The 57,671-nt window shown below is 65.8% G+C and carries 45 protein-coding genes and 1 tRNA gene (1 of these 46 running past the window's edge); 30 read left to right on the plus strand and 16 right to left on the minus strand.

All coding sequences use genetic code 11. From position 1 onward, the window contains the following. Positions 1 to 237: 237 nt before the first annotated feature. A tRNA-OTHER gene (locus F1735_RS14495) sits at positions 238 to 311 on the minus strand. Positions 312 to 575: 264 nt separating this feature from the next. Beyond that, the gene (locus F1735_RS14500; RefSeq protein ID WP_167237594.1) at positions 576 to 965 is read right to left on the minus strand and encodes a hypothetical protein; all 390 of its coding nucleotides are present in this window, start codon (positions 963 to 965) and stop codon (positions 576 to 578) included. A 187-nt stretch (positions 966 to 1,152) separates the two neighbouring features. On the opposite strand from F1735_RS14500, the gene F1735_RS14505 reads away from it, so the two are divergent. Then, a complete protein-coding gene (locus tag F1735_RS14505; protein WP_166891385.1) occupies positions 1,153 to 1,341 on the plus strand; it encodes a helix-turn-helix domain-containing protein in 189 nt (62 codons plus the stop codon). Between the two features lie 31 nt (positions 1,342 to 1,372). Here the strand turns inward: F1735_RS14505 and F1735_RS14510 are convergent, their stop codons facing one another. Next, positions 1,373 to 3,214: a pre-peptidase C-terminal domain-containing protein gene (locus F1735_RS14510; RefSeq protein WP_167237595.1), complete on the minus strand. Its 1,842-nt coding sequence runs from the start codon at positions 3,212 to 3,214 to the stop codon at positions 1,373 to 1,375. 378 nt (positions 3,215 to 3,592) lie between these two features. Here F1735_RS14510 and F1735_RS14515 point away from each other — a divergent pair, with 378 nt between their 5' ends. From F1735_RS14515 to F1735_RS14540, 6 genes are all read left to right on the plus strand, one after another. Continuing rightward, positions 3,593 to 3,781, plus strand: a complete 189-nt coding sequence (locus F1735_RS14515; protein ID WP_167237596.1) for a hypothetical protein — start codon at positions 3,593 to 3,595, stop codon at positions 3,779 to 3,781. Then, positions 3,775 to 4,161 carry a PIN domain-containing protein gene (locus tag F1735_RS14520; protein ID WP_167237597.1) on the plus strand — a complete coding sequence of 129 codons (387 nt, stop codon included), beginning with the start codon at positions 3,775 to 3,777 and terminating at the stop codon, positions 4,159 to 4,161. The genes F1735_RS14515 and F1735_RS14520 overlap by 7 nt, the downstream gene beginning before the upstream one ends. A 201-nt stretch (positions 4,162 to 4,362) precedes the next feature. Next, complete coding sequence (gene prsT, locus F1735_RS14525; RefSeq protein WP_373888526.1) at positions 4,363 to 7,089, plus strand: XrtA/PEP-CTERM system TPR-repeat protein PrsT; 2,727 nt, start codon at positions 4,363 to 4,365, stop codon at positions 7,087 to 7,089. Between the two features lie 369 nt (positions 7,090 to 7,458). Beyond that, a complete protein-coding gene (locus F1735_RS14530) occupies positions 7,459 to 8,106 on the plus strand; it encodes an N-acyl amino acid synthase FeeM domain-containing protein (RefSeq protein WP_229505774.1) in 648 nt (215 codons plus the stop codon). Positions 8,107 to 8,225: 119 nt separating this feature from the next. Beyond that, complete coding sequence (gene prsT / locus F1735_RS14535; protein ID WP_167237599.1) at positions 8,226 to 10,994, plus strand: XrtA/PEP-CTERM system TPR-repeat protein PrsT; 2,769 nt, start codon at positions 8,226 to 8,228, stop codon at positions 10,992 to 10,994. A 54-nt stretch (positions 10,995 to 11,048) separates the two neighbouring features. Continuing rightward, on the plus strand, positions 11,049 to 11,816 hold the full coding sequence (locus F1735_RS14540) for an N-acyl amino acid synthase FeeM domain-containing protein (RefSeq protein WP_229505775.1): 768 nt from the start codon (positions 11,049 to 11,051) through the stop codon (positions 11,814 to 11,816). On the opposite strand, the gene F1735_RS14545 is transcribed toward F1735_RS14540, so the two are convergent. From F1735_RS14545 to F1735_RS14580, 8 genes are all read right to left on the minus strand, one after another. After that, the gene (locus tag F1735_RS14545) at positions 11,813 to 13,390 is read right to left on the minus strand and encodes an FAD-binding oxidoreductase (protein WP_167237600.1); all 1,578 of its coding nucleotides are present in this window, start codon (positions 13,388 to 13,390) and stop codon (positions 11,813 to 11,815) included. The genes F1735_RS14540 and F1735_RS14545 overlap by 4 nt on opposite strands. A gap of 109 nt (positions 13,391 to 13,499) precedes the next feature. Then, positions 13,500 to 14,441 carry an EDSAP-1 family PEP-CTERM protein gene (locus F1735_RS14550; protein WP_167237601.1) on the minus strand — a complete coding sequence of 314 codons (942 nt, stop codon included), beginning with the start codon at positions 14,439 to 14,441 and terminating at the stop codon, positions 13,500 to 13,502. 157 nt (positions 14,442 to 14,598) lie between these two features. Continuing rightward, positions 14,599 to 15,699 carry a nucleotidyltransferase domain-containing protein gene (locus F1735_RS14555; protein WP_222852992.1) on the minus strand — a complete coding sequence of 367 codons (1,101 nt, stop codon included), beginning with the start codon at positions 15,697 to 15,699 and terminating at the stop codon, positions 14,599 to 14,601. Continuing rightward, positions 15,696 to 16,610: an HprK-related kinase A gene (locus tag F1735_RS14560; protein WP_167237602.1), complete on the minus strand. Its 915-nt coding sequence runs from the start codon at positions 16,608 to 16,610 to the stop codon at positions 15,696 to 15,698. The genes F1735_RS14555 and F1735_RS14560 overlap by 4 nt, the downstream gene beginning before the upstream one ends. Further along, positions 16,607 to 16,885 carry an HPr-rel-A system PqqD family peptide chaperone gene (locus F1735_RS14565; protein ID WP_167237603.1) on the minus strand — a complete coding sequence of 93 codons (279 nt, stop codon included), beginning with the start codon at positions 16,883 to 16,885 and terminating at the stop codon, positions 16,607 to 16,609. The genes F1735_RS14560 and F1735_RS14565 overlap by 4 nt, the downstream gene beginning before the upstream one ends. 43 nt (positions 16,886 to 16,928) lie before the next feature. Beyond that, on the minus strand, positions 16,929 to 17,582 hold the full coding sequence (locus F1735_RS14570; protein WP_167237604.1) for a hypothetical protein: 654 nt from the start codon (positions 17,580 to 17,582) through the stop codon (positions 16,929 to 16,931). 224 nt (positions 17,583 to 17,806) lie between these two features. After that, the gene (locus tag F1735_RS14575) at positions 17,807 to 18,415 is read right to left on the minus strand and encodes an XrtA/PEP-CTERM system exopolysaccharide export protein (RefSeq protein ID WP_167237634.1); all 609 of its coding nucleotides are present in this window, start codon (positions 18,413 to 18,415) and stop codon (positions 17,807 to 17,809) included. A 144-nt stretch (positions 18,416 to 18,559) separates the two neighbouring features. Beyond that, positions 18,560 to 19,354 carry a S1 family peptidase gene (locus tag F1735_RS14580; protein ID WP_167237605.1) on the minus strand — a complete coding sequence of 265 codons (795 nt, stop codon included), beginning with the start codon at positions 19,352 to 19,354 and terminating at the stop codon, positions 18,560 to 18,562. A 509-nt stretch (positions 19,355 to 19,863) separates the two neighbouring features. Here F1735_RS14580 and F1735_RS14585 point away from each other — a divergent pair. From F1735_RS14585 to F1735_RS14665, 17 genes are all read left to right on the plus strand, one after another. Next, a complete protein-coding gene (locus tag F1735_RS14585) occupies positions 19,864 to 21,399 on the plus strand; it encodes an XrtA system polysaccharide chain length determinant (protein WP_167237606.1) in 1,536 nt (511 codons plus the stop codon). A 25-nt stretch (positions 21,400 to 21,424) separates the two neighbouring features. Continuing rightward, the gene (locus F1735_RS14590) at positions 21,425 to 22,321 is read left to right on the plus strand and encodes an XrtA-associated tyrosine autokinase (RefSeq protein ID WP_167237607.1); all 897 of its coding nucleotides are present in this window, start codon (positions 21,425 to 21,427) and stop codon (positions 22,319 to 22,321) included. Next, positions 22,314 to 23,861 (plus strand): TIGR03016 family PEP-CTERM system-associated outer membrane protein, encoded by a 1,548-nt coding sequence (locus tag F1735_RS14595; RefSeq protein ID WP_167237608.1) that lies wholly within the window; start codon positions 22,314 to 22,316, stop codon positions 23,859 to 23,861. The genes F1735_RS14590 and F1735_RS14595 overlap by 8 nt, the downstream gene beginning before the upstream one ends. A gap of 16 nt (positions 23,862 to 23,877) precedes the next feature. Further along, positions 23,878 to 24,936, plus strand: coding sequence for an XrtA/PEP-CTERM system-associated ATPase (locus F1735_RS14600; RefSeq protein WP_167237609.1), 1,059 nt, complete (start codon positions 23,878 to 23,880; stop codon positions 24,934 to 24,936). Next, complete coding sequence (locus F1735_RS14605; protein WP_229505776.1) at positions 24,933 to 25,817, plus strand: XrtA system polysaccharide deacetylase; 885 nt, start codon at positions 24,933 to 24,935, stop codon at positions 25,815 to 25,817. Before F1735_RS14600 ends, F1735_RS14605 begins: the two co-directional genes overlap by 4 nt. Beyond that, entirely contained in the window at positions 25,814 to 26,920 is a 1,107-nt protein-coding gene (locus F1735_RS14610; protein ID WP_167237610.1) for a FemAB family XrtA/PEP-CTERM system-associated protein, read from the plus strand. The genes F1735_RS14605 and F1735_RS14610 overlap by 4 nt, the downstream gene beginning before the upstream one ends. Positions 26,921 to 26,922: 2 nt before the next feature. Continuing rightward, the gene (locus F1735_RS14615) at positions 26,923 to 28,131 is read left to right on the plus strand and encodes a TIGR03087 family PEP-CTERM/XrtA system glycosyltransferase (protein WP_167237611.1); all 1,209 of its coding nucleotides are present in this window, start codon (positions 26,923 to 26,925) and stop codon (positions 28,129 to 28,131) included. Next, positions 28,131 to 29,678 carry an exosortase A gene (gene xrtA / locus F1735_RS14620; protein ID WP_167237612.1) on the plus strand — a complete coding sequence of 516 codons (1,548 nt, stop codon included), beginning with the start codon at positions 28,131 to 28,133 and terminating at the stop codon, positions 29,676 to 29,678. Before F1735_RS14615 ends, xrtA begins: the two co-directional genes overlap by 1 nt. Continuing rightward, positions 29,675 to 30,838, plus strand: coding sequence for a TIGR03088 family PEP-CTERM/XrtA system glycosyltransferase (locus F1735_RS14625; protein ID WP_167237613.1), 1,164 nt, complete (start codon positions 29,675 to 29,677; stop codon positions 30,836 to 30,838). Before xrtA ends, F1735_RS14625 begins: the two co-directional genes overlap by 4 nt. Continuing rightward, positions 30,826 to 32,730: an XrtA/PEP-CTERM system amidotransferase gene (locus F1735_RS14630; RefSeq protein WP_167237614.1), complete on the plus strand. Its 1,905-nt coding sequence runs from the start codon at positions 30,826 to 30,828 to the stop codon at positions 32,728 to 32,730. Before F1735_RS14625 ends, F1735_RS14630 begins: the two co-directional genes overlap by 13 nt. Before the next feature lie 32 nt (positions 32,731 to 32,762). Beyond that, on the plus strand, positions 32,763 to 33,977 hold the full coding sequence (locus F1735_RS14635; RefSeq protein WP_167237636.1) for a TIGR04063 family PEP-CTERM/XrtA system glycosyltransferase: 1,215 nt from the start codon (positions 32,763 to 32,765) through the stop codon (positions 33,975 to 33,977). Beyond that, positions 33,974 to 35,155, plus strand: coding sequence for a glycosyltransferase family 4 protein (locus tag F1735_RS14640; protein ID WP_167237615.1), 1,182 nt, complete (start codon positions 33,974 to 33,976; stop codon positions 35,153 to 35,155). Before F1735_RS14635 ends, F1735_RS14640 begins: the two co-directional genes overlap by 4 nt. Continuing rightward, a complete protein-coding gene (locus F1735_RS14645; RefSeq protein WP_167237616.1) occupies positions 35,146 to 36,120 on the plus strand; it encodes a glycosyltransferase family 2 protein in 975 nt (324 codons plus the stop codon). Before F1735_RS14640 ends, F1735_RS14645 begins: the two co-directional genes overlap by 10 nt. Then, positions 36,117 to 37,223, plus strand: a complete 1,107-nt coding sequence (locus F1735_RS14650) for a glycosyltransferase family 4 protein (RefSeq protein ID WP_167237617.1) — start codon at positions 36,117 to 36,119, stop codon at positions 37,221 to 37,223. The genes F1735_RS14645 and F1735_RS14650 overlap by 4 nt, the downstream gene beginning before the upstream one ends. 1 nt (position 37,224) lies before the next feature. Then, positions 37,225 to 38,505 (plus strand): glycosyltransferase family 4 protein, encoded by a 1,281-nt coding sequence (locus F1735_RS14655; protein ID WP_167237618.1) that lies wholly within the window; start codon positions 37,225 to 37,227, stop codon positions 38,503 to 38,505. Beyond that, a complete protein-coding gene (locus tag F1735_RS14660; protein WP_167237619.1) occupies positions 38,502 to 39,962 on the plus strand; it encodes a lipopolysaccharide biosynthesis protein in 1,461 nt (486 codons plus the stop codon). The genes F1735_RS14655 and F1735_RS14660 overlap by 4 nt, the downstream gene beginning before the upstream one ends. Positions 39,963 to 40,411: 449 nt before the next feature. Then, a complete protein-coding gene (locus F1735_RS14665; protein ID WP_167237620.1) occupies positions 40,412 to 43,621 on the plus strand; it encodes a hypothetical protein in 3,210 nt (1,069 codons plus the stop codon). Between the two features lie 6 nt (positions 43,622 to 43,627). Here F1735_RS14665 and F1735_RS14670 read toward each other — a convergent pair whose 3' ends face one another. From F1735_RS14670 to F1735_RS14690, 5 genes are all read right to left on the minus strand, one after another. Further along, positions 43,628 to 45,751 carry a GNAT family N-acetyltransferase gene (locus F1735_RS14670; protein WP_167237621.1) on the minus strand — a complete coding sequence of 708 codons (2,124 nt, stop codon included), beginning with the start codon at positions 45,749 to 45,751 and terminating at the stop codon, positions 43,628 to 43,630. Further along, positions 45,715 to 46,881 (minus strand): DegT/DnrJ/EryC1/StrS family aminotransferase, encoded by a 1,167-nt coding sequence (locus F1735_RS14675; RefSeq protein WP_167237622.1) that lies wholly within the window; start codon positions 46,879 to 46,881, stop codon positions 45,715 to 45,717. The genes F1735_RS14670 and F1735_RS14675 overlap by 37 nt, the downstream gene beginning before the upstream one ends. Before the next feature lie 5 nt (positions 46,882 to 46,886). Continuing rightward, positions 46,887 to 48,752, minus strand: coding sequence for an asparagine synthetase B family protein (locus F1735_RS14680; protein WP_167237623.1), 1,866 nt, complete (start codon positions 48,750 to 48,752; stop codon positions 46,887 to 46,889). 88 nt (positions 48,753 to 48,840) lie between these two features. Continuing rightward, positions 48,841 to 50,076: a pyridoxal-dependent decarboxylase, exosortase A system-associated gene (locus tag F1735_RS14685; protein ID WP_167237624.1), complete on the minus strand. Its 1,236-nt coding sequence runs from the start codon at positions 50,074 to 50,076 to the stop codon at positions 48,841 to 48,843. Continuing rightward, entirely contained in the window at positions 50,073 to 51,686 is a 1,614-nt protein-coding gene (locus tag F1735_RS14690) for an acyl-CoA ligase (AMP-forming), exosortase A system-associated (protein ID WP_167237625.1), read from the minus strand. The genes F1735_RS14685 and F1735_RS14690 overlap by 4 nt, the downstream gene beginning before the upstream one ends. Before the next feature lie 246 nt (positions 51,687 to 51,932). On the opposite strand from F1735_RS14690, the gene F1735_RS14695 reads away from it, so the two are divergent. The 6 genes from F1735_RS14695 to F1735_RS14725 form a co-directional block, all read left to right on the plus strand. Then, positions 51,933 to 53,273 (plus strand): putative O-glycosylation ligase, exosortase A system-associated, encoded by a 1,341-nt coding sequence (locus tag F1735_RS14695; protein ID WP_167237626.1) that lies wholly within the window; start codon positions 51,933 to 51,935, stop codon positions 53,271 to 53,273. Between the two features lie 26 nt (positions 53,274 to 53,299). After that, on the plus strand, positions 53,300 to 54,316 hold the full coding sequence (locus F1735_RS14700; RefSeq protein WP_229505777.1) for a polysaccharide deacetylase family protein: 1,017 nt from the start codon (positions 53,300 to 53,302) through the stop codon (positions 54,314 to 54,316). A 234-nt stretch (positions 54,317 to 54,550) separates the two neighbouring features. Continuing rightward, complete coding sequence (locus tag F1735_RS14705) at positions 54,551 to 54,796, plus strand: acyl carrier protein (protein WP_099873596.1); 246 nt, start codon at positions 54,551 to 54,553, stop codon at positions 54,794 to 54,796. Continuing rightward, positions 54,796 to 56,580, plus strand: coding sequence for a hydrolase 1, exosortase A system-associated (locus F1735_RS36515; protein ID WP_229505778.1), 1,785 nt, complete (start codon positions 54,796 to 54,798; stop codon positions 56,578 to 56,580). Before F1735_RS14705 ends, F1735_RS36515 begins: the two co-directional genes overlap by 1 nt. A gap of 40 nt (positions 56,581 to 56,620) precedes the next feature. After that, complete coding sequence (locus tag F1735_RS14720; RefSeq protein WP_166891467.1) at positions 56,621 to 57,247, plus strand: tetratricopeptide repeat protein; 627 nt, start codon at positions 56,621 to 56,623, stop codon at positions 57,245 to 57,247. Positions 57,248 to 57,303: 56 nt separating this feature from the next. Then, on the plus strand, positions 57,304 to 57,671 hold the beginning of the coding sequence (locus F1735_RS14725; RefSeq protein ID WP_167237627.1) for a VanZ family protein. It continues 844 nt past the right edge of the window; the window shows 368 of its 1,212 coding nt (coding positions 1-368); its start codon is at positions 57,304 to 57,306; its stop codon lies beyond the right edge, outside the window.

Consider the following 57,671-nt stretch of genomic DNA (forward strand, 5'->3'; position numbering starts at 1 on the left):
GCGACATCGGTCCGTGTGTCATTCTCGCGTCCAAATATCAAGAGTAAACGCCTTTCTCGGCGAGTTTACAAGCAATATTTACAATCTTTGCTCACCGCGACGTCCCAGCCTTCATGCAATCGCCCTAAGTCGCCAATGCTGCTCGTCGCCCAAGGCTGGTATTGGCCATTCCACAAAGCCTCTCGGCGTGACTGGTCCCTGGCAGGGCCATGCGCTGCTTGAAAGCGCTTTGTGGAATGGCGCGGGAGGGGAGATTCGCACTCCCTGTCTCAACCCATCAGGGTTGCGCTCTGCGATTGCGCTATTCCCGCACCGGTTCCACCCGCACTGGTATCGCACGTGAGGGTGCGATACCGATACAGGCGGAACCGTTTAGTACCTGTCCGAATTGTGAAAGAACTGCGTCTGGTCCGGGTTGTCCGGGGACGGCCTCAAACTGAAAGGGCTTGACTGCGATTGCTGCGGTGTTGCGGTAAAACTGCCGGCCAAAACAAAAAGGGCCCGGAGTCCTTGCGGAACATCCGAGCCCTTGAGCTTGACCTGTCGGTCAGCCGGGGAGGGGTCAGCCTCCGCGGCTAGGGGTTGCCCCCTCGGATGTTCGTTATCGGTTCCACATTCGCGCCGCCACATGCCGGCCACTGGTGATGCTGGTGGTAATACGGTGCTGGCAACGGACGGCGCGCATTATTCGCGGCGGCGGCCAGGGAGCCGAGGCCCTGGGCGGCTGCGGCGCTGGCGCCTTGCAGGGCGGCCAGCAGCGCAACTTGCAACGACGCCAACAGACTGCAAGCAAGCAGCGACAGGCCGCGCGCTGGGCGCTGCGTCGTCATCTGTTGTTGTTGCGTCGTTGTTTTCACGGTAAATCCCTGTGGTCGTTGCTGCGATTGGTGCTCTTGCTGAGCGAGTGAATGCATTCTGACATGCACAAAATCGGAACGCAAGCAAATTTGGAAAATAATTTGCATCAGATGCAAATAAATCGCCCTGCTTGGGTTTTTTTGCAACACATGAAAACGGGGTCAGCGGCAAACGGGTATGATGGCGCCTGTCGTAGTGAGGTACGACGAACCCATGCACACACTAAAACCATCCCCTATCTCCAAGCCCCTCCAGGGGCCACAGCGCAAAGCCGTCCTGCGGGTCCAGGTTTTGATGGCTGAACACGACATCCGTTTCGTCACAGAATTGTGGAAACGCCTGAGCGCCATGGGCGTGGAGATTTCGCACTCCCAGCTCACGCGCGTGGTCAACAACAGCACCAAGTCCCTGAGCATCGACCTGCTCGAGGGATTGGCCAGCCTGTTCGACTGCCCGGTGTCGGCGCTGTTCAAGGACGGCTAGCGTCGCCGCTGCCGCCCTTGCGCATGCCTAATTAGTAAGTCGCCTTCACGCTCAGGTTGTTATACGCCGCGTACGCATAGATACCCACATAGTAGCGGCCCGCCTGGGGCGCACTGACGGTGCAGTTTTCCACGCTGCTCGGCCCGTCCGACTTGCAGTTGTAGCTGGCCGTGCTCGGGGTGCCGCCGAGTTTGACGAACATGTCGGCGTCGCCATTGGCGCCGTTGAGCGCGAACGCGACCTGGCTTTTCCCCGCCGGAACGTCAATCGTGAAATATTGCCAGCCGCCCGTCGCCGCGCCCTGGCCGCCCAGCGCCACGCCATTGCCCAGCACCGGATAGCCGGAGCCGCCCGCGCCCGCCAGCGTCCCCTTCATCGCGTAGTAACCGAGCGACGAATAGTTCGAGAAACCATTGGCCGGCGTGCCCTCGGCGCCGCCGCGCACCACCAGCCGGTAGCTGCCGGCCGGCAGCGACAGATTGGTGAACTGGGCCGAGCGGTTGACCGCCAGGTTGCTGCGCGCCACCACCGCTCCCGCCGCGTTGACGATGCTGGCGTCGACGTCGAGCATGCGCAGGTATTCGAGCGGGTCGATGCGCAGGTTCAGGGTGCTCACGCCGGTGGTGGTGAAGGTGAAGGTGTCGCTGTCGGTGTTGCGTTCGATCTGGCCGAAGTTGCGGGTCGGATCGATGGCGCCGCCCGTGCCCAGGGTCAGCGCGCGCGTGTCCGGGATGTCGTCGGCCATGTAGGGCACGGCTTCGTCCACGTTCATGATGCGCAGGTCATCCTCGAAATTGCTGGCGGTGGTGTATTCGCCGCGGCTCCAGGTAAACAGCTGGTTGGCCCAGCCGCCGCCCATCCAGTAGTTGCCCATGATCGGCCCCCACTGATAGGCGGCAATGCCTTCGAAATACTCGCCGCCGCTGCCGCCGCGGTCGTGGTTCATGCCCATCTGGTGCCCGACTTCGTGCGCGCCGGTCATGCCGATCCCGTAACCGTAGTCGAAACCGGAGGAGGGATTGCGGTACAGGGTGCCGGCGGCGGTGGTGCCGAAGGCGCGCAGCGGCGCGAACGAGCGGCCATCCTGGTTGACGAAGTTGATGATGCCGGTGCGCAGCACGTTGGCGGTGCGCGCGGCGTCGTACACGGCGCGGCTGGTGGTCACGTTCAGGTTCAGCATCGAGTACTGGTCGGCGATCGATTGCCAGGCGCGGTACATGTTTTCCTTGGTCACGCCGTTCAAGGGCGTGCTGCCGCTCATCACCGCCGTGGTGTTGAGGTAGAACACATACGGGCTGCCCGGCTTGCTTTGCAGCTGGGTCACGTCTTCATTCTGGTACGGGCCGATATGGCGCGCCTGGCGCAGCGCCATCGGGCTGTAGACCGGGTGCGACACCGCCAGCGCCAGCATGGCCGGGGTGCGCTTGTCGCGGAAATCGGGGTCGAAGTCGGGCACGATCTTGGTAATCGGCACTTCCGTCAGCCAGACCTTGCCGGCGCTGTCGGTGGTGTATTCCCAGGCTTTCCGGGTGTCGTACTTGAGCAGGTAGCCGTACACGGCTTTTTTGTTCCCCTTGAGCACGAATACCGAATCTTGTGTGTCGACTGCGGTACCGGTGATCGATACCACGCCGTTCTTGTCGGCGTAGTCGCGGATGTGGGCGGCGACGGTGTTGCCGCCGACCGATTGCACTTGCAAGCTGCGGCCGTTGGCATGTTGCGCGGCAAAGCCGCTCAGGACCGCGTCGACGCTGCCGATCTGCAGGCTGGCGGCGGGGCGAGCCCCTGGCGCGCTGGCGATATCGGTCTGGGCGGTGGCGCTGCCGGCGAGGGCGGCGGCCATGAGCAGGAACAGGGTGGGCGAGGATGTCATTCAGTCTCCGGTTTTATCATTTTTTATCAATCTGGCACTTTCCGCGCGGATTGACAGGAAGTTGTCGGCAGGATATCTATTCCCACTGCATAACGTTACCATGAGGGAAAGATGCCGTATGTATCCAAACGGCACAACAAGACCAGTGGCGAGATCGACGCGGTTCATTCACGCAAGCCGAATTTTCTTACTGTAAATACCAAAATTTCGCGAGATTGCTAGCTATAAGGGGCCTCAGTTCCACGCTTATTCGGCACAGGCCGCTGATTTCCGTTTTCTCTATGCAAGGTGGATAAGCCGGCACGGCGGCACGCCCTGCTGACGGGGCGCAAACGATGCTATACACTACTTATCATTGAACAACTTTCGAGGCGCCACATGGGCCGCAATCCGAACGACGTCGCGGTAACCCATGTTCCAGGTGTCATTGCCGATGAAACAGGCCTGTCCGCGCCGGTCGCCCCCGAGCGGCGCGCGCCGCCGCCGCCGAGCGCTTTCGGGCTGTGGAAGAAGCGCATCCATGAGGATGGCGTCAGTTACCAGCACCGGTTGCGCGACGAATGGTAAAGGCGCTGTTCGATACCAACATCCTGATTGACTATCTGAACGGCGTCGCGCAAGCGGAACTGGCCTGCGATCACTATGTCGACAAGGCCATCAGCGTGGTGACGTGGATGGAAATCATGGAAGGCGTGTCCGACGACGAGGACGAACGGTTGCTGGTCGAAGCCTTCCTGGGCCAGTTCGAACTGCTGCCGATCGACCACCTGCTGGCGCTGGAAGCGTCGCGCGTGCGCGAGGCGCACGCCATGCGCCTGCCGGACGCCGTGATCCTGGCCACCGCGCACCTGTCCGGGCGCGTCCTGGTCACGCGCGACACCCGCGATTTCGTGCCGGGCGAGACCGTGCTGGTACCCTACACCCTGGCCGCCGCCGACCCGCTGTAAACGGCGGCGGCGCGGGCGCCTGTTCGGGCGCCTGTTCTTCTCGTTCCCCCGAGAAATCGATATAGAATATGCGAGCGCAAAACACCGGCCACCCAGGCCGGCGCAGCGTTGTCCAGCCACTCATTTCACGTTGCACACGATAGGGAAGTCATGTCAGTTACCAGATCAGTTAACAGATCCAAGGCGCACGCCGCCGCCGTGGTGTCCGCATTATTACTGCTGGGCGCCGTCAGCGCTTGCGGCAAGACCGAAACGTCGGCGTCGCTGGTGGCCGACGCCAGGCAGTTCATCGCCAAGGGCGACAGCAAGGCCGCCGTGATCCAGCTCAAAAATGCGCTGGTGAAAAATCCGTCGGATGCCGACGCGCGCCTGACCCTGGGCCTGGTGTATCTCGACATCGGCGACGCCGTCTCGGCCGAGAAGGAATTGCGCAAGGCCATCGAACTGGGCGCGCCCAAGGACAAGGCCGTGCCCGCCCTGGCGAAAGTCCTGATGATGCAGCAGCAATTCCAGAAGGTGCTGGACGAGACTGCCAGTGCGACTGCCGACGCCGACATGCTGGCGCTGCGCGCCGAGGCCAGCGCCGGTCTCGGCCACGCCGACCAGGCCAAGGACTTGTACGCCCAGGCCCTGGCGGCCAAGCCCGGCCACGTCGGCGCCCTGATCGGCGCGGCGCGCCAGGCGCTGGCGCGCAAGGACCTGGAAGAAGCCAACCGCCTGGCCGACCAGGTCGTCGCCAGCAACCCGACCGACGCCACCGCCTGGATGTTCAAGGGCGACCTGCTGCGCGCCCAGGCCAAGGGAAAAGAAGCGCTGGCCGCCTACGACCAGGTCATCAAGCTCAAGCCGGAGCACCGCTCGGCGCACCTGGAACGCGCCTTTGTCGAGATCGCGGAAGGCAAGTTCGACGCCGCCAAGGCCGACCTCGACGCCGCCCGCAAGATCAGCCCCAACGCATTGATGGTGTCCTACGCCCAGGCCTTGCTCGACTTCACCCAGGGCAAGCACGCCGCCGCCAAGGAAACGCTGCAAAAAGTCTTGCACGTGGCGCCCGAGCACATGCCGAGCGTGCTGATGGCCGGCGCGGTCGAGCATGCGCTCGGCTCCATGCCGCAGGCCGAACAGCACCTGCGCAAATACCTGGCCGCCATGCCCGAACACCGTTACGCGCGCAAGCTGATGGTCAGCACCCTGCTGAAAATGGGCCAGACCACCGAAGCGCTGGCGCAGTTGACCCCGATGCTCGAGTCCGGCAAGGACGACGTGCAATTGCTGGCGCTGGCCGGCGAAGCCTACATGCAGGCGCGCGACTATGCCAAGGCCACGGCTTACTTCGAGCAGGCCAGCGCGCTGGCGCCCGACGCGGCCGGGCTGCGCACCTCGCTGGCGCTGGGCAAGCTGGCCACCGGCGACGATGCGCGCGCGATCAGCGAACTCGAACAGTCGACCAGGCTCGACGCCAAGTCGCCCAAGGCGGCGGTGCTGCTGGTGATGACCGAGCTGCGCCTGAAGCGCTACGACAAGGCGCTGGCCGCCGCCAAGGCGCTCGAAGCAACCCAGCCGCTTGACCCGATGGTGCATAACCTCAAGGGCGGCGTGTACCTGGGCATGAACGACATGCTCAACGCCCGCGCCAGCTTCGACAAGGCGCTGGCGCTCAAGCCCGACTATTTCCCGGCCGCCGCCAACCTGGCCCAGCTGGCCCTGCGCGAGAAAAAGCCCGAGCTGGCGAAACAGCAACTGGTCAATTTCCTGGCCAAGGACAAGAAAAATGTCGAAGCCTATTACGCCCTGACCAAGCTGGCCCTGGCGCAAGGGCGCAATGACGAAGCGAACCAGTGGCTGGAAAAGGCCAGCAGCGAAAATCCCGACGCCATCGGCCCGGCGCGCACCCTGGGCGCGCATTACCTGTCGATCGGCCAGAAGGACAAGGCCCTGACCCTGGCGCGCAAGTTCCAGGTGGCCAATCCGAAAAACCTCGACCTGCTCGACTTGCTGGGCCAGGCCCAGCTGGCCAACGGCGACTTGCCGGGCGCGCTGGACACCTACGGCAAGCTGGCCGGCGTGGCGCCGAAATCGGCGATGGCGCATTTCCGCCTGGCGACGGTACACGCGCAGATGAAGAACCTGAACGCCACCGCCGGCGACTTGAAAAAGGCGCTGGCGCTGCAAGCGGACTTTGTCGACGCCCAGGTGGCCCAGGCCGAGCTGGCCGCCAATGCCGGCCAGCTCGACGACGCGCTGGCGATTGCGCGCCAGATCCAGAAACAGCGGCCGAAGGAAGCGCTGGGCTTCCAGCTTGAAGGCAACCTCAGCATGGCGCAGGGCAAGCCGGCGCAAGCGGTGGCCTCGTTCGACAAAGCGTTCGCGCTGACGCCGTCGAGCGCCAACCTGATCAAGCTGCATGCGGCCATGCGCCAGTCCGGCAAGGGCAAGGAAGCCGACGCGCGCCTGGCCAAGGCCGCCCGCGAGCATCCGAACGACGTGGCGCTGGCCTTGTACGTGGCCGAGAACGACCTGGCGGGCAAGCGCTACAAGGCGGCCATCGGCGGGCTCGAAACGGTGCTCAAGCAAGCGCCGGAGAATGCCGCGGCCCTGAACAACCTGGCCTGGGCCTACCAGCAGGAAAAAGACCCGCGCGCGCTGAAGACCGCCGAAAAGGCCTTCGCGCTGGCCGGCAACAGTGCGGCGGTCACCGATACGCTGGGCTGGATGCTGGTCGAGCAGGGCGACGCCAAGCGCGGCCTGACCCTGCTGCAAAAAGCGGTCGCGCTGGCGCCGGAGGCGAGCGATATCCGCTTCCACCTGGCGGCCGGGCTGGCGAAAACGGGCGACAAGGCCGGGGCCAAGCGTGAACTGGAGAAGGTCATGGCCAGTAAGGACTTTGCCCAGATGGAGGAGGCGAAGGCGCTGGCCAAGGAGTTGTAGCCGACCCGGCCGGTGATTTTCCACCTTCGCCGGAGGACGCCCTGAAAACGTCGCCCATCACCTGAAAACCGTCATTTCCGCGCAGGAAATGGCGGTTTTGCATTTCTGGCAAGATTTTTGCCCGGCTGTTGCATATTTGCGAACAAAAATTTTAATTGTCTCCCTGCATCTTGCCGTCAATGTTAGGATAGTCCCTGTTAGCAATATGTTACTGAATTGGCAGTTTGGACAATATCTCCGGGATCATAGTCGATGGATCAGTTTCTCAATAATGTTGAAACAACTCGTTTCAATTTTCCCGCGCCCGATACAGGGAATCTGGGCAGCCATTGTGTTTTTGTGGAAGATAATTCTGATAACATCTCCGAGATGACGATCAATACACGAAGCTTCGGGATTCGCGTTGCCGACACCGAGGAAGGGCGTAACCGCGCCAGCATGCTCATCAATAAGATGTATGCCTGGCGTGGCTATGCCGGTACCCATCGGCTTGAAGACAATCCCAACCAGATCACCCTGTCGGCCTTCGACCAGGGCGACGTCATCGGCACCGTCACGCTGGGGGTCGATTCCCCGATCGGCATCCTGGCCGACGAGGTGTTCAAGGATCACATCGACGAATTCCGCGCGCGCGGCGCCAAGGTCTGTGAAATCAGCAAGCTGGCCTTCGACCCCGCGGTGCGCTCCAAATTCGCGCTCGGCTCGCTGTTCCACATCCTGTATATCTACGCCCATCATATTTACCAGTGTACGGATGCGTTTATCGAGATAAATCCGCGTCACCGGCGCTATTATGAGCAGATGCTCGGTTTTCGCACCCAAAGCGGGGTGCGCATCAACCCGCGTGTCGACGCGCCCGCCCATTTGCTCTGGCTCAGCGTCGATTTCATGGGTTCCGAGATCGAACGCCTCGGCGGCGTGCATGAAGACGCGGGCACCGAACGTTCGCTGTACCCCTATTTTTTCTCGCAGCGCGAGGAAGCCGGCATCGCCGAGCGCCTGCTGTCGATCGGCTGACCGTGGCGTTCGCGGTGTAACGATCCGCAGCCGCGCCGGTGCGGCATCCCTGCGCCGCTTCATTCATGCAATTGGCGGCAGGCGCGACCACGCCACCGCCGTGTAACAACAGGATCGTCATGTCAACCCAAGCGCACTCCCTGGCCACCGCCACCCTCACCACGGTCCTTATGCTCGGTGCATTGGCCGGCTGCGGCAAGACCGAGACGGCGGCGACCCTGCTGGCCGAGGCCAGGCAATTCCAGCAGAAGGGCGACCATGTGTCGGCCCTGATCCAGCTCAAGAACGCGGTCGCCAAAAACCCGTCCGACCCGGAAGCGCGCCTGGCGCTGGGCGAAGCCTATAACAAGCTCGGCGACGCCGTCTCGGCCGACAAGGAAGTGCGCAAGGCGATCGAGCTGGGCATGGCGGCGGAACGCGCCTTGCCCGAACTGTTGATGGCACAATTGTTCCAAGGACAGTTCCAGAAAGTCATCGACGCTAGCGCCGACAGCGCCTACACGGCCAACGTCAAGGTACTCAGCCAGCGCGGCGCCGCCTTTTACCAGCTCGGCAAGCGCGCCGACGCGGCCGACGCGTTCGAGCGCGTCCTGAAAATCGATCCCGGCTACCCGGTCGCGCTGATGGGCCTGGCAAATATCGCGCTGGCCAATGGCGACAAGGCGGGCGCGGCGCGCTATGTGGCGCAGGCGGTCGAGAAAAATCCGAAGGATGTCGACAGCTGGCTGTTCAAGGGCGACTTCGAGCGTTCCCAGGGCAAGCCGGCCGAGGCCCTGGCCGCCTACGACCAGGTGCTGGCGCTCGAGCCGGGCAGCGCCGGCGGCCACCTGCAAAAGGCCTATCTGTTCATCGCCGAACGGCGCTACGGGGAAGCGGCCGTCTCGCTGGCCGCCGCCAAAAAAAGCGCACCGAAAAACCTGATGGTGACCTACGCCCAGGCCATGCTCGATTTTACGCAGGGCAAGCACGCGGCCGCGCTCGAATCGCTGCAGCAAGTGTTGCGCGTGGCGCCCGACCACATGCCGTCGGTGTTGCTGGCCGGGGCCGTCCACTTTACCCTCAAGTCGCTGCCGCAGGCCGAGCAAAACCTGAAGAAATACCACGAAGCCCACCCCGAGAACGATTACGCGCGCAAGCTGCTGGCCTCGACCCGCATCGCCGCGGGCGACCCCAAGGGCGCCATCGCGGTGCTCGCGCCGGTGCTGGCCGCCTCGCAGGACCCGCAGCTGCTGGCGATCGCCGGCAAGGCCTATAGCGACAACCGCGAGTTCGGCAAGGCCACCGGGCTGCTCGAGCGCGCCAGCACGCTCGACCCGAAAAAGGCGCAACTGCGCACCGCCCTCGGCTTGAGCAAGCTCGAGCAGGGCGAGGAAGCGCGCGCCCTGTCCGAACTGGAACTGGCCAGCACGCTCGACCAGACCACCAGCACCGCCGGCACCACCCTGGCCATGACGGCGCTGCGCCTGAACCAGTTCGACAAGGCGCTGGCGGCCTTGGTGCCGCTCGAAGCGCGCACCCCGGGCGACCCGATGCTGCTCAACCTCAAGGGCTTGGCGCTGCTCGGCAAGAAGGACCAGGCCGGCGCCCGCCTCGCCTTTGAAAAAGCGCTCAGCCTGCACCCCGATTTCTTCCCGGCGCTCGACAACCTGGCGCGCCTCGACATGCAGGCGGGCAAACTGGACGCCACGCGCCAGCGCTACGAGGGCTTTCTGGCCAAGTATCCCAACAGCGTCGAGGCGCTGACCGCGCTCGGCGCCATGGCCGTGGCCCAGCGCCGCCTGCCTGAAGCCGGCACCCTGCTCGAGCGCGCCAGCGCGGTCGACCCGGCCGCGGTCGGCCCGGCCATCGTGCTGGCCAATCACTACGTGCGCATGGGCGAGGCCACCCGCGCCTTGACCCTGGTGCGCAAGCTGCTGGTGGCCAATCCGGACAATCCCGCCGTGCTCGACCTGCTCGGCCAGCTGCAGGCCGCCACCGGCGACCAGGGCGGCGCCATGGAAACCTTCACCAAGCTGACCGTGGTCGCGCCGCAGTCGGCCGAAGCGCATTTCCGCCTCGGCGCGGCCCATGTCGCGATCGGCAACCTGCCGTCGGCCAGCGCCTCGCTCAAGCGCGCCCTGGCTTTGCAGCCCGATTATCTCGACGCCCAGCTGGCGCTGGCGGCCGCCCAGCTGCGCCAGAAACAGTACGGCGATGCGCTCGGCGTGGCACGCAGCATGCAAAAGCAGCGCCCCAAATTGGCGGTCGGCTTCGTCTCCGAAGCCGACGTGTTATTGGTGCAGGGCAATGCCGCAGCCGCCATCCCCTTGTACGATAAAGCGTTTTCGTTGGGCAACAACGCCGAGCTCTTGATCAAGCTGTACGAAGCCATGCGCATCGGCGGCAAGGCCAAGGAGGCCGATGCCAAGGTGCAACAGTGGCGTGCCGCCCATCCGGACGATGTCAAGGTGCCGGGTTACCTTGGAGAGCAGTATATTTCCAATAAAAAATATCAATTAGCAATTTCAGAATTTGAAGCCATACTGAAGAAGTCGCCCGGCTATCCTAGCGCGCTCAACAATCTGGCGGTGGCCTACGACCTGGCCGGCGATGCGCGCGCGCTGCCGGCCGCCGAGGCGGCCGCCAAGGCCTTGCCCGGCAACCCGGTGGTGATGGATACCCTGGGCTGGCTGCTGGTGCAGCAGGGCGACCCGGCGCGCGGGCTGGCGCTGTTGCGCGAGGCCAGCACCAGGCTGCCGGGCGTGCCCGAGATCCGCCTGCACCTGGCCAAGGCCCTGATCAAGTCGAAGCAGCAGGCGGCCGCGCGCAAGGAACTTGAGATTTTGCTGGAGAAACATAAGCAATTTCCGCAACTGGAAGAAGCGCGGGGCTTGCTCAAACAACTATAAACCGGTTGCTTGCCGCTTTCCGCGGGTCGCGCCGGCGCCACTGGGAGTTTTCACATGAATGCAGAGCACGACGCAGTGGAAGCAATGGGCAGGGAGCAGGCCCATCTTGAGTCATCCTACGTGGTCGGCGGCGAGGAGGAGGGGGCGGCCGAGGATGGCAGTCTCTTGATCGGCAACTTTACCGATAACGACCGCACCTTCGGCATCCGCCTGGCCGATACCGACGAGGGCCGCAATTCGGCCAGCCTGTTGATCAGCAAAATGTACGCCATGCGCGGCTACAATGTGGCGCGCATGGAAAAGGACCCGAACCGGATCACCCTGTCGGCCTCGGACAAGGGCAGCGTGATCGGCACCGTGACCCTGGGGCTCGATTCCGAGCGCGGCATCCTGGCCGATGAAATTTTCCGCGACCACGTCGACGCCTACCGCGCGCGCGGCGCCAGATTGTGCGAGATCACCAAGCTGGCCTTCGACCCGCAAGTCAAATCGAAGATGGCGCTGGCGGCCCTGTTCCACACCCTGTTCATCTACGCGCGCTACATTCATGGGCGCACCGACGTGCTGATCGAAGTCAATCCGCGCCACCGGCGCTTTTACCAGACCATGCTCGACTTCCAGGACCAGGCCGAGCTGCGCCACAATACCCGGGTCGACGCCCCGGCCTACCTGATGTGGCTCAGCGTCGAGCACATGGCGCAGCAGATCCGGCGCCTGGGCGGCACCAGCAGCCATCCCGGCACCGAACGTTCCCTGTATCCCTTCTTTTTCTCGCAGCGCGAGGAAGAAGGCATCGCCAACCGCCTGATCAAGCTGGGCTAGGTTTTGGGGACGGCCGGCTGGGCATCGTAGCGGCCCGGCGCGATGATGCCGTCCGGGTCGAGCCGGGTCTTGAGCGCGTGGATCACGGCCCAGTAATGCGGATCGCGGCGCACGATGGCGGCCATCATGTCGGCGCGCGCGCGGTACACTTCCAGGCCCATCTCGTGGATCTTGTCGAGCAGGCGGTCGGCGCAGAAGTGGGCGCGCTTGACCCCTTCCAGGTTGCTGCGGTCGAACAGCAGGTTGATCACCGCCACCAGCGAAGTCGGGGTTTCGATATTGATGGTGATGTACAAGGTGTCGTGATAATAGCGCGCCGCCGTCTTCTTCATTTCAGTGATGAAGCGGTCGACGAAGGCCCCGTCCAGCGGCAGCGCCGGATTAATGAACAGCAGGCCGCAATTCGACTGGTCGAGCTGGGCCGCGCTGAGGTCGGCGCGGCCGAATTTCCACAGCAAATTGTCGATCGCGGCATCGGTCGGCACCCCCAGCGCCAGGGTATGCAGGGGCCGGATGGCCGAGATCGCGGCGGCGTTGGCGCGCGCGGCCGGAATGAAGCGCAGCCGGTGCGCCACCGCGTAGGCGGTGTCGAGCAGCTGGTGCGTGATCGGGCGCACCCGCGCCAGGCCCTTCATGCGGCGCCGGATCTCGACCAGGTTGGCCTTCACTTGCGCCTTGGTGCCGGTGATCGCCCCCAGGCTGGCCCACTCGCCCGGCGCGATCAGGTCCATCACGCTCTCGGCCTCGGCAAAGGCGCGCTCGGGCGTGTAGGCGCATTGCTGCTCCAGGTAGCATGTGACCCCATAGGCCAGGGTGGCGTGGGTGCGCGCGCGGTTGGCGATGTGGGTGACCGACTCGATCAAGCCTTCGCGCTTGCAGTTGGCCAGCTCGTCGATAAAGGCTGGCAAGTCCTCTTCGCGGCGCAGCGACAGCGACAGCGCCACCTGCTTGGGGCGCTTGGGCACCAGGCGGAAACAGGCGCTGACCACGATGCCGAAATTACTCTGGAAAAAAAGTCCATCGAGCATCGGCCCCAGGCCATACGGATTGCTGGTGCCCAGCGGCGAGCGCTTCAGGCGCCGGAAACCGGTGCGCAGCAGCTTGCCGTTGCCGCACACCACGGCCAGCCCGAACAAGTCTTCCTTGCGCGGGCCAAAGTAACCGACCCCGCGGTCGAGCGAATTGCCGATGATGCTGGTGGCGCGCGCCGAGCCGGTCACATTGAAGGTCAGGTTCGGATGGTGTTCTTCCAGGAAGTCGTACAGCATGCCTTGCGTCACGCCCGGGCCGATCACGGCCACCGGCAATACCCGGCCGTTGTGCTTGTCGACCGTCATGCGGATCGTGTTCAGGGAGCCGAGGTCGACCAGCAGGCTGCCGGCGGCGGTGGGCGACTTGCCGCCGTAACCGAAGTTCAGGCCGGTGGAAAAGGGGTATAGCGGGGTGCCGTTCCTGCGCGCTTCGCGCACCAGCTTGATGACGGCGCGTACACTGGCCGGGCGCACCTGGCCGCGCACATCGGTGGCGCGGCCGGTGATGTTATTGCTCGGATGCTCGCTCTGGGTGTAGGCCATGGGACATTATCGCCTAAAAAGACGAACGACCCGAGCGCCACCGGCGGTCGGGTCGTTCGTTGCTGTCACGCGCAAACCGGCTGGCAAGCCCGGCCGGCGCATGCGCGGCTTACTTCTTGGCCGCTTTGCGACGCGATGCGGCGCCCAGGGCCAGCAGGCCCAGGCCGACCAGCACCATGCTGCCCGGTTCTGGCACGGCGCGCACTTCCGAAGCGATCGAGTTCGACGCCTGGTTGATGGTCAGCTTGTAGGTGCGGCCGGTGGTCAGGGTCACCAGGTTCGACAGGACGGTGCCCGACGTTTCCTTGATCGAATTTTGCGACATTTCGCTCGAAGCGACACCATCGTTGATTTCGCTTGGGGACCAGTTCATGATCGTGGTCGACACATTGCCGATCACTTCCTGCAGCGACAGCGCCCAGCTGATCGTGCCCAGCGAGGAACCGTTGACGCCGGCGGCGGCATTGACGAACGCGGCCACATAGGCTTCGAAGCCGAGTGCGAAGCGCGCTTGCAGGGTGCTGTTGGCGACGAACACGGTTTCCGAGGTCGCCGAGTTGGCGATGGTGGCGTTGGCGCTGCCGGCGTTACCGGGCGACATGACGGACGAATCGGCGCGGGTCAGGCCGTTGGCGCCGATACCGATCGCGCTGCCGGCGATGTACATATCGCCCAGGGCGTAGTTGCCGCTCGGTGCAGGAATGTGCGCGGAGAAATTGTTTTCCACGCCGCCTGGGTAATTACCGGCTGGCATGGCAACGCAGGAAGGACCGCCGCAACGGTTCTTGACGTCGACGGTGCCGCCGATGGTCGTGCTGAAGATGTTGCCGCTGCCGGTGCCGGTGCCGTCGTTGCCGTTGAAGTTCGAGGCGGCGGTGCCGGTCCGGTTTTCGGTTTTGATGGTGATGCCGGTGGCGGCGTTGTTGTTCGCATCGAGGATGATCAGGCCGGTGATGGCCAGGTCGGCCATGCCCATGGTGGCGGCCGATGCCGGCGCTGCGATGAAGGCGGCCGAGACGGCGGCGGCGGCGAGGTATTTTGTCAGTTTCATAAGTGGTTCTCCCGATTTTTGTTTGTTGATCCAGCGTGCCTTTCTATAAGCACGACTCGTGCCAGAAGTGTTGGATTGATTAAAATCAAGTACTTAACACCGTTTTGATGGTATGCGCATGTATTGGTGTAAGGAAAACCGACAGCCTGGATGCCGTTTAATCTTTACTGGGAGAAATAAATGCCTTGTGAAACAGATGTCGTGTTAATAACATCGGTGGCATGCGCAGCCAGTTGCCGCGGATATACAGCAAAAAGCGCGCGGCGCCGCTGAAGCGGTCGCCGCAGCTGCGGTGATGCGGCAGCAGGGCGCGCAGGAACAGGGCATCCATCAGGGCCAGCAGCGGCGCGCCGGGGCCGGCCGCGCGCACGGCGGCCTGGGCCGCCTCGGGCACGGGCGTGTGCAGCAGGCGCGCGCCATAGCGCAGCGCGTAGAACAGCGGGCGGCCCAGTTCCAGTTCGGCCGCGCGCGCGGCCAGCCCGTCCCAGAAGCCGGGCGTGGCGCTTGAGTGGCTCAGCAGGCGGTGCAGGTCGAGCAGGTCGCGCAGGCCATGGTCGAATTCGCCGTCGTAGAACAGGTGCAGGGCGCTGTGCAGCACCATGTCGGCCGGGGCCAGCACCTGCAGCGGGGCCTGGCCGGCTTGCGCGGGCAAGGCCACGGCGGCGGCGCGCAGCTTGGCCGGGTCGGGCCGCAGGCGCGCCGTTTCCGGCAGGATCGCGTGATGCACATCGATCACGCTGGCGCGCCGCCCATGCTTCATCGGCGGCAATTCGTGCATCCAGGTACGGTAATAGCGCTGGTCGTAGGCGTCCTGCGCCACCGTGGCCCAGCCGTGCAGCATCAGCGCCGCCTCCACCTCGGCCAGGCGGTCCTTGGGCACCAGGATATCGATATCGGAAAACAGGCGCCCGCGCCCGGCCGCCAGCTGCGCCATGGCGTAGGCGCCACCCTTGAGCAGGAGCAGCGGGATCGGGTCGCCCCCGCTGGCGGCCAGCGCCGCGCCGATCTGCGCCACTTCGAAGCGCACCGCGCGCGCGTGCCGTTCGGCGTGTACCCCGGCCCAGTCCAGATGGCGGCGGGCGGCGGGCGGAATCGCGCCGGCCAGGCCGTGTTCGTCCAGCAAGCCGTGCAGGCTCGCTTCGAGCCGCGCCGCCGCCGCCTGGCGCAGCAGCAAGTCCCATTCGGCCAGGCCGAGGCTGGCCGCGCGGCTTGGGTCGCGCAGCAGTTGCAGCAGTAGCGGCACGGCGCAGCCGGTCACGCCGCGCCCGCCAACTGCTCGAACACCGCGATCGCCTCGTCCAGCGCGCTGTAGGTAAAATCGATGCAGCGCGCTTGCGCCACCAGCTCGCCCAGGGCGGCAAACCCGCGCGCGCCCAGCACGCTGTAGTTGAAACCATTCTCGGCCACGCGCATGAAGGCGCGCGCCGGGGTCAGGTCGCGCAGCGTCGTGGCCGCGCCCGCCGTGTATTTGGGAAACACGATCCAGCCCGGGCGCGCCAGTTCGTTCGCCCGCGCGATGCTCTCGGCCGGCGCTTTCAGGTGCGCCACCGTGCCCTTGGTGGTGTCCGGCACGGGATTGCTGATGACGGCGTCCGGCTGGTAGCGCCGCATCACCACGATCGAGGCATTCTTCAGGCTGATCGGGCGCGGCAGCGGCGCCAGCAAGCCGTCCTGCGGGCGCACCAGCGCCAGTTCGTCCGACAGCAGGCGCCAGCCGCGGCTGACCAGGGCCGCGCACAAGGTGCTTTTGCCGGAACCCGGCGGGGCCGGCAGGATGGCGGCGCGCCCGTTCTTCTCGACCACGGCCGCGTGCAGGATCAGGTACTCATGCGCGCGGCTCGACACGCACCAGTTCATGCCCCATTCGAACATTGGAAACGCTTGCGCGGCCGGCAGCGGCAGGAACGGCGCCATGCCATCGTAGACGAAGCGCGCCAGCGGCTTGTACCAGCGGCGCAGCGAGGGCGGCGGCGCGATATCGACGTGGAAGTCGGCAAAGTCATTGGCCTCCAGCAGGGGGTAGTCGGCGTACAGCAAGTGCAAGCCATCGGCCACGCTGGCGAAGGGGCTGTGGATGCGGGTGACGAAGGCGCCGGTGCGCAGGTCGATGCTGCCCTCGCGCAGGCGGCGGCCCAGTTCGGCGCGGCCGAGCGCGCTGACAGTGCTCATGCGCGCTGTGCGATCAGGGAAATGGACGCCAGTTGCTCGAGCAGCGCTTGCAGCGCGTCGTTGGCGTCCTGGTCCTCGTCCGCCAGGCCCAGCGCCAGCCGCATTGCCGCCGCGTCGCGCGCGCCGCCATGCACGGCCAGCAGCAGCGCCAGCGCATCGGCGTCGAGCAGGTGGGTGTCGCCACTGAGGTCGTTGAACAGGACCGCTTCCTGTTCCCATTGGCGGTAGTGCAGGCGCTGGCCGGGAAGGACGTGCCAGGAAAGGGCGTGCGGCATGGTCTGGGAAGGGCGGGCGCGCGCGGCGCCGTCACCGTGCGGGCTACTGATGGAAGGTGGTTTTCAGGTAAGCGACGATCTCTTCGCCATACCATTTGACGCCCGCCGTCGGCGAGTAGTAGCCCAGCTTGCCGCCACCGTTGAACTGGTATTCTTGCCAGATGGCGCGCAATTGGTTCTCGGTCAGTACGGTCGAGCGCTTGCTCTGGATGTTCAGGTAGGCGGCGAGCACATGGCTGGCCACATTGTGGGGATCCAGGTCTTCGCTCTTGAACGGGCCTTTGCCGCCCTTGCCGCCGTGCGGATTGCCGTTGGTCTTGAACACCTCGGCCAGGGTCAGCTCGCCGAGCGCGGCCTGGCTGGCGTTGACCGGGAAAATATCCTTGAATTTACGCGCCGGCGCCGGGTTCGACGGCCATGCGGCCGTGTTGTTGGCATAAAAGCCCGGCGAATTGCCGCCGCAGGTGAGCGGATTGTCAGGCCGGTGGCTCGATTGCAAGCCGTTCGACAGCGAGCCGGACGGCGAGGCGCAGACGGTGGCGGCCATGCCCGGCTGGCTGGCCAGGGTCATCAGGACCCCGGACGCGCCGATGCCGGCGCGCGTAAAGCGGCGCCGCGCGTTGCCGGACGCCGACAAGGGCGCGAGCGGCGCTACTGCTTCGCCGCTGGCGCGGTCCGCTTGATGATTGATAGTCACGTCAGTTTCCTCGAATTGAACGGCAGCGTCAGGCATGCCTGATACAGAGTTGAAGCAATTTTTATTCCAATGCCGCGCCCCGGCGCCAAAATCTGATGCAGATCAAAGGCTTGGTGGCGCTGTGTGTTAGCGGCGCCGGCGCCAGACGGTCTATCCTGTAAAAAAAACCGACATCCTGTCTTTCGCGCAAGTATTCCACCATTTGGGCCGTCTGTCGACCGCCTTTAGAAGAAGCTTTCGGGAATCACCAGCACATCGCCGGGGCGCATGTAGATATTCGCCGAAATATCGCCCTGCTTGATCAGGTCGTTCAAGCGCACGGCCAGCTTTTCCGACTTGCCGTCCACCTTGCGGATCACGATGGCCTTATTGCCAGAAGCGAACTCGGTGACGCCGCCGACCGCGATCAGCACATCCATCAGCGACATGTCGCGCCGGTAAGCGAGCGCTTGCGGACGGGCGGCTTGCCCGATCACGCGGATCTGCTCGCTGTAATTGCCGACGAAACTGGTCACGATGACGGTCACCACCGGTTGCTGGATGTATTTTTCGAGCGCTTTTTCGATATCGCGCGCCAGGGTGGTCGAGGTTTTGCCGCTGGCCTGCAAGTCTTCCACCAGCGGGGTGGTGATCTTGCCATCCGGACGCACCGGCACCGTGGTCGACACTTCCGGATTGCGCCACACCACGATATTGACGGTGTCGCCCGGGCCGATCAGGTATTCATGGGCGCTGGCCGGCCCCGGATCGGGCACCACGGTCGAGACCTGGGAGGCGCAGCCGCCCAGGAGCAGGGTCGACAGGGCCAGCGCGCTGGCGCCAAGCCATTTCATCGTATGCGATTTGAACGTGTTCACCTGATTTTCCTTTATGCGGACCGCGCCGGTATTAAATTACTATAATGCAATTTTAATTACAACAGTTTCTATTTTAGCATGAAGTTTTTCAAGCGAAAGGGAGGACACGCTTTTCTTTCCTCACGGTGTTGTTTGCGGCGTTGTTTGCGTTGATGTTTGTTGTTGCAGCAGCGTGCGCACATGGATCACCGGGATGGCGTAGCTGATGCCGCTCGGGTTGCTGATCGCATTTTCCTTCAATCCCTTGACGAACACCATGTTCAGCACCGCCAGCACCTGGCCGCTGTCGGGATCGTAGACCGGGCTGCCGCTGTTGCCCGGATACGCCGTGCCGTCAAGCTGGTAGATGGGCGAGGGCGCGCGCGCCAGTTGCGCAATCGCGCGCGCATCGAGCTTGCGCGCACTGACCGAGGGCATCACCAGCGGCGTAATGGCCGACAACATGGCGCGGTGGGTCACCGGATGCAAGCCGAGCACCATGCCGAGCGGAAAGCCGGTAAACGCCAGCGCCTGGCCTTCCTCGACCGCGCCGCCGTCGCCCAGGCGCAGGGCCGGCATCGGCGCGCCGGCCAGGCGCAGGTGGGCCAGGTCGTGCAGGCGGTCGAGCCCGGCCAGCCTGGCGGGGCGGAAGTCGACCTTGTCGCCTTTGGCGATGACGATGCCCAGCGTTTCATTGCGTTCGCTGTCGAGCGTCTCGGGGATGCCGTGCGCGTTCGTGATCACGCTCAGGCCGTCGCCGGTGACAAAGCCGGTGGCCACGAACACGATGGCCGGGCTGCGCGTGGGCTGGTAGGTGCCGATTCCGACCACCGAGGGCTTGACCGCGGCGATCACCTGGCCGAAGGTGGCGCCGGCGGCCGCACCGGGCGCCCAGGCAAGGGCGGCAAGCAGGGCGCCGGCAAGGCTTGGGCGCATGCCGACACCGGCGCGTAAAAGGAGGGAAGAAGTCATGCGCCGACAGTACCCGATTGGCGCGCCGGCAACAACTAGTTTCATTCACGCAAACCGGCTGATCATGGTCGCTTCACCACTGTTGTAATTTCGGCGCGCAAGGCCACGGTTTTCTTCCTGTTTGGCGAATCGATGTGCGAAACTCTTTGCGAGGGGCAACAGGATTGGCCGAATTGTCATTGAATACATGAGTGATGCCGTAAACAATTGTTGAACGTATACTATGTGGGCGAATTCAATATCAGCAGGAAACGAATTTCCTGTATCATATGATTATTAATCAATGCCTTAGAGCAATTCATTGTCATGCTCCTTGAGCTGCAACAATAAATTGTTTTTTGTGCATCCGATAACACGTTGGCTGGCGCGATGCGGCACCGGGCGCTGCGTCCGCATGTGCGTACACAGCGGCCGGCCTGGGCCACCCTCCCGGGATACCTTCCCGGGATACCCTTTATGGCGAGATTGACGAGATGGCAGAACTGCAGGCCCTACTGACGAACTTCCTCAAAGCGATCTGGAAATACCGCTGGTACGCGGTCGTCATTTCCTGGATCGTGGCCATCGTGGGCTGGGCGGTGGTGTACCGCTTGCCGAATGAATACCAGGCCTCGGCCCGGGTGTACGTCGATACCCAGAGCATCCTGCAACCGCTGCTGTCGGGCATGACGACGGTACCGAACGTGGACCAGCAGGTGGCCTTCATGCGGCGCACCCTGATCAGCCGTCCCAACGTCGAGCGCGTCATGCGCATGGTCGACCTCGACATCAAGGCGTCCACGCCCAAGGACAATGAAAAGCTGATCGACGAGCTGATGGCGCAGATCAGCATCGGCGGCACCGAGCGTGACGACATCTACACCATCTCGTACAAGAATTCCAACCCCAAGCTGGGCAAGGACATCGTGCAGTCGCTGCTGACCATCTTCGTGGAAGGCAGCTTCGGCGGCAAGAAGCAGGATTCCGAAAAAGCGGTGCAGTTCATCGACGACCAGATCAAGAATTACGAAGAAAAGCTGGTGCAGGCCGAAAACGCGCTCAAGGAATTCAAGATCAAGCACCTCGGCATGCTGCCGCGCGCCGGCGGCGACTTCAGCGCCAACATGGCCACGCTCGAAGACTCGCTCAACCAGGCGCGCCTGGAACTGACCGAAGCCGAGCAGGCGCGCAACGCCATCAAGCGCCAGATCGCCGGCGAAGAACCGGCCCCGCTCACGCCGCCGGAAGCGGCCACCGTGGCCAATCCCGAAATCGATGCGCGCATCGCGGCGCTCAACAAGAATCTCGACGGCCTGCGCATGCAGTACACCGACGCCCATCCCGACATCGTGGCGGCGCGCCGCCTGATCGCCCAGCTCGAAGCGCGCAAGCTCGAAGAAGCCAAGCGCAACAAGCGCAACAACGACCCCGGCGCCAACTACAGCCCCATGCTGCAGCAAATGAACGTGGCGCTGTCGGTGGAAGAAGCGCGGGTCGCTTCGCTCAAGGCGCGCGTGGGCGAATACACGAGCCGCGTGGCGCGCCTGCGCTCGCAGAGCACCAACGCGCCCGAAGTCGAGGCCCAGCTGGCCCAGCTCAACCGCGACTACCTGATCAACAAAGAGAATTACGAAAAACTGGTCGGCCGGCGCGAAGCGGCCAAGCTCTCGGGCGACCTCAGTTCGGCCACCGACATGCTGACCTTCCGCGTGATCGATCCGCCCACCGTGCCCTCGACGCCGTCGGGACCGAACCGCCACCGCCTGTTCTCGTTCGTGTTCGCCGCCGCGCTGGCGGCCGGCCTGGGCGTGGCCCTGCTGATGAGCCAACTGCGTCCGACCTTCATGAGTCAGGGCAGCCTGCGCGACGTGACCGGCATTCCTATCCTCGGCAGCATCGGCATGAACTGGACCAACGAACAAAAGGTCATCCGCACCAAGCGCCTGTACGCCTTCAGCGCGGCCGTGATCGTGCTGTTCGGCGCCTACGGCGGCGTGATGGCGGCCCTGTTTGTCCGACCGCTGCTCTGATGCGGCCTTCACTGGAGAGAACAGCGTGAGCATTATCGAAAAAGCGGCCAGCCGCATCGAACAAAGAAAAGACGAACAGGGCGTGCCAGGCGCCGCCGCGCGCGCGGCCGATACGCCGCCGCCAGCGCCGTCCATGGCGGCGCCGCACGCATCGGCCGCGCCGGCCGCGGCCCCGCCGCCGCACGCGCCGCGCCGCACCGCCAACCAGGTCGAACTCGATCTGGAACGCATGCAGCGGCTCGGGCTGGTGACGGCGGCCGGCGGGCGCACCACCCTGGTCGAGGACTTCCGCATCATCAAGCGGCCCTTGCTCAAGCGCGCCTTCGGGCCGCGCGCGCCCGGCGAAAAACCGGGCAACCTGATCATGGTCACCAGTTCGCTGCCGGGCGAAGGCAAGACCTTCTGCTCGATCAACCTGGCCATGAGCATCGCCATGGAACTCGATCACACGGTGCTGCTGATCGACGCCGACGTGGCCAGGCCCTCGGTGCTGCGCACGCTCGGCCTGCCGGCCCATCGCGGCCTGATGGACATCCTGCTCGACGACAAACTCGACATGGCCGACGTCATGCTGCGCACCAACGTGAACACGCTCAGCATCCTGCCGGCCGGCAGCAACAACCCGCGCGCGACCGAACTGCTGGCCAGCCAGGCGATGAGCACCTTTGTCAACGAAATCGCCAACCGCTACCCGGACCGGATCGTCATTTTCGATTCGCCGCCGCTGCTGCTCACCAGCGAAGCGCACGTCCTGGCCAGCCACATGGGCCAGATCGCGCTCGTGGTCGAAGCCGAGGGCACCACCCAGCACGCGGTCAAGGAGTCCTTGCGCCAGCTGGAAGGGTGCAGCAATGTGAACCTGATCTACAACAAGACGCGCGAATTCCCCGGCACCGAAACGTATGACTACCACTATGGCTAAGCGTCGCTTTGGACGGCGTCGCGCCGTGCTCGTGCCGGCGGCGCTGGCGGCCCTGTTGGCCGCACCAGGCGCGCGCGCGGAGTGGCGCTTCACGCCCACCGTGGACCTGCGCGAGACCTGGACCGACAACGTCGCCCTGAGCCGTGCCGAAGACGCCAAGAGCCGCTTCGTGACCGAACTGACGCCGGGCTTCACGCTGTTGAACAAGGGCCCGCGCCTGAAAGCCTCGGCCAACTACCAGCTGCACTACTACGCTTTTGATGACGACGGCGTGGAAGGGGTGCGCCACGCGCAGTCGCAACTGCGCACCGACGTGCGCGCCACCGTCATCGACGACCTGCTGTTCCTGGACGCCGACGGCGCCATCGGCCAGCAGCCGGTATCGGCCTTCGGCCCGCAGGTCAACGGCAACGGCTATGCCAGCGCCAACCGCGCCAACGTCAAGACCTGGCGGATCAGTCCCTACCTGCTGCACCGCTTCGGCAACAGCGCCAGCGCGGCCGTGCGCTACACCCACGACGCGGTCGACGCCGGCCGCACCGGCTTTGGCGACAGCAGCGGCGACCTGCTGACCCTGAACCTGAACAGCGGGCGCGCCTTCCGCCGCCTCGGCTGGGGCCTGCAATACAGCCTGCAGCGCGTGGACGACAGCATCGCGCCCGAATCGAGCGTCAAGATGGTCAGCGCGAATACGCGCTACCGCCTCGGCGAAGACCTTAACCTGACCGCCAGCGCCGGCTACGACGAATACGATTACCAGTCCGATGGCGAGCCCACCAAGGGCCGCTTCTGGCAGGGCGGCGTCGAATGGACCCCGGGTCCGCGCACCAGCCTGGTGGCCGGGGCCGGCAAGCGCTATTACGGCAATACCTACAACCTGCAGGCGCTGCACCGCAGCCGCCGTTCGGTCTGGAGCATCAACTACAGCGATTCGGTCACCACCACCCGTTCGCAACTGCTGCTGCCGGCCACCATCGACACGGCCACCATGCTCGACCGCCTGTTCATCGCGCAGATTCCCGACGCGGCGGCGCGCGCGCAGGCGGTCGACGCCTACATCCGCGCCACCGGCCTTCCGGCCGCGCTGGCCGACAGCATCAACTACTTCAGCAACCGCTTCATCCTGCAAAAGCAGTTGCAGGCGTCGGTGGTCTTCAACACGGCGCGCACCACCCTGATCCTGAGCGCGTTCGACAGCCGGCGCGAGGGCCTGTCGCTGATCCAGACCGACAGCCTGCTCACCGGTCCCGCCAGCGCGCGCCTGAACGACGACACCACCCAGCGCGGTGGCAGCGCCATGTGGAACATGCGCCTGACCTCGCGCAGCGCGATCAACGCCTCGTGGATCAGTTCGCGCCAGGAGTCGAACGGCACCGGCATAGCGAGCAAGAATAGCGCCTTGCGACTGGCCGTGACGCGCCAGTTTTCGCCCAAAGTGCGGGGCGCCTTCGAGGCGCGCCGCGTGTCCGGCACCACGGCCGACCAGGTCGCGTCGTACCGCGAGAACGCCTTAACGGCTTCTCTGTCCTTGCAGTTCTAGCCGAATCGAGCCAGCGATGTATGAAACTTATTATGGGCTGAGCGACAAGCCCTTCCGGCTGCGGCCGGACCCGCATTTTTTCTTTGCCAGCAAAGGCCACAAGCGCGCCATGGCGTACCTCGAGTACGGCCTGTCGCACGGCGAAGGCTTCATCGTCATCACCGGCGAAGTCGGCGCCGGCAAGACCACCCTGGTGCGCAACCTGTTCAAGCAGATGCCGTCCGAGCAGATCGTGGCCGCCCACATCGTCAACACCCATCTCGATGCCGACGACACCTTGCGCACCGTGGTCGCCGCGTTCGGGCTGCCGTATGAGAACGCGAGCAAGACCGCGTTGCTCGAGCGCCTCGAACAGTTCCTGCGCGCCTGCGACACCGACGGCAAGCGCGCCTTGCTGGTGGTCGACGAAGCGCAGAACCTGACCCCGCGCGCGGTCGAGGAACTGCGCATGCTGTCGAACTTCCAGACCGACGACAAGTCGCTGCTGCAAACCTTTTTGCTGGGCCAGCCGGAGTTTCGCACCACCTTGCACAGCGCCGGCATGCAGCAGCTGCGCCAGCGCATCACGGCCAGCTATCACCTCGGTCCCATGGATGGCCCGGAAACCCAGGCCTATGTTGAGCACCGCCTGCACACGGTCGGCTGGAAGGACGATCCGTCCTTCTCGGACGGCGCGCACGCCGCCATCTACGACTACAGCGGCGGCATTCCGCGCAAGACCAACGCCCTGTGCGACCGCCTGCTGCTGATGGGCTACCTGGAAGAGATGCACGCCTTTACCGAAGCCGACGTCAACGAAGTGGTGCGCGACATCCGCCAGGAATACGAACTGCCGCCCGAAGTGGTGCGCGAGCAGGCCGCCGCCGCCCTGGCCGGCGTGACCTCGCTCGGCACGCTGGATAATCCCGGCTACCTGGACGAACGCATCCTGAAGATGGAAAAGTCGATGGCCTCGGTGCTGGCGATCCTCAAGAAAGTCGTCAGTACCTTGCCGGCGCTGTCGCACCAGGTGTCGGATCACCACGCGTCGGATTACCGCTCGTCCGATCCCCACCAATCGGGCCATCACGAATGAACGACCGCCTGCATCCCGCCGCCATGCCGCGCGCGCTCGGCCAACCGATCCGCAATGCGATGACGATCGACGTCGAAGATTACTTCCAGGTGTCGGCCTTCGCGCCGATCATCGCGCGCGAATCCTGGCCGTCGCGCGAGTGCCGGGTCGAAGCGAACATCGAACGCATCCTGGCCATCCTGGCCGGCGGCGACGTGCATGCGACCTTCTTCACCCTGGGCTGGATCGCCGAGCGCTATCCCGCGATGGTGCGCCGCATCGTCGCCGGCGGCCACGAACTGGCCAGCCACGGCTACAGCCACCTGCGCGCCTCGGACCAGACGCGCGCCGAATTCGCCGACGACGTCGGGCGCAGCAAGGCCCTGCTGGAAGACATCGGCGGCCAGGCCGTGCTGGGCTACCGCGCGCCGAGTTTTTCGATCGGCAGCGCCAACCTGTGGGCGCTCGACGTGCTGCACAACGCCGGCTACCGCTATAGTTCGAGCATCTACCCGATACAGCATGACCACTACGGCATGCCGGACGCGCCGCGCTTCGCGTTTTTCCCGAACGGGCCGGATGGCTTGCTGGAAGTGCCGATCACCACCGCCATGCTGGGCCGGCGCAAGCTGCCGGCCGGCGGCGGCGGTTACTTCCGCCTGCTGCCTTACAGCCTGTCGCGCTGGATGATGCGGCGCGTGAACAGTGACGACGGGCAGCCGGCGATCTTTTACTTCCACCCGTGGGAGCTCGACCCCGGCCAGCCGCGTCCCGCGGGCGCCAGCCTGAAAACCCGTTTCCGCCATTACGTGAACCTGCGACGCATGGAAGGGCGCATCAAGCTGCTCACCCGCGACTTTGCCTGGGACCGCATGGACCGCATTTTTTTAGGGACCAAATGAGTTCGATTACCGACCTTGTGCAGGACCGCCCGGCCACGGCTGGTGGCGGCGCTGGCGGCGCCGCCAGCGTGCATCTGCTGCGCGCCGGCGACGCGGCCGACATGGCGCGCTGGGACGCGTTCGTCGCCGCCTGCCCGGAAGCGACCTTCTTCCACCGCGCCGGCTGGCAAACCATCATCGAGCGCGTGTACGGCCACAAGACCTGGTTCTACTACGTGGAACAGGATGGCCGGATCGTCGGCGTGCTGCCGCTGGCCGAAATCAAGAGCCGCCTGTTCGGCCATTCGCTCGGGTCGCTCCCGTTCTGCGTGCTGGGTGGGGTGGCGGCGACCAGTGACGCGGCCCGTCCGCTGCTCGACGCCGCCGCCGACAAGCTGGCCGCGCAACTGAACGTCGGCCACCTGGAATACCGCAACCTGCTGCCAGTACACGCGGGCGACCCGGCCTGGCACCAGAAGGAGCTGTACGTCACCTTCCGCAAGGCCATTACCGCCGACGACGACGAGAACATGAACGCCATCCCGCGCAAGCAGCGCGCCATGGTGCGCAAGGGGATCAAGTGCGGCTTGAGCGCCGAAATCGACCAGGGCGTGGACCGCTTCTTCATCGCCTACGCCACCAGCGTGCATCGCCTGGGCACCCCGGTGTTCCCGAAAAAGTATTTCGCCGCGATCAAGGAAGTCTTTGGCGAGGAATGCGAAATCCGCATCATCGTCAAGGATGGCGCGATCGTGGCCGGGGTGCTCAGTTTCTACTTCCGCGACGAAGTGCTGCCCTACTACGGCGGCGGCATGCCGGCCGCGCGCGAATTCGCCGGCAACGACTTCATGTACTGGAACCTGATGCAGGCCGCTGCCGCGCGCGGCGCGCGCATCTTCGACTTCGGCCGCAGCAAGCTCGGTACCGGCGCGTTCGACTTCAAGAAGAACTGGGGCTTTTCGCCCACGCCGCTGGCCTACGAATACCGCCTGTATGCCTCGACCGAACTGCCCGACAACAACCCGCTCAATCCCAAGTACCAGCTGTTCATCAAGCTGTGGAAAAAGATGCCGCTGGCGCTGGCCAATGCATTGGGTCCGCACATCGTCAAGAGCCTGGGCTGAGCGTGGACGACCTGCTGCTGCTGATCCACCGGATTCCCTACCCGCCCAACAAGGGCGACAAGATCCGTTCGTATCACTTGCTCAAGCACCTGGCGCGCCACTACAAGGTACACCTTGCCACGTTTGTGGACGACGCCGACGACTGGCAGCACCTGCCGCGCGTGCAGGCCCTGTGCGCGTCGAGCCACTTCGCCCGGCTCGATCCGGCCAGGGCGCGCGTGCGCAGCCTGGGCGCGCTGCTGGCCAACCGCTCGCTCTCGCTCGACTACTACCGCGACAAGGGTCTGCGCGACTGGGTCGCCCAAGCCATGGCCGCCAACAAGATCGAGCGCATCCTGGTGTTTTCGTCGGCCATGGCGCAGTATGCCGAGCCGTACCGCCAAGCGCGCCGCGTGGTCGACTTTTGCGATGTCGATTCGGACAAATGGCGCCAGTACGCCGCGCAAAAGTCCTGGCCCATGAGCATGCTGTACGCGCACGAGGCGCGCCAGTTGCTGCGCTACGAGCGCAAGGTGGCCCTCGACAGCGCCGCCGCGCTGTTCGTCTCGGCGCCGGAAGCGGCGCTGTTCCGCCAGCTCGCCCCAGAAAGCGCGGAGCGCACCGGCTTTTTCAATAACGGCGTCGATACCGACTACTTCACGCCGCAGGCCCACTATCCGAATCCGTTCGTGGCCGGCCAGCAGGCGCTGGTGTTTTGCGGCGCCATGGATTACTGGCCCAACGTGGACGCGGTCAGCTGGTTCGCGCGCGAGATTTTTCCCTCGGTGCTGGCGCGCCATCCGGCGGCGCAATTTGTCATCGTCGGCGCGCGTCCGTCGGCCGAGGTGCTGCAACTGGCGGCCCGGCCCGGCGTGACCGTTACCGGCACCGTACCCGACGTACGCCCGTTCGTGGCCCACGCCGCGCTGTGCGTGGCGCCGCTGCGCATCGCGCGCGGCATCCAGAACAAGGTGCTCGAAGCCATGTCGATGGCCAAAACGGTGGTGGTCTCGCCGCAAGCGTTAGAAGGCATCGCCGCCGAGCCGGGGCGCGACCTGCTGCTGGCGCACGACGCGCCGCAGTTCGCCGCCGCCATCGACCAGGCCTTGGGCGCGCCGCGCCCGGAGATGGGCGCCTGCGCGCGCCACGTGGTCGAAACGCGCTATGGCTGGACCAGCAACCTGGCGCCGGTTGTCTCCCTGCTGGAACAGATGTCCGTCGAAAGCGCATAGTGGAACAAGGCCTTACCCTCAACCCGGCGCGCCCGGCCCGATCGCATGTGCTGCAGGCGCTCCTGATCGGCGCCGTGCTGCTGTTTCCCCTGCTGGCCTACTTCCGGACGGCGGCCTCGATCGTCAACATCTGGGACAGTTCCGGCACCTTCGCGCACGGCTACGTAATCCTGCCCATCAGCCTGTGGCTGATCTGGGGCCGGCGCGACCTGCTGCGCGGCATGCAGGTAGCGCCGTGGTGGCCGGCCCTGCCGATGCTGGCCGCCTGCGGCGCGGCCTGGCTGCTGGGTGAAATGGGCGACGTGCAGATCGTGCGCCATTACGCGTTCGTGGCCATGCTGCCCTTGTCGGCGCTGGCGATCCTCGGCCTGCCGATCGCGCGCAGCCTGGCGTTTCCATTGGGGTTTCTGTTGTTCGCGGTGCCGTTCGGCGACGTGTTCATCGAACCGCTGATCGGCATGACCGCCAACTTCACGGTCGACGCGCTGATCGCCACCGGCATTCCGGTTTTCCGCGAAGGGAACAACTTCAGTATCCCGAGCGGCAACTGGTCGGTGGTGGAAGCGTGCAGCGGCGTGCGCTACCTGATTTCGTCGGTGACGCTCGGCTCCCTGTACGCCTACCTGACCTACCGCAGCACCTGGCGCCGCGCGCTGTTCATCGTCGCCTCGATCATCGTGCCGATTTTCGCCAACGGCGCGCGCGCCTACCTGATCGTGATGATCGGCCACCTGAGCGGCATGACCCTGGCGGTCGGCGTCGATCACCTGATCTACGGCTGGATCTTTTTCGGCATCGTGATGTTCCTGCTGTTCTGGATCGGCGCGATCTGGCGCGAAGACACCGTTGCGGCGGTCGCCGTCGCCGCGCCGCCGGCCCTGCCGGACGCGCCGCCGGCGCCGCTGGCCAGACTGCTGCCGGCCGCGCTGGCGATCGTCGCCTGCGTCGGCCTCTGGCCGGCTTACCAGTATTATCTGGAGAAGAGCGCAGCGGCGCCTGCGCCGGTGGTGTTGAACGAGGTGCTCACAAGCGCGCCGCGCGGCCCCGCGTTCGTCGACTGGACTCCGGCTTTTCCGAAAGCGAGCGCCGAACTGCAGCAGTTCCACACGGCCGATGGCCAGCCGGTCGGCGTCAAGCTGCTGTACTACCGCAAGCCGCCGCCAGGCACCAAGCTCATTACCACCACCAACCGCCTGTCGCCGGTCGCGGCCCCTGTCTGGCGCACCGTCGGCACCGAGGTACGCGACGAGACCATCGGCACGCGCGGCCTGCGCCTGCGCGAGAGCAGCATGTCCGGCCCGACCGGCAAGATGCTGGTGTGGCACTGGTACTGGATCGACGGCAGCACCACCAGCAACGACTATGTCGGCAAACTGCTGCAAATCCGCCAGAAGCTGCTGCACGCCAGCGACGACGGCGCCGCCGTGATGGTGTTCGCCCACTACGACGAAAATCCGGAGCCGGCGCGGGTGGCGATGCGCGCCTTCCTCAAGGGCGACCTGGCCGCCATCGAGGCCGCGCTGGCCGCCAACACGGGCACCAGATGACCGCGCAGGCGAACAACACAGCACCGCTCGTCGTCCACCTGATCTACCGGCTCGATTTCGGCGGCCTGGAGACCTTGCTCGTCGAGCGCATCAACCGCATGCCGGCCGCGCATTACCGCCATGCGGTGGTGTGCCTGACCGGCTACACCGCGTTCGCCGACAAGATCACCAAGCCAGGCGTGCAACTGTTCGCGCTGCACAAGCAACCCGGTTTGTCGCTCGGCACCCACGCGGCCCTGTTCGCACTGCTGCGCCGCCTGCGCCCGACCATCCTGCACACCTACAACCTGTCGGCGCTCGAATACGCCCCGGCGGCCCTGCTGGCCGGGGTCCCGGTGCGCATCAACGGCTTGCACGGGCGCGACGCGGGCGATCCGCAAGGGCGCAACCGCAAGCACAATCTGCTGCGCCGCCTGATGCTGCCGTTCTACGACTGCTGCTACGCCAATTCGGCCGACATGCTGGCCTGGAACCGCACCGTCATCGGCGTGGCCGAGAACAAGAGCCGGCTCCTCTCGAACGGCATCGACGCCGACAAATTCACCCCGCAGGGCAGCGTGGTGCGCCATTTTGAAGCGGAGACGATCGTCATCGGCACCGTCGGCCGCATCCAGGACGTGAAGGACCATGCGACCTTGCTGCGCGCCTTCGTGCTGCTGCACGCCCGCCTGCCGCAGGTGCGCCTGGCGATCGTCGGCGGCGGCCCGCTGCTGGCGGCCTTGCAGGCGCAGGCCGGGCAGGCCGGCGTGGCGCACCTGGTGTGGCTGCCCGGCGCACGTACCGACGTTGCCGCTATTTTGCGCGGCTTCGACATGTTCGCGCTGTCCTCGATTGCCGAAGGCACGCCCGGTTCGGCCCTGGAAGCGATGGCCAGCAGCCTGCCGGTGGTCGGCACGCGCGTCGGTGGCGTGCCCGAAGTGCTTGCCGACGGCGTGACGGGACTGCTGGTGCCGCCGTCCGACGCCCCCGCCATGGCCGCCGCACTGGAACGCTACGTGCTCGACGCCGCGATGCGGCTGGAACACGGCGCGGCCGGGCGCGCGCGGGTCGAGCGCCACTACAACATGGCGGCCATGGTGGCCGCTTACGAATCCTTGTACGACGCCTTGTGCGAACATAAAAAACAATTCAGGAAGAGTGCGAAATCATGTGTGGAATAGTCGGCATTTTTGATACGCGCGGTGCGCGCGAGATCGACCCGGCGCTGGTCAAGCGCATGAACGAAACCCAGCACCATCGCGGCCCGGACGAAGGCGACGTGTACACCGAGCCCGGCGTCGGCTTCGGCCACCGGCGCCTGTCGGTGATCGACATCCTGAGCGGCCAGCAGCCGATGTTCAACGCCGAAGGCAATGTCGGCGTGGTCTTCAACGGCGAGATCTACAACTACCCGGAGCTGACCGGGGAACTGCAAAAGCTCGGCTACGTATTCCGCACCAAGAGCGACACCGAAACCATCGTGCATGCCTGGTCGGCCTGGGGCGAGGACTGCGTGCAGCACTTTCGCGGCATGTTCGCCATCGCCGTGTGGGACCGGGTCAAGCAGACCATGTTCATGGCGCGCGACCGCCTCGGGGTCAAGCCGTTCTATTACGCCGTGCTGCCGGACGGGATGTTCATCTTCGGTTCCGAGCTCAAGTCCCTGCGCGCGCACCCTGGCCTGCCGCGCGCCATCGACCCGCGCGCGGTCGAAGATTACTTCGCCTACGGCTACGTGCCGGAACCGAAAACCATCTACAGCGGCGCCCTTAAACTGTCGCCGGGCTTTTGCCTGACCGTGACGATCAACCAGCCGATCCCGCAGCCGCGCCAGTTCTGGGACGTGCCGTTCAAGCTGCACGGCGCCATGACGCAGGCCGACGCCGAGGGCGAGCTGGTGGTGCGCCTGCGCGAAGCGGTCAGGATCCGCCTCAAGGCCGAAGTGCCGCTGGGCGCGTTCTTGTCGGGCGGCGTCGATTCGAGCGCCATTGTGGCCATGATGGCCGGCCTGATGAAGGACCCGGTCAACACCTGCTCGATCGCCTTCAACGACAAGGCCTTCGACGAATCGGAATACGCCGAACAGGTGGCGCGCCAGTACAAGACCCACCACCACACCGAAACGGTGGACACCGACGACTACGCGCTGCTCGACACCCTGGCCGACCTGTACGACGAGCCGTATGCCGACAGTTCGGCCATTCCCACCTACCGCGTGTGCCAGTTGGCGCGCAAACGCGTGACGGTGGCCCTGTCGGGCGACGGCGGCGACGAGAACCTGGCCGGCTACCGCCGCTACCGCTACGCCATGGCCGAAGACAGCGTGCGTTCGCGCCTGCCGACCGGCCTGCGCAAGCTGGTCTTCGGGCCGCTCGGAAAATACTATCCCAAGGCCGACTGGGCGCCGCGCATGTTCCGCGCCAAGACGACCTTCGAGGCGCTCTCGCGCGACCTGGTCGAAGGCTATTTTCACGGCGTGTCGATCATGTCCGACGCCATGCGCGCGCAGCTCTTTACGCCCGCGTTCCGCACCCGCTTGCAGGGCTACCGCGCGATCGACGTGATGAAAGGCCACGCGGCCAAGTCGCCCACCGACGATCCGCTGTCGATGATCCAGTACCTCGACATGAAAACCTACCTGCCGGGCGATATTCTCACCAAGGTCGATCGCGCCAGCATGGCGCACGCGCTCGAAGTGCGCGTGCCGCTGCTGGACCACAAGCTGGTGGAATGGATTTCGGGCCTGCCGCCCGAGATGAAGCTGCGCGGCAGCGAAGGCAAGTACATCTTCAAGAAAAGCCTGGAGCAGTACCTGCCCAACGATATTTTGTACCGCAAGAAGATGGGCTTCGCGGTGCCGCTGGCCGGCTGGTTCCGTGGCCCGCTGCGCCAGCGCGTGCGCGATTCGCTCCTTGGCGACACGCTCAAGGAAACCGGCATCTTCAACATCGATTACCTGACCGAGATGGTCGAGCAGCACGAGTCGGGCCGGCGCGACTACAGCGCCCCGATCTGGACCCTGCTGATGTTCGAAGCCTTCCTGCGCAAGGAATTGCTGGGAGCGGGGGCATGACGGTCCCTGCTCGTTCAACTGCCTGCGCACCATTGCGCATCCTGCACGTGCTCGATCACTCGATTCCGCTGCACAGCGGCTACACCTTCCGCACCCGCGCAATCCTCAACGAACAGCGCATCCTGGGCTGGCAGACCTTTCATGTCACCAGTCCCAAACAGGGGATGACCCAGGCGGCTTTCGAGCACGTCGACGGCCTCGATTTCTACCGCACCGCGGCCGCCGGCGGGCCGCTCTCGCGCCTGCCGGTGTTCAACCAGGTCGCCGTGATCGACGTGCTGGAAGACCGCCTGCTCAACGTCGCCCTCGAAGTCAAGCCCGACGTGCTGCACGCGCATTCGCCGGCCCTGAACGCCGTGGCCGCGCTGCGCGTGGGGCGCCGCCTGGGCATCCCGGTGGTGTACGAAATCCGCGCCTTCTGGGAAGACGCCGCCGTCGATCATGGCACCAGCCGCGAATGGGGCCTGCGCTACCGCATGACGCGCGCGCTGGAAACGTATGCGCTCAAACGGGTGGACGCCGCCACCACCATCTGCGAAGGCTTGCGCGCCGAAATCGTCGGGCGCGGCATCCCGGCCGACAAGATCACCGTCATCCCGAACGCGGTCGACGTGGCCGACTTCAGCGTCGACGGCGCGCGCGACGAGTCGCTGGCCGTGCGCCTGCACCTGGACGGCAAGTCGGTGCTCGGCTTCATCGGCTCATTCTACGCCTACGAGGGCCTGGACGTGCTGCTGCGCGCCTTGCCGGCCATGCTGGCGGTGAACCCCGCCATCCGCGTGCTGCTGGTCGGCGGCGGCCCCCAGGACGCGGCGCTCAAGGCGCTGGCGCAGAAGTTGAACGTGGCGGACCAGGTGATCTTTACCGGCCGCGTGCCGCACGACCAGGTGCAGCGCTATTACAACCTGGTCGACGTGCTGGTCTACCCGCGCCTGAAGATGCGCCTGACCGATCTGGTTACGCCCTTGAAACCGCTCGAAGCGATGGCCCAGGGCCGGCTGCTGGCGGCGTCCGACGTGGGCGGCCACCGCGAACTGATCGACGACGGCCGCACCGGCGTGCTGTTCGCCGCGGGCGACCCGGCCGCGCTGGCGCACAAGGTGCTCGATCTCCTGGCCGCACCGGAACGCTGGGCCGCGCTGCGCGCCAACGGCCGCGCGTTCGTGGAGCGCGAACGCACCTGGGCCGCCAGCGTGGCGCGCTACCAAAAGGTGTATGGCTCGCTCAAGCGCGCCGGCGACAAATGAAGATCCTGACCTTCACGACGCTGTTCCCGAACCAGGTCAAGCCGAACCACGCCATCTTTGTCGAGACGCGCCTGCGCCACCTGGTCGCCAGCGGCCAGGTGGAGGCGCGCGTGGTGGCGCCGGTGCCCTGGTTTCCGTTCACGGGCAAGCGTTTCGGCCAGTACGGCGACTTTGCGCGCGTGCCCGCCAGTGAAGAGCGTTTCGGCCTGCCGGTGCTGCACCCGCGTTATCCGGTGATCCCGAAGATCGGCATGAATTTTTCGCCGGCGCTGCTGGCCAACGCCGCCAGGGCCACGGTGGGCCGCATGCTGGACGAGGGATTCAACTTCGACCTGATCGACGCCCACTATTTTTATCCCGACGGCGTGGCGGCGGTCAAGCTGGGCCAGCATTTCAACAAGCCGGTGGTGATCACCGCGCGCGGTTCGGACATCAGCCTGATTCCCGATTTTGCCAAACCGCGCAAGATGATCCAGTGGGCCGCCGCCAACGCCGCCGCCGTCATCACCGTGTGCGACGCGCTCAAGACCGAGCTGGTGCAGCTGGGCGCCGACCCGGCGACCATCACGCCGCTGCGCAACGGCGTGGACTTGCAGCGCTTCCGGCAGGGCGAGCGCGCGGGCCTGCGCCGCGAGCTCGGGCTCGATGGCTTTACCCTGCTCTCGGTCGGCCACCTGGTGGCGCTCAAGGGCCACGACCTGGCCATCGGCGCGCTGCCGCTGCTCCCTGGCGTGACCCTGCTGATCGCCGGCAGCGGCGTGGAACTGCCACGCTTGCAGGCGCTGGCGCGCGAACTGAAGGTCGAGGAGCGCGTGCGTTTTTTGGGCGCCGTGCCGCAGCCCGAGCTGCCGCGCTACTATGGCGCCGCCGACGCCCTGGTGCTGGCGTCGAGCCGCGAAGGCTGGGCCAACGTGCTGCTCGAATCGATGGCTTGCGGCACGCCCGTGGTGGCGTCCCGCGTGTGGGGCACGCCGGAAGTGGTGGCGGCGCCGGCCGCCGGCGTGCTGATGGTCGAGCGCAGCCGCCAGGGCGTGGCCGACGCCGTCAACGCGCTGCGCGCCGACTATCCGGCGCACGACGACACGCGCCGCTACGCCGAACAGTTCAGCTGGGACAGCACCACCGCCGGCCAGCTGAGACTCTTTAACGCGATCGTGGGGAGACAGCGATGCCGTTGAGAAGTTCGTCGCTAACTACGACCCCGCTGATTTCGGTGATCATCCCCTGCTACAACGCGCAGCGCTACATCGGCGCGACCATCGCCTCGGTGCTGGCGCAAAAAGACGTCGCGCTCGAGATCATCGTCGTCGACGACGGCTCGCGCGACGAGTCGGTGGCGCTGGTGCGCAAGGGTTTTCCGGCGGTGCGCATCATCGAGCAAGCCAATGCCGGCGTGGCGGCGGCCCGCAATACGGGCGTGGCGGCGGCGCGCGGCGAGTGGATCGCGTTCATCGACGCCGACGACATCTGGCTGCCCGGTAAGCTGGCCGCCCAGCTGGCGCAGATGGCGGCGTTGCCCGAATGCCGCATGTGCTACACCGCGTGGAAGGTGTGGCCGAGCGACGTGCCGCAGCCGGCGCAGGACTACCTGGCGCGCCTGCAAGAGGAAGCGATGGATGGCGCGCGCTGGTGCGGCGCGACCGGCTGGATCTATCCGCAACTGCTGCTCGACTGCGTGGTGTGGACCTCGACCGTGCTGATGCAGCGCACCTTGCTGGCCGAATTGAACGGTTTTGATGTCACCCTGCGCCTGGGCGAAGATTACGACCTGTGGCTGCGCGCCTCGCGCATCACGCCGATTGTCCGCGTGGCGCGGCCGTACGCCCTGTACCGCATCCACCCGGCCAGCATCACCCGCGCCACGCCGGCCGAAAACTACCGCGCGCGCGTGATCGGCCAGGCACTCGGCCGCTGGGGCCTGGCCTCGCCCGACGGGCGCAGCGGCGACGCCCGGGCGGTGCGGCGCATGCTGGCCAAAAGCTGGAGCGACTTCGCCGGCGCGCACCTGGCCGCGCGCAACCTGGGCCAGGCGCGGCGCGCCGCTTTCGCCGCGCTGCGCTCCGACCCCACCCATGTACCGGGATGGAAAGTGCTGGTCAAGACGGGCCTGAAGGCGCTGTCGCCATCAAAGGAAAAAGCATGACACTCAATATCGGACTGGTGGCGCGCTGCCTGAACACCGAACACATTCGCGGCATGGGCAAGTACGTGTACGAGCTGCTCAGCCACTCGAAGGAGCATCCCGAGATGCACTGGCGCCTGTTCGGCGACGACGACCGCCACGGCATGGTCACGCCGCCCGGCGCCAACCTGGAAACCGATGTGTTCACCTTTCGCGGCGACCGTTTCCGCGCGTGGGAGCAGCTTGGCCTGCCGCTGCGCCTGCGCAAGCTCGATATCGACCTGCTGCACGCGACCGAGGGCGCCTTGTCGCTGTGGCAGCCGAAACCGACGGTGGTGACCGTGCATGACACCCTGGCCTGGGAAGAACGGGCCGACACGCTCGGCGCGCGCCTGTACTGGGACCACACGATTCCGGCGGCTTTGAGAAAGTGCGCGCACGTGATCACCATCAGCGAATGCTCGCGCACCGACATCCTGGCGCGCTGGCCCTGGCTGGAACCGAAGCTGACGGTGATCCCGCACGGGATCGACGAAGCCTACTTCACCAATGAACACGGTCCGATGCACGCCGAACTGGCGCGCCAGATCGGCAGCGCGCCCTACGCCGTCTACCTGGGCGGGCCGATGAAGCGCAAGCGCCCCGAGTGGGCGATGGAGGTGATCGCCGCCAGCGGCCAGAAGGACCTGAAACTGGTCATCTGCGGCTTCGGCGCCGCCGCCCGCCGCACCGCCCTGGCCGAACTGCCGCCCCATTTGCAGGGCCGCGTACTGTTTGCCGAATTCCTGTCCGACGCCGAACTGCGCGCCTTGTATCGCGGCGCCCAGGCGGTGCTGTACCCGACCCTGTACGAAGGCTTCGGCTTTCCCGCGCTGGAGGCGCAGGCGGCCGGGGTGCCGGTCATTTTCAGCGCCTTGGGCAGCCTGAAGGAGTTGATCGGCCCGCTGGCGATGGTGGTGCCGCCGCACGACCTGGACGCCTGGGTCGCGGCGCTGGACCGGGCCGGCACGCTGGGCGAGCAGCGCGCGCCGATGGTGGCCGCCGCCGCGACATGGGTGCGCAAGTTCGCCTGGTCCGAGAGTTTCGCCAGCCACCTGGCGGTGTATCGAAAAGTGCGCCGCTGAGATGAAGAAAGTGCTGGTCATCGCTTATCTGTATCCGCCGATTTTCAATTCGGGGACGCGCCGCAGTCTCGAATTCGTCAACCATTTGCCCGATCATGGCTGGACCCCGACCGTGCTGACGGTCGACAGCCCCGACCCCCAGCACTGCGACCCCTCGCTGCTGGACGAAGTGCGTCCCGGCACCCGCATCGAACGCGCGCCCTTGTGGACGCGCCACATGGCGCCCAGGTTCGCGGCAAGATTCGCCGCCCTGGTCGACCCGCAACGCCTGGCCGGCGCCCTGGAATGGCGCGTGCGCCGCCTGTGGAACGTGCCGGACGAATGCGCCAGCTGGATTCCGATGGCGGTGGAGCATGCGCTGCGCCTGCACGCGCAGGAGCCGTTCGACGCCATCTACGCCACCGGCTGGCCGTGGTCCTCCTTTTTGGTCGCCGAAAAAGTCAGCCGCCGCAGCGGCGTGCCGTTCGTGGTCGATTATCGCGACCTGTGGAAGCCGGCCGAGGTGGCGTGGGACAAGACCAGCTGGCTGCAACGGCGCCTGAACCCGGGCCTGGAGCGGCGCGTGCTGCGCGCGGCGTCCGGCGTGATCGCCACCACCGAATCGTTCCTGGGCCTGCTGCCGCAAGCGCTGCTGCCCAAAAACCGCTTTTTCATCACCAACGGCTTCGATGAAGACGATTTTCCAGCGGCCGCGCCGGCGCCGGCCGACGAGCGCATGCGCATCGTCTACACCGGCGTATGGCGCCCCGGCTACGGCCCGGACGACCTGTACGCGGCGGTGCGGCTGCTCAAGGAGCGCGGCACGCCCAAGCTGGCGCGCTTGAGGATCGTGGTGGCCGGCTACGCGCCCGGTCCCGCGCGCGAATACGGCATCGACGACATCGTCGAGGAACGCGGGCGCGTGCCGCATGCCGAGGCAACCGCGCTGATGTCGGGCGCCAGCGTCTTGTACCTGCCGGTCTCGAAAGGCGTCTACGAGCACGCCAGCATGCCGGGCAAGCTGTTCGAATACCTGGGCAGCGGGCGCCCGATCCTGGCGTCGGCGCAGCCGGTCAGCGAAGTGGCCAAGACGCTCACCCAGGTCGGTGGTGCGCGGCGCGCCGATCCGGGCGATGTGGCCGGACTGGCCGACATCCTGGCCGCCCTGTGCCAGGACGGCCCGGGCGCGATCTTTTCAAAGCGCATTCCGAGCGAACTGGCGATGTACACGCGCGCCAGCCTGACCGGCAAGCTGGCGCTGGCCCTTGGCGCCATCGTGCGGCACCCACGGAGCGCCGCATGAGCACCGTGCGGCGCGCCATGGTGTTTTCATTCCTCGAGAGTTATCTCGGCATCGCCCTGAACCTGGTGTCGTTCGTGCTGCTGGCGCGTTTGCTCACGCCCAAGCAGGTCGGCCTGTTTTCGGTGGCGCTGGCGATCATCAGCGTCACGCAGGTCATCCGCGATTTCGGACTGGTGAATTTTCTGATCCAGAAAAAGGAACTCACCGGCGAATACATCGCCAGCGCCTGGGGCCTGGCCCTGATCCTCGGTTGCAGCCTGTTTTTGCTGATTCAACTGTGCGCCCCGCTGATCGGCGCCTTTTATCATGAAGAGAGCCTGACCGCCATCGCCCGCATCGTCGCGCTCAACTTCCTGATCCTGCCCTTCAATTCGGTGTGCCTGGCGCTGCTGCGGCGGGAACTCAATTTCCAGTCGGTGATGCGGATTAACCTGTCGGCGGCCGTGCTCTCGACCATCGCCACCCTGCTCATGGCGTGGCAGGGCGCGGGCGCGTATGCGCTGGCCTTCGGCGCGGTGTTGAACAACGCGATCATCGCCGCCGGCATCTGGCACGTGGGCGCGGCCGCCCGCCTGCTGCGTCCCGCCCTCTCCAAGTGGCGCGAGATCATGAAGTTCGGCGGGCCGCTCACCGTGGCCAACGTGATCACCTCGATCACGATGGATATCAACGATCTGGCGGTCGGCAAGATCATGGGCTTTTCGGCGGTGGCCATCGCCAGCCGCGCCCAGGGCCTGATGAACCTGTTTCACCGCGATTTCATGGGCGCGGTGCGCAATGTGGCGTATCCGGCGTTTTCGAAAGCGGTGCGCAATGACGATAAGCTGGAAGAAAAGTATGTTATCAGCGTCACCAATGTGACCGCCATTGCCTGGACCTTTTATGGCTTTGCCGCGCTGTTTCCGCTCGAAGTGCTGCGCTTGATGTTCGGCCCGCAGTGGGACCAGTCGGCGCCGCTGGTGCCATTCTTTTGCCTGGCCGGCGCGGCCAGCGCGATGATCAACCTGACCCCGACCGTGCTGCTGGCCGCCGGCCACTCGAAACTGGTGGCCACGGCCGAACTGATCATCCAGCCGGTCAAGGCGATCGCCCTGTGCCTGGTGGTTTTCTATTACCGTAACCTGCAGTATTTCGCGATCGGCTTTATGGTGATGGCCCTGGTCAGCGTGCCGTACTGGTATGCGCTCAAGCAACGCCGCCTGCCGACCGACTTCGGCGCGCTATTGCGCTATGTGGGCATGAACCTGATGCTCGCGCTGCTCAGCCTGGCGCCGGCGATCGCGCTCACGCTGTGGCTGCGCCCGGCCGGCCAGGCGCTCGGCCACGCGGCCTTCTTTAGCTGCGCCGGCGCTACCTGCGTGGCTTGGCCGCTGCTGCTGTGGGCCTTTCGTCATCCCTTGTACCGCGAGTTCCTGGCCATCGTCCAGGCCCGCCGCGCGAGCGCCGGCGGCAAATAAGACGGCGCTATTGTCAAACATATTAGCGCCGTTGTTTTTCCTGAATTATTATCTCGATTGCCGCACGCTATTCATTGCCGGCCTTAGCGGTTAATATGGCGGCGCTGCGGCCGCGATAATGCCAAGCCGGCCATAAGATTATACTCGCGGTAATATTGACCAGCCCTTCATTGTTATTTCAATTCGGCAAGTTGATAATCATTGCCATTCCATCATTCCACGAAAATATATATTCGAATTTCTCGTTTTGTTTGTGAACGGTCATTTCATACGCATGAAATATGCGGGTAAAATGCTGTTTCCATGCCGCAACTATAGAGTCCATCGCCGCGCTATTGGGGTTGTTTAAAGAACGAGCGACGCCGCGTTAATAGCACTTTTCTCATTGTTATTACGAAGAAACCATTATGACCGATTTGCAACGCCGTATATTCCTCCGACGCTCCACCATGCTCGTTGCCTCCGGCGCGCTCACCGCTTGCGGTGGCGGCGGCGGCGGCGGCGATGGCGCCGCCGCCGCGCCCACCTCGACCGCCGCCGGCGGCGTGCAGAGCACCGCTTCCGGTCCCTTCGACCAGGGGACGCCGCCGGTCGTGCCGCAGCCGGGCGCGCCGGTTCCGAACGCCTCGTTTACCGTTGTCAGCACCACCGGCCAGGCTTCGGCGCCGTTCTGCCTGGGCTTCGCCTTCCGCCGCGGCGATGTGCCGGCCGGACGCACGCTCGGCTCGGACCAGGGCGCCTTGCAGGTCAACGTCAAAAACCTGTGGCCGGACGGTTCGCTCAAATTCGCGCTGCTCTCCGGCCAGGCCAGCCTGCCCACGCCAGCCGGCACCACCGTCAACCTGGGCGTGCTGGCCACCGGCGCGAGCGCGAGCCCGATCGAGACGGCGCGCCTGCGCACCAGCGGCGCCGTCGCCGCAGTCGGTTGCGGCGCGTTCGGCACCGTCAGCTGGCAGGGCGCCGACTGGGACAGCCCGTTCAAGACGTGGGTCAGCGGTCCGCTGATGTCGTCCTGGATTTACCGCAAGCCGGTCGGCAGCGACCCGCACCTGGTGGCCTGGCTGGAAGTGCGCCTGTGGGCCAGCGGCGCGCTCGAAGTGCTGCCGTGGATCGAAAACGGCTACCTGCGCGTGGCCGCGCCATCGAACAAGGCGGCCACCTACACCTTTTCGCTCAATGGCAGCTTGCGCATGTCGGCCGCGATCGACCTCAAACACCACCAGCGCACCCCCTTGATCAGCGGAACCGCCCTGTCGTACTGGGGTGGCGCCGATCCCGGCGTGGTGCCGCGCCAGAATGCGCTCTATTTGCAGGCGAGCGAACTGGTGCCCTCGTACCAGGCGCGCCTGACCGCCGACGCCAGCGCGGTCAAGGCCCTGGTGGCCAGCTACACGCCGCTGCAGGCGGGTAACTTCACCTACGACAGCGACAGCATGGCCTCGTCCGGCTACCAGGATCCGATCGGCCTGCTGCCGCAGCACGATGTGCTGTTCCTGGTGGCCGACACCCCGGCCACGTTCGCCGGCGTGGTGCGCAACGGCTTTTCGGCCGGCCGCTACGGCCTGCATTACCGCGACGAGAGCACCAACCGCCCGCTGCGCTTTTCCAGCTATCCGACCCTGAACATCCGCACCGGCCATGGTTTCAAGGATACCGGCGGCTCCACCAACGGCCAGTACACCCCGGTGGCCACGGGCGGCAATCCGCCCGGCTGGGATGTGGCGCACAGCCCCTCGGTCGGTTTTGCGGCCTACCTGGTCACCGGCCGCTTTTACTTCATGGAGCAGGTGCAGTTCGCCGCCACCGCCAATTACCTCGGCAATGGCGACAATACCGCGCTGCGCACCGGCAGCCTGGGTCTGGTGCAGACCGCCGTCGCGGCCTGGCAGACCCGCAGCTGCGCCTGGGACTGGCGCACGCGCGTGCAAGCCCTGTGCGTGACGCCCGACGACGACCGCGAGCTGCGGGCCGAATTCATCGCCTCGGTGGAAGCGAATATCGAGCACTTCCACGGCCGTTACGTGGCCCGTCCGAACAACCCGTTCGGCTGGATCAAGCCGGGCGAAGGCTACGACGGCACCATCCGCATGGCTTCACCGTGGCAGCAGGACTTCGTCACCGCGGCCTTTGGCTATTCGGTCTCGCTGGGCTTGCCGATTTCGGCGGCCGCCAGCACCAAGCTGGGCGCCTTCTTCGCCTGGAAGGCGCGCAGCGCGGTCGGCCGGCTCGGCACCAAGGACGCTTTCTGGTACATCAACGCGGTGCCGTACACGATGGTCATCTCGCCCGACGCCAGGCCCGATTACGATAACGGCACCGGTCCCTGGTACAGCTCCGAGGCCGAGGTGTACCGCGCCACGTACGCCACGCCGCCGGTCTGGATGGGCAAGACCGAGGGCGTGCTGGCCGGCGAATACATGCCGGGCGAGCGCGCCATGTGGGGCAACCTGGTGCCGGCCATCGCCTACGCGGTGCGCCATGGCGTGCCGGGCGCGCGCGAGGCGTACGAGCGCATGACGCGCGCCAGCAACTGGGGCGCCTTGCGCGCCGCCTTCGACGCCAAGCCGGTGTGGGGCGTGAAACCGGCGCTGTATGCGCCGACCCAGCCGGTGCCGGTGCCAAGCACGCCGCAGGAAGGCGATCCGGCCTGGTTCGCCGGCACCGGGCTGGGCGAGTGGATCGAGATCGCCGGCACCGCCGGCGCGGGCGGCTCTGCGGTGCATGCCTACAGCGGCATCGCCTTCAATGAACGCAGCAACGACATCCTGATCGCGGCCGCCGGCGGCCACCTCGATTCGCCCGACAACCGGGTGGTGTCGCTGCGCCTGACCGACAATGCGCCGGTGTGGCGGCTGCTCCACAGCCAAAGCTCGCCCGCGGCGATGGATGTGGCCTATTACGCCGATGGCACGCCGACCTCGCGCCACCTGTACAGCACCATGCATTACGTGCCGCAGTTGAACCGGGTGATGACCTTCGGCGTGCGCGGCGCCTACGGCAATGCGCACTCCTTCCACAACGTCGATGGCTTCGACCTGGAATCGAACACCTGGGACCGGCCCGGCACCTGGACCGACATTCCGACCGGGCACCTGGGCGCGCTATCGATCCGCGCCACGGGCGACATCTGGAGCACCGGGCTGGCGCGTTTTTCGGCCAGCACCCGCACCTGGAGCGAGCCGATCACGCAGCGCACCAACGATACGATCCGCTGGCCGATCGCGCACGACGCGCTGCGCAACCAGCTGTTTTCGCTGAACTGGGCGGACGGCATGGGTTACGGGGCGCTGGGGGTGTTCGCTTCACGCGTGCCGCTCGATGGCACGGCGCAGATCTCGGTGGCGTTCAATCCGGGTGCGGCGCTCGAGAGCTTCAAGGCCGACAAGCCGACCTACGCCGGCATGGATTACGACCCCGCCAACGACCGCTTCCTGTTCTACTGCGGCCAGGGCGCGGGCGCCGGCCGCATCTACGTGATCAAGCCGAACGGGGGCAATACCTGGGACATGAGCATGTTCGAACTGGCCGGGGGCACCCGTCCGCCCGAGAGCACCGGGGCCGGGGTGCATAACCGCTTCCGCTACGTGCCGGCGCTGCGTGGTTTCATGCTCATGCCGAACGGGAAGGACAACATCTTCTTCATCCGTACCTCGGCGTAAGCAGGTTCAGCCCAGGCGGTCGGCCACGCCGCGCGCGGCGCGGCCGGCCGCTTCGCGCGCCAGTCCTTTCAGGCCGCGCAGCGACTTGGGGTTGTACGCCACCATGCCCCAGCGTTCGCGCCGGTGGCTCATCCACGTCTTTTTATAGGCGTCGTCGCCGATCAGGTAATCGATTTCGGTGACCTTGTCCTTGTCGATCGCGTGCTCCATCAGCATGGCCGTAACCAGGGTCCCCGGCGAATAGGCCTTGAAGCCTTCGTCGTAGGCCAGCTTGTAGATCTCGGCCCGTCCGTACGAGACGATCCACAATTGCGCGGCCACCGGTTCGCCCTTGATCCACGCCAGTCCCAGGCGCAGGAAGCCCTTGGCGGCGTAGGTCTGCATCAGCGCCGGCATGAACGCGGGGAAGGGCTCGGGCTTTTTCCAGCTGGCCGCGTACACCTTTTCGTAGGCCGCAATGGCCACCGGCAGATCCCTGGCGCTGGTGACGATTTCCAGGGTGCCGCCATCGTTGGCGAACTTCTTGCCCATGCGCCGGATGGTGTTTTGCAGCTGTCCGCCGCGCGCGGCCAGGTAGCCGGCCCAGTCGCCGCTGATCGGCTGGTACCAGTTGCCGAAGGCGAAATACTCGAACGCCAGCCAGCCCTTGATGCGCATCGCGCCCAGCATGGTCTGGTAGGCGTGCGAATCCGGGTCCATCGGCGTGAGCGTCAGCGACGCGATGCTCGGAAACTCGTCGTGGATGGCCGAGAGCAGCGTCACCATCTCGCGCGGTTTCAGGCCGGGGTCGAGCACCGGCTCGTACAGGCTGGTATAAAAATTCGACAATGAACTCAGTTGCCAGGCGCCGCCGGTTTTCTGGGCGCGCAGCGGCAGCACCGCCATCACGTGCCGGCCCTGGCGCAGCACGTAGAAGCGCAGCCCGGGATTGGCCGGATAGACCGTCTCGACCAGGTTGCGGTACCACGCCAGGCCGCCGGCCACATTCTGCTTCTCGGCCTTGGTCATGAAGCTTTGCACGTCGGGGGCCAGCGCGTCCGGGTGGTGGACCACCTCGACCGCCAGGCCCTCCAGCGCGCGCGGCTTGCTGTGCCATGCGCGCAGCGACACCTTCAGCGCTTCGGCCGCGCTCCAGCGGTACAGCGTGCGGTGCCGGATCCAGCGCTGGCTGCTGGCCCACTCGAGCAGGTTGTGGTCGGCGTCGGTGTAGAACTCGATGGCGCCGCCCGGATCGGCCTCGAACGCGTGGTCGATCACGCCGCGCAGCAGCAGGCGGCCCGGCGAATATTCGGCAAAGCTCTCGTCGTAGCTGGTCTTGAGCATCACGTACATGCCGTTCTGGCGCAGGATCAGGCGCGAGGCGGCCAGCTTGTCGTCCAACCACAGTTCGCACACCAGGGCGTGGCCGTCCACGGCGGCGCCCCGCAGCAGGTCGCGGTAGAACTGCTGCTGGGCCGGGGTGGCGCCGACCGCGGTGCCGCTGCGGCCCTTCCAGCCGGCGCTTTCGAGCGCGGCGTAGCGCTCCACCGCCGCGTCCATCTGGTCGGCTTCGACGATGTGCATGTGGCGCTTGCTCACGCCCTTCTCCAGCAAGCGTTTCTGGTAGCGCTTGATATTGCTTTGCAGGTGGGCACGCGCCGACCAGTAATCGTCAACGCCGCCATCGAGCGAAATGCGCATGGTGCGCGCGTGGTTCATCAATTGCTGGCCCGGCGCCGGGCCGGCCAGCACGGCGCCCACTTGCGGGTCGTTGCAGAGCAGGTCGAGCTGGATCACCAGCGGCGGCAGGCTGCCCCAGAGCGAGTCGAGCAGCGCGGCGTCGGCCACCATGGTGGCGCCGATCTGCGCCTGCGGCGGCAGGAAGCTGGCCCAGACCAGCGCATTGCGCCGCTTGAGCACGCACATCGCCTCGACCTGGCCGTCGCGCCGGCAGGTCCACAACTGCTCGCTGCCGTCGCCGAACTGGGCCAGCAGGCCGTCGATGAAGCGCGCGTCGAGCAGCGGATGGCCGCCGAACAGGCGAGCGTTCAAGGCATCCCAGGGGGCGCCGTGCTCGCCGAGGGAGCGCTGCAGCGGCACGCCGCTCCAGCCGCTCATGCCAGCGCTTTCGATACCAGCGCCGTCATCCACGTCATCTGCTGCGCCGACAGCGCCTGGTGGCAGGGCAGGTGCAGCAGGTGCAGGCGGTAGTTGCGCGCCACCGTGCAACTCGACACCGCCATGTCGTCCCAGCGGAAAATCGGCATGCCGGCCTGCTTTAACTGGTAAAACACCGGGTCCGGCTGGGCGATCGTGATCGGGAACATATAGGGTGCGCAGTCGTCGGGCAGGTCGGGCATGAGCGCCTGGCCGCCGCGCGCGCCGGCCACCGCTTCGAGCCACTGGCGGTAATGCTGGCGGCGTTGTTCGACCAGGGGGGCGAGGCGGGTGCGCCGCATCACCCAGCGCGACAGCGCCAGGCTGTTCTTGTTTTCCATGGCACGCTCGTAGGAGGGGGAAGGCTGGTCGTGGCGCTCGAAGATATCCTGCCCGCGCAGGGTGGGGTCGCGCGGCACGGCATCGGCGGCGATCGCGCGCGCGGCGCGGTTGCGCGACCAGGCCGTCTTGAACGCCTTGATTTCGCGCAGCAGGCCGGGTTTGGCCGGCGGCGTGATCGGAAACAGCGCCGGGTTGGCCCACAACACGCCGCCGTCTTCGCAACCGAAAAATTTGCAGGGGCTGGCCATCAGCACATGGTCGGCGTTGGCCTGGCCGGTCTGGGCGCGCTTGGCCGCCACCTGCCAGGCATGCGAACAGTCTTCGATCAGCATGATGCCGTGGTGGCGGCACACCGCGCTCACCGCCGCCATCAGGGCCGGCGGCTGCTCGAAGCCGAAGTAGTGCGGCAGCACCAGCGCCTTGATGCCGTGGTCGCGCGGCGCCAGCAGGGCGCGGATGCTGTCCACGCGCGGGGTCAGGTCGCTGTCGACGTCATAGAACAGCACCGTGCCGCCCAGCGCCAGCGCCGGGTCGATCATGGTGCGGCAATGGTAGGACGGCGCCAGCAGCACCGTGCCGGGACCGATGCCGCCGGCCTGGCAGGCGGCGTGCATGGCGTAGCGGCCGCGCGCGAAGTGGCGCACGGCGGTGCCGTCGATCAGGGCCGGGGCCACGGTGCCGCTGCCGAAACTGAGGTCGGCCCAGCGCAGGACCGGCAACAGGGGAGCGCTCGGACGGGGGAAATCACATGCAACGGCGTCGAAACGCTGGTAATCGGGCATCGGTATCAGCTTTGCGGTGCGGAGCGCTGCTTGAACCACTGCTCCATCATCATCAGGACCCACACCATGGTCCCATGGTAGCCGGCGTGCTCGTTCAAGTGCTGGCCGACCAGCGCGTCGATAAATTCGGGACGCACGATCTGGCGCGCCTTCAGGTCGGCCAGGCTGTCGAGCGCGAGCTGCTGGAGCGGCTTGTGCTTTTGCAGCCATACGCCGAACGGCAGGCCGAAGCCGTGCTTTTGCTTGGTGATGATGTCGTCGGGCAGGAAGCCGCGCAGCGCTTCCTTGAAGAAGTAGCGCAACTGGGTGCCATTGAGTTTCTGCTTGGCCGTCAGGCGCGCCGAGAAGGCCACCATCTGGTCCGACAGGAACGGAAAGGCCGCTTCCATCGCCGCCAGTTCGCACGCCTTGATCACCTTGGGCAGGTCGTTGTCGGCCAGGGTGACTTTCAGGTCGAGCGCCAGCATGCGGTTGATCAGGCTCGATGCATCGTTCTGGGCGTAGGTGTGCGACAGGCTGGCCAGCGGCGCGCCGGTGTCGGCGCTGGCCAGGAAGCCGGCGGTAAACACTTGCGCCGGGCCGAAGCGGCCCAGCAGGTTGTAGGTTTCCAGGCGCGCCGGCATCGGCAGCGAAGCTTGCTCGATGTAGCTGCGCGCCTTGCGAATCAGTTTCAGGCGCTCGCCGGCCGGGAAGTTGAAGACGGCCGGTTCCAGCAAGGCCTTGCGCAGCAGGCCCGGCACCTTGTCGTACAGGGCGAACACGTGCTGCTTGGAGTAGCGCTCGTTGCCGCCGAATAGTTCGTCGCCGCCGTCGCCGCCCAGCATGCGGGTGACGCCGTCGGCGCGCGCCAGGCGCGCGCAGTAAAAGGCCGGCACCGCCGAGGCATTGCCGAAGGGCTGGTCGAATACGGCGCCGATGCGCGGAATGGCGGCCACCACGTCGTCCGGCGTGACGTAGTATTCGTGGTGGATGGTGCCGAAGTGTTTCGAGGCCAGGCGCGCGTACGACATTTCGTCGTAGCCTTCGGCTTCGAAGCCGATCGAGTAGGTGTTGACCGGCTGGTCGCTCAGCTCGCGCATGACGCCGGCGATGGTGGAGCTGTCGGTGCCGCCGCTGAGGAACGCGCCGTACGGCTGCTTGCCGGCCGCATCAACCACGCTGCTGCGCAGCAGGTCGCGGAACTGCTGCTTGAGGTCTTCGAACGAATGCTGCGGCTGTTCGTCGAACACCATGCGCCAGTAGGCGCGTTTCTCGACGCTGCCGTTCCTGAAGCGCAGGCATTCGCCCGGCAGCAGGCGTTGCTGGCCGCGGTACACGGTGCCTGGCGCCGGAACCATGTGGAAGTAGACGTAGTTGTACAAGCCTTGCGGATCGATCGCCGCCGGCGTTTTGGGGTGGCGGATCAGCGCGTCCGACGAGGTGGCGAACACCAGCGCCTCGCCTGCCGTCTGGTAGCTCAGTTGGTGCGTGCCCATGCGGTCGATCGCCAGCAGGGCGTCGCCCTTGGCGTCGTCGAGGATGGCGAGCGCAAAGGCGCCGCTCAGCTTGACGCAGACGGCGTCCGGGTCGCGCCGCCACAAGCGCGCCACTCGTTCGGCCAAGCCGTCAGCCAAGCCGTCACCTTGCCGGCCCTGGGCGTCGAGGCCGTCGGCCAGTTCCGGTTCGCCCCACACGGCTACCAGCAGGCCGTCGCCCTGGTACAGGTGGGCGCTGGCCGCGCGCGCCGACACCGCCAGCGCGCTGCGCGCCGCTTGCAGGGTGCCGATGGCGTTCTGGTCGAAGGCCGCCAGCGGCGTCGCCATGACGCCGATCAGGGCCTGGTTGTCAGCGACACTGGCGCCGTGGCCGATCCAGCCACACAAGCCGCTCACTGCGGCTTCCCGGAAAATTGACTCATTGCTATCCTCGCGCTTGCGTTGATGTTATTCGTTGATTGCGGATCGAGTGCGGATTATGGCATCAGACCAGCACTTCCAGCGCCACGGGATGGCTGAGGAAGGCGACCGGGCTGGCCGTCAGGCCGTAGGCGCCCGACTGGAACACCACCACCAGGTCGCCCACGTCGGCTTTGGCGAGCGACATCTGGTCGGCCAGCAGGTCGAGCGGGGTACACAGCGGACCGACCACGGACACGGTTTCGCGCTCGCCTTCGTGCATGCGGTTGCCGATGGCGACCGGGTAGTTCTTGCGGATCACCTGGCCGAAGTTGCCGGACGCCGCCAGGTGGTGGTGCAGGCCGCCGTCGGTGACCAGGTAGACCTGGCCGCGCGACTCTTTGCGCTCGATCACGCGGCTGACGTAAATACCCGCTTCGGCCACCAGGTAGCGTCCCAGTTCGATCACGATCTCGGTGCCGGGCAGTTGGCGCCGCACCTCGGGCAGGAGGCGCTTGAGGTTCTCGCCCACGGCGGCCAGGTCGAGCCGTTCTTCGCCGGGGAAGTAGGCAATGCCGAAGCCGCCGCCGATGTTGAGCGAGCGCAGGGGACCGGGCCAGTGCGCGGCCAGGCGGATCGCCAAGGCGAAGGTTTTTTCGTGCGCCTCCTGGATCGACGCCGCTTTCAGGTTTTGCGAGCCGCTGTAGATATGAAAGCCCTGGAAGTCGAGCGCCAGTTCGCCGATGCGTCCCAGCATGGCCGGCACGCGTTCGGCGTCGACCCCGAACTGCTTTGGCCCGCCGCCCATTTTCATGCCCGACGATTTGAGTTCGAAGTCGGGGTTGACCCGCACCGCCACGCGCGGCGCGAGGCCCAGGCGCTTGCCGATGACGGCGATGCGCTCCATCTCCGCTTCGGACTCCATGTTCAAGGTCACCCCGGCGGCGATCGCGCAGGCGAGGTCGGTATCGCTCTTGCCCGGGCCGGCGAAGCTGACCAGGTGCGGCGCCATCGGCGTGTCGAGGGCGACCCGCTGCTCGCCGCCGGAGGCGATGTCGATGCCGTCGACCAGGGTGGCCATGTGCTGGACCACGGCCGGCATCGGATTGGCTTTCATGGCGTAGTGCAGATGGATCTCGGGCGGCAGGTGGCGGCGCAGCAGGGCGACCCGCTCGCTCAGCTTGGCGCGGTCGTAGGCGTAGAAGGGCGTGCGCCCGACCCGTTCGGCCAGGCGCGTGAGCGGCATGCCGCCGATCTGCAGGCAATCGCCCTCGACCTCGAATTGCGCCAGCGGCGCGTGTTGCGGGCGCGGGGCGCTCATTGTGCAGCCTTCGGGTTTGCTGCGGTCGATGCTTGCATAAACAGCTGTTCCATTTGTACGCTCAAGAGTTTGCGGTCGATTTTGCCGTTCGGGTTGCGCGGCAGGCTCTCGGGCGCGATGATCACGCGCGCCGGCAGCATGTAGGCCGGCAGGTGCGGTTTGCACGCTGCCAGCAGGCTGTCCGCAGTCAGGCCACTGCCTTCTTTCGGGTGGGCGATGACGACGATGGCTTGCCCCAAGGTGGGGTGGGCCAGGCCGATGGCGGCCGCTTCGGCCACGCCCTCGCGCGCGTAGACCACTTCTTCGACTTCGGACGGGCTGACCCGGTAGCCGGAAGTCTTGATCATTTCATCGTTGCGGCTGATGAAGTATAAAAAGCCTTCTTCATCCTTGCGCACCGTGTCGCCCGACCATACCGCCATTTCGGTCAGGGGCAGGCCGTGATGCACGCTCACCACCGGCTTGAAGCGCTCGGCGGTCTTGGCGCGGTCGTTCCAGTAGCCGAGCGAGACGAGCGCGCCGCGGTGCACCAGTTCCCCGGCTTCGCCCGCATCGCATTCGGTCCCGTCGGGGCGCAACACCATCACTTCGGCATTCGGGATGGCCTTGCCCATCGAGTCCGGGCGGCGTTCGAGTTCGGCCGGCGGCAGGTAGGTGCTGCGGAAGGCTTCGGTCAGGCCGTACATCAAAAACGGTTGCGCGTTCGGCAGCGCGCGGCGCAGCGCGTCGAGGGTGGGGCGCTGCATGGCGCCGCCCGAATTGGTCAGGTAGCGCAGGGTGCAGTCGGCCGGCCAGGGCAGGGAGGCGATCTGGATCCACAGCGGCGGCACCGCCGCCAGGCCGGTGATGCGCTCCGCTTGCACGGCCTTGAGAATATCGCGCGCCAGCAGGTGGTTGATCAGCACGGCGGTGGCGCCGACGCTGAAGGCCGTGGTCAGCTGGCTCAGGCCATAGTCGAAGCTCAGCGGCAACACGGCCAGGATGCGGTCGGCCGGGGTATTGTCCAGGTAGCCGGCCACGCTGTTGGCGCCGGCCACCATGTTGCGGTGCGACAGCACCACGCCTTTGGGCTTGCCGGTGCTGCCCGAGGTGTACAAGATCGCCGCCATGTCGGTGTCGATATTGCGCGCCGGGGTGGCCGGTCCGGCTGCGGCTTGCAGGGCGGCGTCCCAGGCCAGCACCTTGATGCGGGTCATAGCGGGCGCGTTGTCAAGGTTGCCGGTAACGATGACGGTGTGCAGGTCGGGGCAGGCGTCCAGGGCGCCGGCCAGCAATTTCAGGCGGTCGGCCGAGGTCACCAGGATGCGCACATTGCAGTCGGCCAGGATGTAGGCCACCTGTTCCGGCTTGAGCAAGGGATTGACGGGAACGAACACGCCGCCGGCGGCGGCGGCGCCGAACATGGCGGCCACATTCTCGATGTTTTTCTCAAGATACACCGCCAGCCGTTCGCCACGGCCGAGGCCCAGGCCGAGCACGCTTGTCGAGACTTGCCGTACGGAAGCGGCAAGTGTTGCGTAATCCAGACGGCGGCTGCCATAAACGAGCGCCTCCGCTTGTGGGGAGCGGCCGGCAGAGCGGAAGATGAAGTCGTGGATCAAGTCACTCATTGAAACCTTGCGTACGGCTGGAAGCCAAAGCGTTGCTGTTCGGGACGATAAGGGGCGACGTGCGCCGTGGCTTGTGCCATGCGTGACGCTAGCCAAATTGTGCGGAGATCAATTTCTCCGTGCAAGCGAAATTTAGAAGAAGTTCAAGTACAATCTTACCACTTGAACACTAACAATATCAATTACATATTACTTAAGCGAATCCGCCAGGGCCGCTTAGCCTAACCGGACCGCGCCAGATCGTTCATGAGAGACTTAGTCATTACGCTGCTTGTGTTCGGTTCGCTGCCGTTCATCCTCAAGCGTCCGTATATCGGCGTGCTGATGTGGGTATGGATCAGCGTGATGAATCCGCACCGGCTCAGCTGGGGCTTTGCCTATTCGTTTCCGTTCGCCGCCATCATCGCCGGCGTGACCCTGATCGGCCTGCTGGTCACGCGCGACCCCAAAAAGCTGCCCATGACGCCCATTGTGCTCACGCTCATGGTGTTCGGCCTGTGGATGGGGATCACCACCATCTTCTCGATGTGGCCGGACGAATCGGTGGTGATGCTCAACCGCGTCTCGAAGATCTTCCTGATGACGTTTGCCACCGTCATGCTGATCAAGACGCGCCGCCAGGTGGAGCTGCTGATCTGGACCCTGGTCGGCTCGCTTGCCTATTACGGGGTCAAGGGCGGCATCTTTACCGTGGCCACCGGCGGCAGCAGCATTGTGTGGGGGCCGCAGGGCAGCTATATCGAGGGCAATAATGAAGTCGCGCTGGCCTTCATCACCATCATTCCCGTGATGTGCTTCCTGTACACCATCCTGAAAAACAAGTGGGCGCGCAGGGGCATGGCCGCGTCGATCATCTTGTGCGCCTTCGCCGCGCTCGGGTCCTATTCGCGCGGGGCGCTGGTGGGGATCGGGGCGATGCTGTTCTTCCTGTGGCTGAAAAGCCCCAAGAAGGTGCTGCTGGGCGGCTTGATGGTGCTGATGGTGCCCATTGCGATCACCTTCATGCCCGACAAATGGTCGTCGCGCATGGAGACCATCAATACCTACAAGGAAGACAGCTCGGCCATGGGGCGCATCAATGCCTGGTACATGGCCTATCACATGGCGCTGGACCGCCCGCTCGGCGGCGGCTTCGAGATCTATAACCGCACCGCGTTCGAGTTGTACGCGCCGGTGCCCGATGATGTCCACGCGGCCCACAGTATCTATTTCCAGGCGCTGGGCGAGCATGGCTTTATCGGACTCGGCATCTATTTGTTGTTGGCTTTCCTCACCTGGCGCAAGGCGGCCTGGATCGTGCGCACGACGGCGAAAAGGGAGGACCTGAAATGGGCGGGGGACCTTGCCCGCATGATCCAGGTCAGCCTGCTCGGCTTCGGCGTGGGCGGCGCTTTCCTCAGCCTGCTGTATTACGACGTGCCCTATTACCTGATGGCGGCGGTGGTCAGCACCGGCTACATTGTCGAGAAAACCCTGGAGGCCGAGGCCGAGGCCGCTGCCGCCAAGGCGGCCGCGCGCGACGCCGCCCGCGCCGCCCAGCTGGACGCCGATGCGCATGCGCAGACGCGCGCTGCGCTCGCCCCATGACCCGTTTCACCACGAAAGAGCATGCCATGTCGCTTCAGCGCACCGATCGCATCGACCCCGCGCCGGCAGGACCGGCCTGGGCCGGCATGGCCAGTCGCGCCATGCGTCATCTGGGATTTTTGGGCAGTGCGCGCCAGCGCTTGTCGATCCTGATTTTCCACCGCGTGCTGCCGCGCCAGGATGCGATTTTTCCGGACGAGGTCGATGCGCACCGTTTCGACGCCCAGCTGACCCAGCTGAAACAGTGCTTCAACATCATGCCGCTGGCCGACGCCGTGCGCGCCTTACAGGCGGGCAAGCTGCCGCCGCGCGCGGCCTGCATCACGTTTGACGACGGGTATGCCGATAACGCCACCATCGCGCTGCCGATCTTGCAGCGGCACGGGGTGCATGCGACGTTTTTCATCGCCAGCGGATTTCTGGACGGCGGGCGCATGTGGAACGACACGGTGATCGAGCTGATCCGCCGGGCGCCGGACCGGATCGACCTGCGTCCGGCCGGGCAGGGCGCGTTCGAGCTTGATACGGTGGCCAAACGGCAGGCGGCGATTGCGACATTGCTCGGTGCGCTCAAGTATTTGCCGCTGGACGAGCGCCTGCGCCAGGTGGCGGCGCTGTGTACGCTGGTGCCGGTTCAGTTGCCGACCGACCTGATGATGACCTCCGGCCAGGTGCGCCAGCTGCACCGGGCCGGGATGGGCATCGGCGCGCATACGGTGAATCATCCGATCGTGGCGCGCATGGAGGCGGCCGCTGCGCGCCAGGAAATTGCCGACGGCAAGGCCGCGCTGGAAGCGATCATCGGCGCGCCGGTGACCTTGTTCGCTTACCCGAACGGCAAGCCGGGACAGGATTACCTGGCCGAGCATGTGGCGATCGTCAGGGAACTGGGGTTCGAGGCGGCGGTATCGACCTCGTGGGGGGCGGCGCGGCCGGGAGGCGACCTGTTTCAATTGCCGCGATTCACGCCGTGGGACCGCGGCCAGTTCCGTTACATGCTGCGCATGATGCAGAATTTGCGGCGCAATGGCGACACGGTATAAGGCGCGCACGTGGAGTGGCGGCCTGGACTGTTGGTCGGGACGCCGTGTACCATGTCACCCAATGAATACAGTGCCAAAAAGGCCTTGTAAAACCCGTTATCGCGCACGCTACCCCGTCGTTCCCGCGCAGGCGGGAATCCAATGTCGTAGATCAGCCTGTGTCTGCGGCACCAACTTGGATTCCCGCCTGCGCGGGAACGACGGTGCATCTCCATTCATCTATCTAGGATTTCCATGTATCTCGAAGACATCAAGACCATCCTCACCGACGTACTCAGCCTGGGCGACGCCGGCAAGGAACTGAACGAACAATCGGCCCTGCTGGGCAGCATCCCCGAACTCGACTCGATGGCGGTGGTGAACCTGATGGCCGCGCTCGAAGAACACTTCGGCATCACCATCGACGACGACGAAATCAGCGCCAGCACCTTCGAAACGCTGGGCAGCCTGAACGCTTTCGTCAAGCAAAAACTGGCCTGATGACTGCCCATCCCAAGCCGCCGGGGGCCGAGCCCTTCTTTCTCCAGACGGGCTTGGGACAACGTTTCTGCCTGTTTCACCCGCCCGCCGGCGCGCGCTGCCGTGGCGCGGTCCTGTACGTCCATCCTTTCGGCGACGAAATGAACAAGGCGCGCCGCATGGCCGCCGTGCAGGCGCGCGCGCTGGCGGCGCAGGGCTACGGCGTGCTCCAGCTCGACCTGGCCGGCTGCGGCGACAGCGGCGGCGAATTTGCCGAGGCCCGCTGGGACACCTGGAAAGGCGACCTGGCCGCCGGCTGCGCCTGGCTGTCGGCGCGCCTGGACGCGCCGCTGACCCTGTGGGGCCTGCGCCTGGGCGCCTTGCTGGCGCTGGACTACGCGCACGAGGCGCGGCATCCCATCGCCCGCCTGGTGCTGTGGCAACCGGTACAAAACGGCGCCACCTTCCTGACCCAATTCCTGCGCTTGCTCACCGCCAACGCCATGCTGGCCGAGGGAGACGCCAGCAAGCCGGCCGCCAAAAGCGGCGGCACGGCCGCCTTGCGCGCCACCCTGCTCGGCGGCGAGATGCTGGAAGTGGCCGGCTACGAAATCGCCCCGGCCCTGGCCGCCGCCATCGACAGCCGTGACGCGGGCAAGCTGGCGCCGCTCGGCTGCCCGGTGCATTGGCTGGAAACCTCGGCCTCGGCCGAGCGCCCGCTCACGCCCGCCGTCACCCGCCTGGCCGACGCCTGGCGCGAAGCCGGCGTCGACCTGCACCTGCAACAAGTAACTTGCACGCCCTTCTGGTCGACCCAGGAAATCGCCGAGTCGCCCGAGCTGCTGGCCGCCACCTCGGCCCTGTTCGACGCCGCGCCGCCAGCAGGGCAGCCCGTGTACGCCGCAACGCACGGCACGCCCCCTGCGCCGCCCGCGCCGGTGATTCCGGGTCCACCCGCCTGCCGTGAGGACGTGCTTGGCTTTAGTTGCGGCGGCGAGGCCTTGTTCGGCATTCTGAGCGTGCCCGCGCAGCCGGCCAAACGGGCCGTGCTGATCGTGGTCGGCGGCCCCCAGTACCGGGTCGGCAGCCACCGCCAGTTCACCACGCTGGCGCGCGGACTGGCGGCGCAAGGCATCGCCGCGCTGCGCTTCGACTACCGCGGCATGGGCGACAGCCACGGCGCCATGCGCGACTTCGAGGCGGTCGGCGAGGACTTGCGCGCCGCCGTCGACAGCTTGTTCACGGCCTTGCCCGGGGTGCAAGAGGTGGTCATCTGGGGCTTGTGCGACGGCGCCTCGGCCGCGATTTTCTATGCCGCCGACGATGCCCGCGTGAGCGGACTGGTGCTGCTCAACCCGTGGGTGCGCACCAGCGGCGGCCACGCCAAGGCCACCATCAAGCACTATTACCGGGCACGCTTGTTTGACCCGGAACTGTGGAAAAAGATCCTGCGCGGTCAATTGAATGTGGGTGCGGCCGCCGCCTCCTTCCTGCGCATTGCCGGCGCCGCTGCCGGCAAGGGCAAGGGGAAGGACCAGGCCGGCGCCGCGCCGGCCGCGCTGCCCGAGCGCATGCGGGCCGGCCTGGCGCGCTTTCGCGGCAAGGTGCTGTTGATCATCAGCGGCGCCGACCTGACGGCCCAGGAATTTCTCGACACCGCCGCCGGATCGGAGCAGTGGCAAGCCGTGCTGGCCGCGCCGCAAGTGTCGCGCCAGACATTGGTTGAAGCGGACCACACATTTTCGCGTCGCGTGTGGAAAGACCAGGTGCTGCACTGGACCGGCGACTGGCTGCGCTCGTGGTAAGCCCGCGCACCGCCGCGTTTACGCCCCTCAAAGGATATCGATGAAACTATTGCCTTACCTGTTAGCCGGCACTGTGCTGCTGACCTCGACCGGCGCCCACGCGCTCAATTATTGCGGCGAACTGAAGAATCACTTCGGCCCGCTCGATTACCGCAAGCGCGGCGAGGTCAACCTGGAAATCGTCGAGAACGCCCACTTCACGCCCGAGGTGGAAGCCGGCATCAAGGGCAACACCAGCTATCTCGGCGGCGACCTCGACTACACCCTGCGCGCCATTCCCAACCACCCGCGCGCGCTGGCCACCTTGGCCATGGTCGCCTTGCGCGACAAGCAAGTCAAAGTGCCGGCGACCAAGTGGCCGGTGGAATGCTATTTCAACCGTGCCATCCGCTTCGCGCCCGATGACGCCGCCGTGCGCGCCACCTACGGCACCTACCTGCTCGCGCTCGGCAAGACCGACGACGCGGTCGGCATGTTCGCCACCGCCGTCGAGATGGCGCCGGAAGACCCGACCATCAATTACAACGCCGGGCTCGCTTACTTGAAGAAAAAAGAGTACGCCAAGTCCCGATTGCACGCGAAAAAGGCGTACGCGCTGGGCTTTCCTTTGCCCGGCCTCAAGAACAAGCTGGTCGAGGCCGGCAAATGGGACGAGCCGGCGCAATGACGAGTACGCCGCCACCGGGCTGGCGCCGCCTTCCCGGCACGCACTGAGGACACCCGATGCGCCGCCTGGTCCTTGTCTTCCTGGTCCTGATCGTCTACGGCAGCCTGTATCCGTTCAGCGGCTGGAGCGAGCCGGTCGCTCCCCTGTTCGGCTTCCTGTTCGCCAGCCCCGCGCGCGTGGAAAAGGCCGACCTGGTCCAGAACGTGCTCGCCTACATGCCGTTCGGCCTGTTCATGGTCGCCTGGCTGATGCGCGGCACCCGCTTTCATGTGGCGCTGGTGACGGCTGCCGTGGCCGGCGGCTTGCTGAGCCTGTCGATGGAAGCGATCCAGCAATTCCTGCCCAGCCGCGACGCCTCGCGCATCGACCTGGCATTGAATATTGCCGGCAGCGTGGCCGGCGGCCTGCTCGCCTCCCTGCTGCA

The organism is Massilia genomosp. 1, from assembly GCF_011682185.1.
Classification (GTDB): Bacteria; Pseudomonadota; Gammaproteobacteria; order Burkholderiales; family Burkholderiaceae_D; genus Telluria_A; species Telluria_A rubra.

What these genes read in the sequence shown, in the direction of transcription:
- F1735_RS14500 (WP_167237594.1), bottom strand. Translation starts at nt 965, where the DNA reads ATGCAAATTATTTTCCAAATTTGCTTGCGTTCCGATTTTGTGCATGTC.
- F1735_RS14505 (WP_166891385.1), top strand. Translation starts at nt 1,153, where the DNA reads ATGGCTGAACACGACATCCGTTTCGTCACAGAATTGTGGAAACGCCTG.
- F1735_RS14510 (WP_167237595.1), bottom strand. Translation starts at nt 3,214, where the DNA reads ATGACATCCTCGCCCACCCTGTTCCTGCTCATGGCCGCCGCCCTCGCC.
- F1735_RS14515 (WP_167237596.1), top strand. Translation starts at nt 3,593, where the DNA reads ATGGGCCGCAATCCGAACGACGTCGCGGTAACCCATGTTCCAGGTGTC.
- F1735_RS14520 (WP_167237597.1), top strand. Translation starts at nt 3,775, where the DNA reads ATGGTAAAGGCGCTGTTCGATACCAACATCCTGATTGACTATCTGAAC.
- F1735_RS14530 (WP_229505774.1), top strand. Translation starts at nt 7,459, where the DNA reads ATGACGATCAATACACGAAGCTTCGGGATTCGCGTTGCCGACACCGAG.
- prsT (WP_167237599.1), top strand. Translation starts at nt 8,226, where the DNA reads ATGTCAACCCAAGCGCACTCCCTGGCCACCGCCACCCTCACCACGGTC.
- F1735_RS14540 (WP_229505775.1), top strand. Translation starts at nt 11,049, where the DNA reads ATGAATGCAGAGCACGACGCAGTGGAAGCAATGGGCAGGGAGCAGGCC.
- F1735_RS14545 (WP_167237600.1), bottom strand. Translation starts at nt 13,390, where the DNA reads ATGGCCTACACCCAGAGCGAGCATCCGAGCAATAACATCACCGGCCGC.
- F1735_RS14550 (WP_167237601.1), bottom strand. Translation starts at nt 14,441, where the DNA reads ATGAAACTGACAAAATACCTCGCCGCCGCCGCCGTCTCGGCCGCCTTC.
- F1735_RS14560 (WP_167237602.1), bottom strand. Translation starts at nt 16,610, where the DNA reads ATGAGCACTGTCAGCGCGCTCGGCCGCGCCGAACTGGGCCGCCGCCTG.
- F1735_RS14565 (WP_167237603.1), bottom strand. Translation starts at nt 16,885, where the DNA reads ATGCCGCACGCCCTTTCCTGGCACGTCCTTCCCGGCCAGCGCCTGCAC.
- F1735_RS14575 (WP_167237634.1), bottom strand. Translation starts at nt 18,415, where the DNA reads ATGAAATGGCTTGGCGCCAGCGCGCTGGCCCTGTCGACCCTGCTCCTG.
- F1735_RS14580 (WP_167237605.1), bottom strand. Translation starts at nt 19,354, where the DNA reads ATGCGCCCAAGCCTTGCCGGCGCCCTGCTTGCCGCCCTTGCCTGGGCG.
- F1735_RS14585 (WP_167237606.1), top strand. Translation starts at nt 19,864, where the DNA reads ATGGCAGAACTGCAGGCCCTACTGACGAACTTCCTCAAAGCGATCTGG.
- F1735_RS14595 (WP_167237608.1), top strand. Translation starts at nt 22,314, where the DNA reads ATGGCTAAGCGTCGCTTTGGACGGCGTCGCGCCGTGCTCGTGCCGGCG.
- F1735_RS14600 (WP_167237609.1), top strand. Translation starts at nt 23,878, where the DNA reads ATGTATGAAACTTATTATGGGCTGAGCGACAAGCCCTTCCGGCTGCGG.
- F1735_RS14605 (WP_229505776.1), top strand. Translation starts at nt 24,933, where the DNA reads ATGAACGACCGCCTGCATCCCGCCGCCATGCCGCGCGCGCTCGGCCAA.
- F1735_RS14610 (WP_167237610.1), top strand. Translation starts at nt 25,814, where the DNA reads ATGAGTTCGATTACCGACCTTGTGCAGGACCGCCCGGCCACGGCTGGT.
- F1735_RS14625 (WP_167237613.1), top strand. Translation starts at nt 29,675, where the DNA reads ATGACCGCGCAGGCGAACAACACAGCACCGCTCGTCGTCCACCTGATC.
- F1735_RS14630 (WP_167237614.1), top strand. Translation starts at nt 30,826, where the DNA reads ATGTGTGGAATAGTCGGCATTTTTGATACGCGCGGTGCGCGCGAGATC.
- F1735_RS14640 (WP_167237615.1), top strand. Translation starts at nt 33,974, where the DNA reads ATGAAGATCCTGACCTTCACGACGCTGTTCCCGAACCAGGTCAAGCCG.
- F1735_RS14645 (WP_167237616.1), top strand. Translation starts at nt 35,146, where the DNA reads ATGCCGTTGAGAAGTTCGTCGCTAACTACGACCCCGCTGATTTCGGTG.
- F1735_RS14650 (WP_167237617.1), top strand. Translation starts at nt 36,117, where the DNA reads ATGACACTCAATATCGGACTGGTGGCGCGCTGCCTGAACACCGAACAC.
- F1735_RS14655 (WP_167237618.1), top strand. Translation starts at nt 37,225, where the DNA reads ATGAAGAAAGTGCTGGTCATCGCTTATCTGTATCCGCCGATTTTCAAT.
- F1735_RS14660 (WP_167237619.1), top strand. Translation starts at nt 38,502, where the DNA reads ATGAGCACCGTGCGGCGCGCCATGGTGTTTTCATTCCTCGAGAGTTAT.
- F1735_RS14665 (WP_167237620.1), top strand. Translation starts at nt 40,412, where the DNA reads ATGCTCGTTGCCTCCGGCGCGCTCACCGCTTGCGGTGGCGGCGGCGGC.
- F1735_RS14675 (WP_167237622.1), bottom strand. Translation starts at nt 46,881, where the DNA reads ATGCCCGATTACCAGCGTTTCGACGCCGTTGCATGTGATTTCCCCCGT.
- F1735_RS14685 (WP_167237624.1), bottom strand. Translation starts at nt 50,076, where the DNA reads ATGAGCGCCCCGCGCCCGCAACACGCGCCGCTGGCGCAATTCGAGGTC.
- F1735_RS14690 (WP_167237625.1), bottom strand. Translation starts at nt 51,686, where the DNA reads ATGAGTGACTTGATCCACGACTTCATCTTCCGCTCTGCCGGCCGCTCC.
- F1735_RS14695 (WP_167237626.1), top strand. Translation starts at nt 51,933, where the DNA reads ATGAGAGACTTAGTCATTACGCTGCTTGTGTTCGGTTCGCTGCCGTTC.
- F1735_RS14700 (WP_229505777.1), top strand. Translation starts at nt 53,300, where the DNA reads ATGTCGCTTCAGCGCACCGATCGCATCGACCCCGCGCCGGCAGGACCG.
- F1735_RS14705 (WP_099873596.1), top strand. Translation starts at nt 54,551, where the DNA reads ATGTATCTCGAAGACATCAAGACCATCCTCACCGACGTACTCAGCCTG.
- F1735_RS36515 (WP_229505778.1), top strand. Translation starts at nt 54,796, where the DNA reads ATGACTGCCCATCCCAAGCCGCCGGGGGCCGAGCCCTTCTTTCTCCAG.
- F1735_RS14720 (WP_166891467.1), top strand. Translation starts at nt 56,621, where the DNA reads ATGAAACTATTGCCTTACCTGTTAGCCGGCACTGTGCTGCTGACCTCG.